Annotated in this window: 60 protein-coding genes and 1 other annotated feature (1 of these 61 running past the window's edge); of the genes, 40 read left to right on the top strand and 20 right to left on the bottom strand. The window is 43.3% G+C overall.

Annotation, left to right across the window (positions count from 1 at the left end; genetic code table 11):
• Nucleotides 1-157 precede the first annotated feature (157 nt).
• Nucleotides 158-568, bottom strand: a complete 411-nt coding sequence (locus tag AC0L13_RS16150; protein ID WP_473647067.1) for a YuzC family spore coat inner layer protein — start codon at nt 566-568, stop codon at nt 158-160.
• Nucleotides 569-708: 140 nt separating this feature from the next.
• On the opposite strand from AC0L13_RS16150, the gene AC0L13_RS16145 reads away from it, so the two are divergent.
• Together AC0L13_RS16145 and AC0L13_RS16140 are read left to right on the top strand one after the other, a co-directional pair.
• The gene (locus AC0L13_RS16145) at nt 709-1,275 is read left to right on the top strand and encodes a hypothetical protein (RefSeq protein ID WP_473641367.1); all 567 of its coding nucleotides are present in this window, start codon (nt 709-711) and stop codon (nt 1,273-1,275) included.
• A 47-nt stretch (nt 1,276-1,322) separates the two neighbouring features.
• A complete protein-coding gene (locus tag AC0L13_RS16140) occupies nt 1,323-1,778 on the top strand; it encodes a DUF4362 domain-containing protein (protein ID WP_473641365.1) in 456 nt (151 codons plus the stop codon).
• Nucleotides 1,779-1,811: 33 nt separating this feature from the next.
• On the opposite strand, the gene AC0L13_RS16135 is transcribed toward AC0L13_RS16140, so the two are convergent.
• On the bottom strand, nt 1,812-2,465 hold the full coding sequence (locus AC0L13_RS16135) for a CPBP family intramembrane glutamic endopeptidase (protein WP_473641363.1): 654 nt from the start codon (nt 2,463-2,465) through the stop codon (nt 1,812-1,814).
• A gap of 132 nt (nt 2,466-2,597) precedes the next feature.
• Between AC0L13_RS16135 and AC0L13_RS16130 the strand changes: the two genes are divergently transcribed.
• The 5 genes from AC0L13_RS16130 (at nt 2,598) to AC0L13_RS16110 (ending at nt 5,550) form a co-directional block, all read left to right on the top strand.
• Nucleotides 2,598-2,894 (top strand): hypothetical protein, encoded by a 297-nt coding sequence (locus AC0L13_RS16130; RefSeq protein WP_473641361.1) that lies wholly within the window; start codon nt 2,598-2,600, stop codon nt 2,892-2,894.
• Between the two features lie 66 nt (nt 2,895-2,960).
• The gene (locus AC0L13_RS16125; protein ID WP_473641359.1) at nt 2,961-3,263 is read left to right on the top strand and encodes a hypothetical protein; all 303 of its coding nucleotides are present in this window, start codon (nt 2,961-2,963) and stop codon (nt 3,261-3,263) included.
• A 28-nt stretch (nt 3,264-3,291) separates the two neighbouring features.
• Nucleotides 3,292-3,792, top strand: a complete 501-nt coding sequence (locus AC0L13_RS16120; protein ID WP_473641357.1) for a GNAT family N-acetyltransferase — start codon at nt 3,292-3,294, stop codon at nt 3,790-3,792.
• A gap of 46 nt (nt 3,793-3,838) precedes the next feature.
• Entirely contained in the window at nt 3,839-4,468 is a 630-nt protein-coding gene (locus tag AC0L13_RS16115) for a hypothetical protein (protein ID WP_473641354.1), read from the top strand.
• 407 nt (nt 4,469-4,875) lie between these two features.
• Nucleotides 4,876-5,550, top strand: a complete 675-nt coding sequence (locus tag AC0L13_RS16110; protein WP_473641352.1) for a DNA alkylation repair protein — start codon at nt 4,876-4,878, stop codon at nt 5,548-5,550.
• An 86-nt stretch (nt 5,551-5,636) separates the two neighbouring features.
• Here AC0L13_RS16110 and lysS read toward each other — a convergent pair whose 3' ends face one another.
• The 5 genes from lysS to AC0L13_RS16085 form a co-directional block, all read right to left on the bottom strand.
• Nucleotides 5,637-7,097, bottom strand: coding sequence for a lysine--tRNA ligase (gene lysS / locus AC0L13_RS16105; protein ID WP_473641350.1), 1,461 nt, complete (start codon nt 7,095-7,097; stop codon nt 5,637-5,639).
• A gap of 81 nt (nt 7,098-7,178) precedes the next feature.
• Nucleotides 7,179-7,444: a binding site (T-box leader), on the bottom strand.
• Between the two features lie 100 nt (nt 7,445-7,544).
• Complete coding sequence (locus tag AC0L13_RS16100) at nt 7,545-7,862, bottom strand: hypothetical protein (protein WP_473641348.1); 318 nt, start codon at nt 7,860-7,862, stop codon at nt 7,545-7,547.
• A 44-nt stretch (nt 7,863-7,906) separates the two neighbouring features.
• Nucleotides 7,907-8,515 carry an ABC-2 transporter permease gene (locus AC0L13_RS16095; RefSeq protein WP_473641346.1) on the bottom strand — a complete coding sequence of 203 codons (609 nt, stop codon included), beginning with the start codon at nt 8,513-8,515 and terminating at the stop codon, nt 7,907-7,909.
• Nucleotides 8,496-9,377 carry an ABC transporter ATP-binding protein gene (locus AC0L13_RS16090; protein WP_473641344.1) on the bottom strand — a complete coding sequence of 294 codons (882 nt, stop codon included), beginning with the start codon at nt 9,375-9,377 and terminating at the stop codon, nt 8,496-8,498. The genes AC0L13_RS16095 and AC0L13_RS16090 overlap by 20 nt, the downstream gene beginning before the upstream one ends.
• Nucleotides 9,377-9,754 (bottom strand): GntR family transcriptional regulator, encoded by a 378-nt coding sequence (locus AC0L13_RS16085; RefSeq protein WP_473641343.1) that lies wholly within the window; start codon nt 9,752-9,754, stop codon nt 9,377-9,379. Before AC0L13_RS16085 ends, AC0L13_RS16090 begins: the two co-directional genes overlap by 1 nt.
• Nucleotides 9,755-9,952: 198 nt before the next feature.
• On the opposite strand from AC0L13_RS16085, the gene AC0L13_RS16080 reads away from it, so the two are divergent.
• Nucleotides 9,953-10,423 carry an S-ribosylhomocysteine lyase gene (locus AC0L13_RS16080; protein ID WP_473641341.1) on the top strand — a complete coding sequence of 157 codons (471 nt, stop codon included), beginning with the start codon at nt 9,953-9,955 and terminating at the stop codon, nt 10,421-10,423.
• 192 nt (nt 10,424-10,615) lie between these two features.
• Nucleotides 10,616-12,025 (top strand): aspartate ammonia-lyase, encoded by a 1,410-nt coding sequence (aspA, locus tag AC0L13_RS16075; protein WP_473641339.1) that lies wholly within the window; start codon nt 10,616-10,618, stop codon nt 12,023-12,025.
• A 249-nt stretch (nt 12,026-12,274) separates the two neighbouring features.
• On the opposite strand, the gene AC0L13_RS16070 is transcribed toward aspA, so the two are convergent.
• Nucleotides 12,275-13,435 carry a DUF418 domain-containing protein gene (locus AC0L13_RS16070; RefSeq protein ID WP_473641337.1) on the bottom strand — a complete coding sequence of 387 codons (1,161 nt, stop codon included), beginning with the start codon at nt 13,433-13,435 and terminating at the stop codon, nt 12,275-12,277.
• A gap of 125 nt (nt 13,436-13,560) precedes the next feature.
• Between AC0L13_RS16070 and AC0L13_RS16065 the strand changes: the two genes are divergently transcribed.
• From AC0L13_RS16065 to AC0L13_RS16055, 3 genes are all read left to right on the top strand, one after another.
• Nucleotides 13,561-14,244 (top strand): response regulator transcription factor, encoded by a 684-nt coding sequence (locus tag AC0L13_RS16065; RefSeq protein WP_473641335.1) that lies wholly within the window; start codon nt 13,561-13,563, stop codon nt 14,242-14,244.
• A complete protein-coding gene (locus tag AC0L13_RS16060) occupies nt 14,241-15,650 on the top strand; it encodes a HAMP domain-containing sensor histidine kinase (protein WP_473647064.1) in 1,410 nt (469 codons plus the stop codon). Before AC0L13_RS16065 ends, AC0L13_RS16060 begins: the two co-directional genes overlap by 4 nt.
• 118 nt (nt 15,651-15,768) lie before the next feature.
• Complete coding sequence (locus AC0L13_RS16055; protein WP_473641333.1) at nt 15,769-16,020, top strand: hypothetical protein; 252 nt, start codon at nt 15,769-15,771, stop codon at nt 16,018-16,020.
• A gap of 149 nt (nt 16,021-16,169) precedes the next feature.
• On the opposite strand, the gene AC0L13_RS16050 is transcribed toward AC0L13_RS16055, so the two are convergent.
• From AC0L13_RS16050 to AC0L13_RS16035, 4 genes are all read right to left on the bottom strand, one after another.
• The gene (locus AC0L13_RS16050; RefSeq protein WP_473641331.1) at nt 16,170-17,729 is read right to left on the bottom strand and encodes a solute symporter family protein; all 1,560 of its coding nucleotides are present in this window, start codon (nt 17,727-17,729) and stop codon (nt 16,170-16,172) included.
• Between the two features lie 14 nt (nt 17,730-17,743).
• Entirely contained in the window at nt 17,744-18,106 is a 363-nt protein-coding gene (locus AC0L13_RS16045; RefSeq protein WP_473641329.1) for a DUF485 domain-containing protein, read from the bottom strand.
• Nucleotides 18,107-18,363: 257 nt separating this feature from the next.
• Nucleotides 18,364-18,738, bottom strand: a complete 375-nt coding sequence (locus AC0L13_RS16040) for a DUF2500 domain-containing protein (RefSeq protein ID WP_473641327.1) — start codon at nt 18,736-18,738, stop codon at nt 18,364-18,366.
• A 15-nt stretch (nt 18,739-18,753) separates the two neighbouring features.
• Nucleotides 18,754-19,485 carry a Bax inhibitor-1/YccA family protein gene (locus AC0L13_RS16035; RefSeq protein WP_473641325.1) on the bottom strand — a complete coding sequence of 244 codons (732 nt, stop codon included), beginning with the start codon at nt 19,483-19,485 and terminating at the stop codon, nt 18,754-18,756.
• Between the two features lie 156 nt (nt 19,486-19,641).
• On the opposite strand from AC0L13_RS16035, the gene AC0L13_RS16030 reads away from it, so the two are divergent.
• Both AC0L13_RS16030 and AC0L13_RS16025 read left to right on the top strand, forming a co-directional pair.
• A complete protein-coding gene (locus tag AC0L13_RS16030; RefSeq protein WP_473641323.1) occupies nt 19,642-20,286 on the top strand; it encodes a hypothetical protein in 645 nt (214 codons plus the stop codon).
• A gap of 123 nt (nt 20,287-20,409) precedes the next feature.
• Nucleotides 20,410-21,378, top strand: coding sequence for an NAD(P)-dependent alcohol dehydrogenase (locus tag AC0L13_RS16025; protein WP_473641321.1), 969 nt, complete (start codon nt 20,410-20,412; stop codon nt 21,376-21,378).
• Nucleotides 21,379-21,415: 37 nt separating this feature from the next.
• Here AC0L13_RS16025 and AC0L13_RS16020 read toward each other — a convergent pair whose 3' ends face one another.
• Nucleotides 21,416-21,796, bottom strand: a complete 381-nt coding sequence (locus AC0L13_RS16020; RefSeq protein ID WP_473641319.1) for a VOC family protein — start codon at nt 21,794-21,796, stop codon at nt 21,416-21,418.
• A 250-nt stretch (nt 21,797-22,046) separates the two neighbouring features.
• Here AC0L13_RS16020 and rlmD point away from each other — a divergent pair, with 250 nt between their 5' ends.
• The 3 genes from rlmD (at nt 22,047) to AC0L13_RS16005 (ending at nt 26,071) form a co-directional block, all read left to right on the top strand.
• Nucleotides 22,047-23,441 (top strand): 23S rRNA (uracil(1939)-C(5))-methyltransferase RlmD, encoded by a 1,395-nt coding sequence (gene rlmD / locus AC0L13_RS16015; protein ID WP_473641317.1) that lies wholly within the window; start codon nt 22,047-22,049, stop codon nt 23,439-23,441.
• A 132-nt stretch (nt 23,442-23,573) separates the two neighbouring features.
• A complete protein-coding gene (locus AC0L13_RS16010; RefSeq protein ID WP_473641315.1) occupies nt 23,574-25,106 on the top strand; it encodes a DEAD/DEAH box helicase in 1,533 nt (510 codons plus the stop codon).
• Nucleotides 25,107-25,276: 170 nt separating this feature from the next.
• Nucleotides 25,277-26,071 (top strand): YqhG family protein, encoded by a 795-nt coding sequence (locus AC0L13_RS16005; protein ID WP_473641313.1) that lies wholly within the window; start codon nt 25,277-25,279, stop codon nt 26,069-26,071.
• A 50-nt stretch (nt 26,072-26,121) separates the two neighbouring features.
• Here the strand turns inward: AC0L13_RS16005 and AC0L13_RS16000 are convergent, their stop codons facing one another.
• Nucleotides 26,122-27,405, bottom strand: a complete 1,284-nt coding sequence (locus AC0L13_RS16000; RefSeq protein WP_473641311.1) for a DUF5068 domain-containing protein — start codon at nt 27,403-27,405, stop codon at nt 26,122-26,124.
• Between the two features lie 369 nt (nt 27,406-27,774).
• On the opposite strand from AC0L13_RS16000, the gene AC0L13_RS15995 reads away from it, so the two are divergent.
• The 4 genes from AC0L13_RS15995 (at nt 27,775) to AC0L13_RS15980 (ending at nt 32,045) form a co-directional block, all read left to right on the top strand.
• A complete protein-coding gene (locus AC0L13_RS15995) occupies nt 27,775-28,983 on the top strand; it encodes an RtcB family protein (RefSeq protein WP_473641309.1) in 1,209 nt (402 codons plus the stop codon).
• Between the two features lie 187 nt (nt 28,984-29,170).
• Nucleotides 29,171-30,304 (top strand): DUF418 domain-containing protein, encoded by a 1,134-nt coding sequence (locus tag AC0L13_RS15990; RefSeq protein ID WP_473641307.1) that lies wholly within the window; start codon nt 29,171-29,173, stop codon nt 30,302-30,304.
• Between the two features lie 15 nt (nt 30,305-30,319).
• Nucleotides 30,320-31,438, top strand: coding sequence for a sensor histidine kinase (locus tag AC0L13_RS15985; protein ID WP_473641305.1), 1,119 nt, complete (start codon nt 30,320-30,322; stop codon nt 31,436-31,438).
• A gap of 1 nt (nt 31,439) precedes the next feature.
• Nucleotides 31,440-32,045 carry a response regulator gene (locus AC0L13_RS15980; protein WP_440500892.1) on the top strand — a complete coding sequence of 202 codons (606 nt, stop codon included), beginning with the start codon at nt 31,440-31,442 and terminating at the stop codon, nt 32,043-32,045.
• Nucleotides 32,046-32,140: 95 nt separating this feature from the next.
• Here the strand turns inward: AC0L13_RS15980 and AC0L13_RS15975 are convergent, their stop codons facing one another.
• Complete coding sequence (locus tag AC0L13_RS15975) at nt 32,141-33,787, bottom strand: alkaline phosphatase (protein ID WP_473641303.1); 1,647 nt, start codon at nt 33,785-33,787, stop codon at nt 32,141-32,143.
• A 192-nt stretch (nt 33,788-33,979) separates the two neighbouring features.
• Between AC0L13_RS15975 and AC0L13_RS15970 the strand changes: the two genes are divergently transcribed.
• Nucleotides 33,980-34,351 (top strand): nuclear transport factor 2 family protein, encoded by a 372-nt coding sequence (locus AC0L13_RS15970; RefSeq protein ID WP_473641300.1) that lies wholly within the window; start codon nt 33,980-33,982, stop codon nt 34,349-34,351.
• Between the two features lie 34 nt (nt 34,352-34,385).
• On the top strand, nt 34,386-35,351 hold the full coding sequence (locus tag AC0L13_RS15965) for a phosphotransferase enzyme family protein (RefSeq protein ID WP_473641298.1): 966 nt from the start codon (nt 34,386-34,388) through the stop codon (nt 35,349-35,351).
• A gap of 175 nt (nt 35,352-35,526) precedes the next feature.
• Here the strand turns inward: AC0L13_RS15965 and AC0L13_RS15960 are convergent, their stop codons facing one another.
• Complete coding sequence (locus AC0L13_RS15960; RefSeq protein ID WP_473641296.1) at nt 35,527-37,140, bottom strand: catalase; 1,614 nt, start codon at nt 37,138-37,140, stop codon at nt 35,527-35,529.
• Between the two features lie 193 nt (nt 37,141-37,333).
• Here AC0L13_RS15960 and AC0L13_RS15955 point away from each other — a divergent pair, with 193 nt between their 5' ends.
• The 9 genes from AC0L13_RS15955 (at nt 37,334) to AC0L13_RS15915 (ending at nt 45,019) form a co-directional block, all read left to right on the top strand.
• Entirely contained in the window at nt 37,334-37,555 is a 222-nt protein-coding gene (locus tag AC0L13_RS15955; RefSeq protein WP_473641294.1) for a DUF2829 domain-containing protein, read from the top strand.
• Between the two features lie 52 nt (nt 37,556-37,607).
• Nucleotides 37,608-38,363, top strand: a complete 756-nt coding sequence (locus AC0L13_RS15950) for a 3-oxoacyl-ACP reductase (protein ID WP_473641292.1) — start codon at nt 37,608-37,610, stop codon at nt 38,361-38,363.
• A 153-nt stretch (nt 38,364-38,516) separates the two neighbouring features.
• Nucleotides 38,517-39,026, top strand: coding sequence for a QueT transporter family protein (locus tag AC0L13_RS15945; RefSeq protein ID WP_473641290.1), 510 nt, complete (start codon nt 38,517-38,519; stop codon nt 39,024-39,026).
• A 574-nt stretch (nt 39,027-39,600) separates the two neighbouring features.
• Nucleotides 39,601-41,019, top strand: a complete 1,419-nt coding sequence (gene nhaC, locus AC0L13_RS15940; RefSeq protein ID WP_473641288.1) for a Na+/H+ antiporter NhaC — start codon at nt 39,601-39,603, stop codon at nt 41,017-41,019.
• Nucleotides 41,016-41,882 (top strand): MBL fold metallo-hydrolase, encoded by an 867-nt coding sequence (locus AC0L13_RS15935; RefSeq protein WP_473641286.1) that lies wholly within the window; start codon nt 41,016-41,018, stop codon nt 41,880-41,882. The genes nhaC and AC0L13_RS15935 overlap by 4 nt, the downstream gene beginning before the upstream one ends.
• 69 nt (nt 41,883-41,951) lie before the next feature.
• Entirely contained in the window at nt 41,952-42,113 is a 162-nt protein-coding gene (locus tag AC0L13_RS15930) for a hypothetical protein (protein WP_473647198.1), read from the top strand.
• 256 nt (nt 42,114-42,369) lie between these two features.
• Complete coding sequence (locus AC0L13_RS15925) at nt 42,370-42,900, top strand: RNA polymerase sigma factor (protein ID WP_473641284.1); 531 nt, start codon at nt 42,370-42,372, stop codon at nt 42,898-42,900.
• Nucleotides 42,890-43,924 (top strand): DUF4179 domain-containing protein, encoded by a 1,035-nt coding sequence (locus tag AC0L13_RS15920; protein ID WP_473641282.1) that lies wholly within the window; start codon nt 42,890-42,892, stop codon nt 43,922-43,924. The genes AC0L13_RS15925 and AC0L13_RS15920 overlap by 11 nt, the downstream gene beginning before the upstream one ends.
• Nucleotides 43,925-44,116: 192 nt before the next feature.
• Nucleotides 44,117-45,019, top strand: coding sequence for an acetamidase/formamidase family protein (locus AC0L13_RS15915; RefSeq protein ID WP_473641280.1), 903 nt, complete (start codon nt 44,117-44,119; stop codon nt 45,017-45,019).
• Nucleotides 45,020-45,291: 272 nt separating this feature from the next.
• Here the strand turns inward: AC0L13_RS15915 and AC0L13_RS15910 are convergent, their stop codons facing one another.
• The gene (locus AC0L13_RS15910) at nt 45,292-45,471 is read right to left on the bottom strand and encodes a hypothetical protein (protein WP_473641278.1); all 180 of its coding nucleotides are present in this window, start codon (nt 45,469-45,471) and stop codon (nt 45,292-45,294) included.
• A 137-nt stretch (nt 45,472-45,608) separates the two neighbouring features.
• Here AC0L13_RS15910 and AC0L13_RS15905 point away from each other — a divergent pair, with 137 nt between their 5' ends.
• Nucleotides 45,609-47,255, top strand: coding sequence for an FAD-binding dehydrogenase (locus AC0L13_RS15905; RefSeq protein WP_473641276.1), 1,647 nt, complete (start codon nt 45,609-45,611; stop codon nt 47,253-47,255).
• Nucleotides 47,256-47,318: 63 nt separating this feature from the next.
• Nucleotides 47,319-48,905, top strand: coding sequence for a M2 family metallopeptidase (locus tag AC0L13_RS15900; protein WP_473641274.1), 1,587 nt, complete (start codon nt 47,319-47,321; stop codon nt 48,903-48,905).
• A gap of 50 nt (nt 48,906-48,955) precedes the next feature.
• On the opposite strand, the gene AC0L13_RS15895 is transcribed toward AC0L13_RS15900, so the two are convergent.
• A complete protein-coding gene (locus AC0L13_RS15895; protein WP_473641272.1) occupies nt 48,956-49,177 on the bottom strand; it encodes a hypothetical protein in 222 nt (73 codons plus the stop codon).
• A 138-nt stretch (nt 49,178-49,315) separates the two neighbouring features.
• On the opposite strand from AC0L13_RS15895, the gene AC0L13_RS15890 reads away from it, so the two are divergent.
• Both AC0L13_RS15890 and AC0L13_RS15885 read left to right on the top strand, forming a co-directional pair.
• Nucleotides 49,316-49,771, top strand: coding sequence for a DIP1984 family protein (locus AC0L13_RS15890; RefSeq protein WP_473641270.1), 456 nt, complete (start codon nt 49,316-49,318; stop codon nt 49,769-49,771).
• Between the two features lie 296 nt (nt 49,772-50,067).
• Nucleotides 50,068-50,424, top strand: a complete 357-nt coding sequence (locus AC0L13_RS15885; RefSeq protein WP_473647061.1) for an HIT domain-containing protein — start codon at nt 50,068-50,070, stop codon at nt 50,422-50,424.
• 55 nt (nt 50,425-50,479) lie between these two features.
• Here the strand turns inward: AC0L13_RS15885 and AC0L13_RS15880 are convergent, their stop codons facing one another.
• The gene (locus tag AC0L13_RS15880; RefSeq protein WP_473641268.1) at nt 50,480-51,295 is read right to left on the bottom strand and encodes an MBL fold metallo-hydrolase; all 816 of its coding nucleotides are present in this window, start codon (nt 51,293-51,295) and stop codon (nt 50,480-50,482) included.
• 143 nt (nt 51,296-51,438) lie between these two features.
• Here AC0L13_RS15880 and AC0L13_RS15875 point away from each other — a divergent pair, with 143 nt between their 5' ends.
• The 3 genes from AC0L13_RS15875 (at nt 51,439) to AC0L13_RS15865 (ending at nt 54,233) form a co-directional block, all read left to right on the top strand.
• Nucleotides 51,439-51,969 (top strand): DUF1572 family protein, encoded by a 531-nt coding sequence (locus tag AC0L13_RS15875; protein ID WP_473641266.1) that lies wholly within the window; start codon nt 51,439-51,441, stop codon nt 51,967-51,969.
• Nucleotides 51,966-52,451, top strand: coding sequence for a peptide ABC transporter substrate-binding protein (locus AC0L13_RS15870; protein ID WP_473641264.1), 486 nt, complete (start codon nt 51,966-51,968; stop codon nt 52,449-52,451). Before AC0L13_RS15875 ends, AC0L13_RS15870 begins: the two co-directional genes overlap by 4 nt.
• 207 nt (nt 52,452-52,658) lie before the next feature.
• Entirely contained in the window at nt 52,659-54,233 is a 1,575-nt protein-coding gene (locus AC0L13_RS15865) for an FAD-dependent oxidoreductase (RefSeq protein ID WP_473641262.1), read from the top strand.
• 199 nt (nt 54,234-54,432) lie between these two features.
• Here the strand turns inward: AC0L13_RS15865 and AC0L13_RS15860 are convergent, their stop codons facing one another.
• The gene (locus AC0L13_RS15860) at nt 54,433-55,332 is read right to left on the bottom strand and encodes a hypothetical protein (RefSeq protein WP_473641260.1); all 900 of its coding nucleotides are present in this window, start codon (nt 55,330-55,332) and stop codon (nt 54,433-54,435) included.
• A 597-nt stretch (nt 55,333-55,929) separates the two neighbouring features.
• Here AC0L13_RS15860 and AC0L13_RS15855 point away from each other — a divergent pair.
• Nucleotides 55,930-56,157 carry the 5' portion of an SRPBCC family protein gene (locus AC0L13_RS15855; RefSeq protein ID WP_473647059.1) on the top strand. The gene runs 198 nt beyond the window's last position, so 228 of the gene's 426 nt are visible here — the first part of the coding sequence; it begins with the start codon at nt 55,930-55,932; the stop codon falls past the right edge of the window.

Raw genomic sequence — 56,157 nt, 5'->3', positions numbered from 1 at the left:
AAAGGTGCCTGTGCATGGTGCAATTCAGACAATACACCACAATTGTATAAATGCTTTCTGCGAATTCATTAGAATTAATCTTTTAAAGTATGGAAGATGCATGTAAATGAAATTAGATGAATTGTCATAAATGTACCATGCACAGGTACCCGTGTAATTACCAGCTTAGGGCCATGCGTAGGGTGCAGCAGCTGTTTTGGACATCGCTGTTTGAGAAATCGATTCGGATGCCGCTGGGCGTATACTCAAGGGTGTATTTGATTGTAACGCCTGTCGAGCGGACGAGTCGTTCGACTTCGCTTTTGTCTGATCGTTGGGCGGCGTCCATGAACCTTCGGGCGAAATTATTTGAAGACGTTATCGTGCCGATGAATAGATTCGCTTGATTCATCACTTGCTTGAACCGTTGTGCCGACTCATTGAATTTCCGCGTATCCACTGGAGGAAAGGGACTACCTCCATTTTGCGGTGTAACTGGGGGCATCGCCGTATATCCCGGGTGAACCGGTACGAAAGCCTGGTGCCGGGAATTATAGCCGTAGCCATGTGGAAAAGAAGAATAATACATAGGCAACCTCCGTATTCCTTCGATGCCTCAGTATATGCCTATTGCAGAAGACTCGTGTGTCATCGCTTGTTTATTACATAGTATTTATCATTCACAATCCGCTCGAAAATCAAGGTAAAATATGAAGAGAGGTGATCGAAATGAAAAAGAATGACCACAATCAAAAGAAGAGATCGAGGAAAGCTGAAATCCGCGTTTTGTTACTTATTATAGGGCTGATTATATTCAAAACCTTTGTCTGGGATGAATACATCATAAATTCAACAGCGAGTGCTGCGTTGAACGGTGTAGAAGGCGAAGCGGGTGTTATGCATGTTATTAGTAAAAATCAGGAATTGGCGATACGACCTTATGATGAAGGCTTCAAGCTATATGCCGTATCCAAAGGGTTTTTGGGTTGGACCATTACAGATGAAATGTTTATTGGAAATGAAAAGAAAAAGACTGTGGAATTAAATGAACGGACATTGCAATTCAAGCCGGATCAAAAATTGTATATGAGCTTAGTAGTAGATAAAGAGCAGTCCTTTGATAAAGTCACTGCTAACTCGACTACTATGGGGGTTATCAATTTTAATAGAATTGTCGGTGACAATGCATTTCTATACTATTATTATAGCGATGAACCATTAGGGGATATAAATTATGTTGGCACTCGGTTAAATGGGGAAACGGAGAAGTTGGCACGTGATAACGAGCCCAATTGACGCATATAGTGTAGGCGAAGCAAGAAGTACGTCATTGGAGGGATTATATGCCGAAAAAGTTGTATTTCCTTTTGTTGCTTGGATTATGCCTACTAGCCGCTTGCTCATATGATAGCGAAAAAGCGGTGAAAAATGGGGATGTTATCAATATGAATGGCCCCGTTTTCAACTTTGACCGATTTGAACAGTTTTTGGATAGTGTCGAAGCGGATGATGCAGCCTCCGTCCGGATTGCCAACTACAAGCTTGAAGGAAATCCGACTTTATACGATCTATCTTTCGACGGATCCGTATTCGATTTGAAAATTGATCGGTCAAAAAATAAAGAACGGGGAGACAACCCTGCCAAAGTGAACATGTCGTGTACTGATCTCATTTCAGAAGAGGGGCAGCAATTGTTTATCTATACATTGGAAGGGTGCCAACAGGAGTCCTCCGTCGATAACTTCCTTCTTTTAAATATCCTGAAAGAGCAAATCGAAGACCATGACCATGAGCATTAAACTTTACGGAAGTGCATATCACGCACTTCCTATTTAATAATGAATATAAGTCAAATAAACCATCATGATTCCTAAATCAGCAAGGCTATGGCTAATAATTGAAGCTGCGATGGATTTCAATTTGAACCGAATATAAGCCCAGATGAATCCTGCGATAAAAACAGGGAGTACCGCAATGATATTAAAGGGAAAGTTGAAAATGAATATGAGTGAAAGTAGATGATACAAACTATAAAAGAATGATGTGATGATCATCGTTTGGCGAACGCTCACCTTTTCAATGAGGCGCTTGTACATAAATTCTCTCCAATAAAATTCTTCCAGTAATGGATTGATGGCAATTAGGAAAATAACTAGCCAAATGACGATATTGCCTGTAAAATTCCACTTTGTCAAAACGAGTTGTACCTCGTTTATATCAAGCACAGACTCCTTCAGTATCGTAATCCCGCCGTAAATAGCAATGAAAAAAATGATGCCGCTAATAAGCCCAACCCAAAGAGACTGGGCAGTGAGATGTTTTTTAAAGTTTATTCTTTGACGACCTCTTTTCATGTAGGTCATCAATGGGATGAACAATAGCCACCCATAGAAAAATACAAACGTGATCGGGACGTTTTTGAAGACAAGTAATCCTAAAACAATCATGATTGTAGAGCCAATTAATAATAGGGCTAGTTTTTTCATAGTTCCTCCAATCAAGTTTCAAGGGTTTTTGATGAAAAAGCAGTGGAATGCTACAATTTATCTTGAACGAATGATGAAATCTCTCTATCTTCTAGAAATTTATCGATAGACTTAACAGCAAGGAGTGAGTATATGTTTTTCAAGAAGAACAATCCTTACAATAGCCAATTGGAAATTGAAGACTTTAGTAATGATACATATGCCGTCATTCTTCATTTTACACCATCTGCGGTCTATGTGTACGAAGACAAAATGGACTCCCATATAGTAGAGGGAAACACTATTGAAATGTGGGATGACAATGATACGACTCTTACCGGAACACTCATCGTCACTTATGTAACTTCCACTCAAGAGGCACTTGAGAAATTTAAAATAAATGACCTTGGTCTTCTCGTAATCCCGGTTGATCTATCCTATGAAGGCTAATAAATGAAACCTTACATATCAAAAGAAGGTCATAACAAAGGAGGGACAAACAAAGGGGGAGAAAACATGTATGGTTGGTTAAATGTCGGCAGTCTTGTACTCGGTCTCATTTCTTGGATACTGCCAGTTGTTGCTCTCATGCGAATGAGTAAACATTGGGTTGCTTTATCCATTATGAGTTTGAGTGCTTGTGCAATTTCGCTCTGTTTTCAGATTTATTATAACTATCATCTCGTACAGATCGAGGATTGGGCAGCGCTAATGGACACAACGGGGGCAGTAGCGCGCGTTGCTACCGTACTGCTTGTTGTGACGCTCTTATTGAATGTAGTTACGCTGATTGTTTACCGAGGAAGAACTACGAAATAGCCAGTATGGAATGTAGGGAGGGGATTACATGCGTCTCGAAAGACCGTCGTTGAAATGGGAAGTGGAACATATTGCATACATGCAAGAGTGGGATGAAGACCGGATGACGCCTAGCAGCTTTCATTTGAAAGAGGACATCCCCTACGATATTTATTTGGAGGAATTGGCAACGAAGGAAACCGGGCAGGGCAATCGAGTCCCGAATACGAATTATTTCTTAGTCGATGACGACCAACGGATCATAGGGATGGTTAACATCCGACATAGCTTGAATGACTATCTACGTCAAGTCGATGGCCATATCGGCTACGGGATCCGCCCGTCGGAACGGAGGAAGGGGTATGCGACCTATTTGCTTTCCGAAGCATTGAAGGTAACAGATCAGATAGGTATCCGCTCTGTGTTAGTCACATGCAATGAAGATAATATCGGCTCCGCTGCTGTCATTGTAAACAACGATGGCGTGGAAGATGGAAGCTTTACGGAACCGCATGGCAATATTGTTCGGAGATTTTGGATTGAAAGATGATTCTGATATAATGATAGAATGAAACAAAGTGATGGGGAGAAATGAGATGACGACTACGCAAACGATGTCGATTCACCGTGCGCTATCTGAGTTGAAAACATTGAATGACCGTATTCCTAAAGTGATTCAGGAAGCAGATTTTATTGCAACAGACCGGAAATCTGCACAGAAAATCAATGGTCTATCTATTGAAGACTATGAAAAAAAGATCCAAGCGGGCTTCGACAAGGCGGTTTCGTTAATTGAACGGCGCAATCGGTTGAAGGACGCGATCGTACAATCGAATGCAATCACGGAAGTAGTGGTGGCAGGAGAGACGATGACAGTCGCCAAAGCGATTGAGCGAAAGTCATCCATTGTGAATGAAGAAAAATTACTTTCCACGATGGTAGGAAAACGTAGAATGGCCATCAATAAGCTAACGATGGAAAACGAGTCACTTCCGTCACGACTAGAAGACTATTTAACAGCAATTCTAGGCAATAAAGAACATGCGAAAAAAGAAGAAGTTGAACTACATACGAAATCATTTATGGAGAGAAACGAGTATGTCCTCATCGATCCATTGAACATCGATAAACGGATTGAAGAATGGGAAGAGAAAATTTCCAGCTTTAAAGCAGAAGTGGATGCAGTCCTGTCCGAGTCCAATGCCATTACGAAAATCACTATATAAATTGTATTGCATGAGTAATCGAAAACGACAACCACAAGACCCTTCTTTACGGATTTTCTTTGGGTGAAATAGAAAACCGATCTAACCTTACAAACAATTACTGAAAAGAGCAGAGAAAAAGCTCAAACTTTATCGCTCAAAGCTGTAAACCTTACAACTTAAAGTTCTTTACAATTTAAAGATTAACGCTAAAAGCTAAAGGCTCTTTCAAATCTTGGGGTACCAGTTTTGGGATTCTTGTGTTGGCCCGTCGTTCGCTGCCGAGCTGATTATATCGTGCAATTACTGTACCGTCGCAGGATTCTTCCTGGGGCGGTTTTTTGGGATTTAATTTCACAGGATTGAACATGTGTTCGATTGATGTTATGATGCATGTAAATAGTATGTAAAATGTGGAGTTGACGTCAGTGAAAAAACAATGGAATCATAAGGGGATTGTCGAGAAGTTTGAAATGTGCCGTAATGTTGAGAATGCAGGTCCGATGAAAGCATATATGAAACACCATTTTCCGTTTCTCGGCATTAAAAGTCCGTTGCGAAAAGAGCTGTTGCGCGCGCAATTTCAGGAATATACTCTCCCAGAAGTTGATGAGATTTTTAACGAGGCGTGGAAATTATACGAACTACCCGAACGCGAATATCAATATGCCGCAATCGCATTGCTCGATAAAATGAAGAAACACTTTACTACCGACGATTATCCCAAACTATTGAAATTCATCGAAACGAAATCGTGGTGGGATAGTGTTGATTCGATTGCGCCGCATCTTGTCGGGCATGTCGTCAAATTGGACCGCGCATACGGAAAAACCGTAATGCTTGACTGGTCGCGATCCGATAATATGTGGACAAACCGCTCTGCTATTTTGCATCAATTAAAGTTTAAAAAGGAAACAGATACAGAGCTGCTATTCGATATTATTTTGCAACATACGCAGTCAAATGAGTTTTTCATTCAAAAAGCAATCGGTTGGATATTGAGGGAATATGCGAAAACAGACCCGATCGTAGTGAAACAGTTTGTGGAAGAAAATACGCTGAAGCCATTAAGTAGGCGAGAGGCTTTGAAGCATATAGGTTGAATGAGATAAAAAAGGAACGAAACCACAGGGGCACTCGTTCCTTTGTTTTGTATAAAATCGAATATCAGATATGTTCTATAGCCTGTTTATATTTTTTTAGTTAAGGGGAATAAAACACAATCTTTAATTGTTTCACTATCTGTTAAAACCATCAATAAACGTTCGATCCCGAATCCCCAGCCAGAAATCGGCGGCATTCCATACTCCATAGCCAATAAGTAGTCTTCATCCATTTCCATAGCTTCTTCATCGCCATCGTGTTTCAAAGCAGCTTGCTCCTCCAATCGACGTCTTTGTTCAAGAGGATCCACTAATTCTGAATACGCATTGATAATCTCAGCGCCATTGACGACTAATTGAAAACGATCTGTAATTGCCGGATTATGATCATTTGCTCTTGCCAATGGTGATAAATCAATAGGGTGTTGTATTAAAAATGTAGGTTCTATCAATTGCGGGCGACACATTTTTTTATACAGAAGGTCAATAAAGTTCCCTCTACCTAACGATTCGATGCTCTCATGCTCTAAATAAATATTTTTCCGCTTTGTTTCCTCATATAGATCCTTTACATCGGAGTACAGATCGATGTCAATGCCAGTATCTTTAAGAATTAAATCCCTAAATGAAATAACATTCCATTTCAATGAAAAATCAATTGTTTGTCCTTGGATCGTAATCACTGTAGTCTCAAATGTCTGTTGGAGAACGTATACAATCATTTCTCGCATGAGTTCCATTGTATCTGTATAGTTCCAAAAAGCGGCATAGCCTTCGACCATCGTAAATTCTTGAAGATGTTGAGGGCTGATGCCTTCATTTCTAAAGCACTTTGCGAATTCAAAAACTTTTGTAAAGCCGCCTACAATCAGTCTTTTCAAGTACGTTTCTGGTGCAATACGTAAATTCAATTCCGTTTCCAATGAATTATGATACGTTATAAATGGGCGTGCCAATGCACCAGAAGAGGTATGTTGTAACACAGGTGTTTCCACCTCTAAAAAGTCTTTCTCCTCTAAAAATCTACGAATAGCTCGCACTAACTTTGATCGCACTAACATACGATTCCGTGTTTCTGTTGTCATCATCAAATCTAAATAACGTTGTCTATAACGTGTGTCTATATTGTTTAATCCATGCCATTTATCCGGTAGTGTATGCAATGCCTTTCCAAGAAAGGCATATTGTTCAATACGAAGCGTTTTTTCATTTGTTTTCGTTGAATACATGTTTCCTTCGACACCAATAAAATCTCCTATGTCGAAAAAGTTGATGAAATGATGAAAAGCTTGCTCTCCAATCTCGTCTTTTTTCAGGAGAAGCTGTAAATGACCTTGCAAATCTGCTATTGTAATAAAAATTAATTTAGTAAACTGACGAATTCCCATAATTCTTCCTGCAACCCGAACCTGTGATGTTCCATCCTCAAGGGAAGATGCTTCGTAAAGTTCATGAGTCGTCTTATATTTGTCAGGATATACGGAAATCCCTTGCGATCGTAAACCCTCTATTTTTTCTGTACGAAGGACTGTTTGTTCATTACTCATTTTGTCCACTCCAATTTTCTAGTTTATTTTTACTTATAATTTCTAAACGACAAAAAAACTCCCGCCCCCAAGATTTTCCATCTTGAGGGCGAGAGTTTTAAACTTCGCGGTACCACCTCAGTTTGTTGATATGTTGCCATATCAACCTCTTCGGGTACGGCAATGTAAAATTGATTATACCCTATCTCTATAACGGGAGATCCCGTCGCAGTATCACTAAGACATCAATCTTAGATCCGTGCGAAGCTCCGAGCTTTTTTTCATTAAGATCATTATTGCTCCTTCCCACCATCAGGAGCTCTCTGGAAATAATGATTCAAAACTACTCTTCTCTTCATAGCCTTATTTTCCGTATAACTATTTCGTCTATTTTATCTTACCTTTTTGAATTGGTCAACTTTGTCATTCGGCGGGTGTCTTATACCTATTAACATGCTATCAAGCTTACTACGAGCGTTGCTTATCCCTCAATAACTCACCCAGCCAAACAAACCCGTGTCCGACTACAACGATTCCCCAAACGGCCGTGACAAAATTCAATTGCTCGCTCGTATATGGCTGAAATCGATCGAAAAATGGATGAAGGGAATCTATAAGCTTCATTCCCAAATTGTTTGGATTGAAGATAGCCCAAATGCGAGAGCCATCAAATAGAATGAACATGATTTGAAAGGCGACAAAGATGATGAAATGGATCGGCCATCCCCCAAAAAATTTCCTCCGAGCGTTTGACTGATTATCCTCCTTCTTCCATTCCCTATACATTAAGTGAGCTCCTTTGCAGAATAAATTTTAATACACACACCCCTTTAAAATACTTTTCTACTATAAATACGTAACGAAAGCATCCAAGAAAAGATGTAGAGAAGCACTACTGCTAATATTCCTCCTGCATACAACACAGAATTATCAAATGATAGAATCGTTTGGACTACTTCTCTAATTCTATCGTTCAAATCAAGTATGAACTTATTGACAAGTACTAGATAAAGGACAAACAAAACACCGCAGGCTATCATCAAATACTGACTTTTAAATAGATAGGAGAACGGAAAAGCGAATGAAATAAACACGACAATAACACCTGCTATAAACAGCAATTGATCCAATTGAGTTATTTCTCTATGAATAATGATATTCCCTACCACAATCGTCAATAAAATAATGAAAGTAAAAACACATGCACCTATATATTTAGAACTGACGATTTCCTTACGGGTATACGGTAAAGAATTCATTAAAAGATTGGTGGAGGGTTTTTCATCCAACGCAAAACTTTGCATAATGATAGCGAAGCTAAATAAAACGCCTACCCAAATAATAGATCTATCTATTAATAAAGCGATCAATAATGCAGGTAATAGAATGACTAATGTGTTTTTCTGTAACACAATATCTTTACGAATAAGATTTAACATACTTATCATTTCCTTTCTTTGTATACAGCATAATATCTTCAAGTGTCGGTTTCTCCAAAATGACTGTATCACCAAAGAGATTTGCCGTACGTTTTTTGTTTGTCGTTAGTGCTTCAAATCCATGATTGGATTTTCGAATACCTAGAAATTCTTGTTCTGTATCACGATCTAATAAATTCGTTTCGCCTTTTACAATCGCATAATCTTCTTCGATTTTATAATGCTCTTTTGTGAAAATATGCTGTCCATTATGGATAAAGGTTATATAATCTGCTATTCGATCTAAGTCTGTCGTAATATGCGTGGAAAAGAAAATTGTTCTTTCATCATCCTGCATAAGATCATGGAGGATGTCTAACAGTTCCCTGCGAAATATAGGATCTAATCCCGATGTCGGTTCATCCATAATGATTAACTCGGCGCGATGGGATAACGCAAAGGCTAATGAAGCCTTCATCATCATGCCTTTTGAAAAGGTCTTTATACTTTTCTTGAGTGGAAGCTCAAACAAATTAACATACTGATGAAATATAGTATCGTCCCAGTTTTGATAGGCAGGTTTTATTATTTTCTTCATTTCAGCCAATGTAATATGTTCATAAAAAACGTTGTGATCAAATACAAAGCCGATGCGTTGTTTAATTTCTTTCTCATGCTTTTTATAATTCAGACCAAAAAGAGAAATCTCTCCACTATCCGGTTGTAATAAATTCATAATTAACTTGATCGTTGTGGATTTTCCTACTCCATTACCACCAATAAATCCTGTAACAAAGCCTTTCTTAACTGAGATAGACATGTCTTTAAGCTCAAATCCTTTGAAGGATTTATTTACATTGTGCAGTTCAATTACGTTTTCCATCACGTTTCCTCCTTATATAACATGGTTAGTAATTCTAGTAACTCCTCTAATTCGACCCCAATTTCTTTACTATTTTGAATCGCAGCCAGCAACTGTTCTTCGATTACTTTCCTTTTCCGTTCAAGAATCATTTCATTGTTTTGTTCAGACACATAAGAGCCCTTTCCGACAACCGAGAAGATAAAACCGTTTTTCTCAAGCTCTTCATACGCTCGTTTTGTTGTGATCACACTAATATCTAGATCTTTGGCTAATTGCCGCATAGATGGCAACGCCTCTCCCGCTTGTAATTCATTCGTCAATATATGTTTCTTGATTTGCACATAAATCTGCTCATATATTGGCTCTTTTGAAGTATTGGAAATTATGATTTGCATAGAACTACCTCTTCCTTGCAATAGTGTATATATACTCTATACACAATATACACAGAGTGAAAATAAAATGCAAGACAAATTCGAAATATATTTGTTTCATCTTGCTACCTATTCAGAATTTTGATATTCTATATTAAATCTTAGTAAGTCAATAGGTTATAAGTGATTATATAGATAGGGTGAAAAGGAGAGATGGGTATGTCGACGACAGAAAAAAAGATGAATGTGGAGAGCTTCAACTTGGATCATACAAAAGTGAAGGCCCCGTTTGTGCGCCTTGCTGGGGTAAAGGAAGGGATTAATGGCGACGTCATCCGTAAGTATGATATCCGTTTTTGCCAGCCCAATAAGGAGCATCTTGAAATGCCCGCGATTCATTCATTGGAACATATGATGGCGGAGTTTAGCAGGAACCATTCGGACAGAATCGTCGACATTAGTCCGATGGGATGCCAGACGGGTTATTATTTGGCGCTCATCAATCACGATGATTACGATGACGTGCTCGATATACTAGAAAAGACATTGAATGACGTCTTAACCGCTGACGAAGTGCCGGCATGCAATGAAGTCCAATGCGGATGGGCCGCGAGCCATAGTCTTGAAGGCGCAAAGGAAGCGGCGAAAAAGATGTTGGAGAAGAGGGCAGAGTGGACGACGGTATTTTAAGTAAGCGTCTGAAATTAATCTGCATACGATTCTGAATGAAGAATTGTTTTTCTCTCAACAATGACTAATAAAACAATAGCTTTCCTACGATAAAAGGCGTACGATGTACATGAAGCTAGACAGAAAAAACTGTCGAGCAATGTTCATCGTACGCCTATTTGGCAATATCCATAATGAGAGGACAAGGTATAAATGAATTTGGGAAGAATTGAGAAGGATTTCTTAGGGGAGAAAGAGGTTCCCGATCATGCATATTACGGGATTCAAACGATACGGGCGACTGAAAACTTTCCAATAACGAAAGAGCGCATGCATCCAGAATTGATCCGCGCGATTGGAATTGTGAAAAAAGCTGCGGCCATTTCAAATGTTGCCGTGAATGATATGCCCGAAGATATAGGATTTGCCATCGTCAAAGCCGCAGAAGAAGTGATTGAAGGAGCGTTGACAGACCAGTTCATCGTCGATCCGATACAAGGAGGCGCAGGCACTTCATTCAACATGAATGCGAATGAAGTAATCGCGAATCGTGCACTTGAAATCATGGGGCGTGACAAAGGCGACTACAGCTTCATCAGTCCGAATAACCATGTTAATATGTCCCAGTCAACAAATGATGCATTCCCGACAGCGATTAAAATTGCGACGCATCAAATGGTGAACCAGCTGTTAGAGACGATGGAAAAGTTTGTGGACGAGCTGAAGGTGAAGGAAGAAGAATTCGACGGAGTCATTAAAATGGGAAGGACCCATTTGCAGGACGCCGTACCTGTTAGACTAGGACAAGAATTCAGCGCCTACCGGAGTGTCATCGAACGCGATATCGAACGTATTGGCCGAACAAGAGTGCATCTTTCCGATATCAATATGGGAGCCACTGCAATTGGCACCGGGCTGAATGCAAATGCTCAATACATCGAAAACGCAGTGGAACATCTTCGTTCCATTAGCGGTTTGCCATTGAAATCGGCAGCTAACCTCGTCGATTCGACGCAAAACACGGACGTGTATACAGAGCTTTCTTCCGCTTTGAAAATTTGCATGATCAATCTTTCTAAGATGGCAAATGATTTACGCCTAATGGCATCAGGTCCTAGAGCCGGCCTAAATGAAATCAATCTTCCAGCAAGACAGCCAGGTTCTTCTATCATGCCAGGGAAAGTGAACCCCGTCATGGCGGAAGTGATGAACCAGATCGCTTTCCAAGTGATTGGCAACGATCATACAATTAGCCTCGCGTCTGAAGCTGGCCAATTCGAATTGAATGTCATGGAGCCTGTCCTTGTCTATAATTTATTACAATCATTGACGGTCATGAACAATGGTCTCGAAGTCTTCCGCAAATACTGCATTAGCGGCATCACTGCAAACGTGGAGCAAATGCAGGAGTATGTGGAGAAAAGTATCGGAACAATTACAGCACTGACACCATACATTGGTTATGAAATGTCATCGAAAATTGCACGCGAATCATTCGAAACAGGCATCCCTCTGAAAGAGCTATGCCTGCATTACAACGTGCTAACTCTTGAAGAACTGAACCGCTTACTCGACCCATATCAAATGACGGAAATGAAAAGGGAAAGCGTAACGCACTACTGATAGTTTATTGAACTTAATTTTGCATAGGAAGCATAGGAAAAGCCAATCCAAGTTCGATTGGCTTTTCTCGTGTTTTTATTTTCAATTGGACTAGACATTCATGTAAAACTATTGACTTAGAGAGCTTTACCAATTGATTGGAAGATACCACGGAATTTGATAAGCCCATGGATACATTGAAAAAAGCCTTTAAAGACATTCCTAGAGCATTAACGCTATTTATCAATACTCCAGTACTTTTCATAACGGTTATCGTTTCAATGATTGTTTTCCCTTATACATTACCCTCCATACAGATTCGAGCGGCCCTGTTCTAAAATATCGCAGTAAAATAGCACTGATGAGTATTTGCAACCCGAACAGCACAAATGCTGTGGCGGTCGTTTGCCAAAGTGTGAAGTTGCCGAATAGGCCGAGCCCATAGCTGTAAAAGATAAGGCTGCACATAACGGATTGTAAAATGTACATGCTGAACGCAATTTTTCCTGGATAGGTGAAAAAGTGCAATCGTTTCGGACGCTTCATGAAAAGAAGTGAGAAGAAAGCGACATACGAAAGCATGAGCAATGGCGCGCCGATAAAGACGCTTCCAATATCCAATAAAGTATTGGTAGAGTCCGTTATAAGTCGCGGTATGGTGAATGCGATGCCAGTAACGCCGCCGATAAATCCGAGTTTTACGAAGAGATGCCTATTACAATCAATGTCCTCTAACCATTTCCGTTTCGCAAAATAAACACCCAATAAAAAAGTTCCTAGAATTTGAGGGAAGAAGAGAATCATATTAAACAGACTGGAAAGATAGTCTCCAATCCGTTTTGCAGTGATTTCCATATATGTCCCTTCCCCATAGATTTTTTGATCCTCCTCTTGAAGTGATTGTATCTGTGAAGCATCAACTGAATACATATGTTCCATACTCTCTGCCCCTGACAGACTGCCTACAATCATGAATACCGTCATGACTGCCGGAATGAAAAGTGTTAAAACGATTGACCAGCTGAGTATTATTTTAGGGCTGCGCTGTATGAATAATAAAAGTAGAAGACCTACCAATGCATAGCTTGTCAAAATATCCCCGTACCAAATGAAGATCCCATGCAAAATCCCAAATACAAGCAAGGCGAGCATCCTTTTTACAAACATTGGTGCGAATTTACGCCCAGCTGCTTCGGCATTCGAATGTAAAATGACAGCTCCATAGCCAAACAGAAATGAGAACAATAACATGAATTTACCTTCCACAAATATGGTTGAGAAGGAATCGATCACTTGATTCCACCAACCTTCCACAGGCATCCCTCCGAAACTGATGGCCATCAACGATTCATTGAAAAAGTTGATGTTCACTAGCAATATTCCAAGCAATGCAAACCCGCGCAACCCGTCCAAAACTCCAATACGTTTCATGCGATATCCCCCTACATCATTTATTAGCTATAGATTACAAGTAGAGGATAAAGAAAGGATAACGGCGAATATTATACTTTCGTTAGAAATGAAAGATATGATAGAAGAAAAAGGAAGGATGCATGATGGCGAAAGCGACAATTTTGATTGTAGATGACGAGGAAGAGATTGTTTCCTTTATGAAGGATGCGCTTGAGGACGAAGGTTATGAGATTCTCACAGCATTCGACGGTAATCGGGCAATCATGGAGGCTGCAAAGAAGCCTGATATGGTACTACTCGATGTCATGATGGACGGGTTGGATGGATTTGAAGTATGCGAACAAATCCGTTCCGTCGTCAGGGGACCTATTATTTTTCTAAGTGCTTGCCAAGATGAAACGGATCGGGTGAAAGGCCTCGTCGTCGGCGGGGATGATTATATTGTTAAACCGTTCAGCTTGTCTGAATTGAAAGCGAGAGTCCATGCGCATTTGAGACGGGAACGGCGGAAGTTGGATGATAGAGAAAAGACGGAACTTCAATTTGAAGGGATGACGATTGATTATAAAGGCCGTTTCGTCCGGTTGAATGGGGTTGACGTTGAGTTGACGAGCAAGCAGTTCTCCATCGTCTGGTTCCTGGCTTTGCATAAAGGTCAAGTGTTTTCCAGATCTCATATTTATGAACGGGTGTGGGGACTTGAAGCGAATGGGGACGATTCAACTGTCACGGAGCATATAAAGAAGGTCCGAGCAAAATTTCAGGAAATCGAGCCCGCTCAAACATTTATCCAAACGGTTTGGGGAGTCGGGTATAAGTGGATATGAAAACTGTATCGATCAGGAGCAGGCTCCACCGTATGATTGTGATGATTTTGCTATTGAGTTTCGTATGTACGGTCATTACTTGGTTTGGATTGTTAGTAGTGAGCGAAAAGAAAACGAACGATGCGAATCATTATGAGAAGATGATTCCCTCGATTGAGGTGAGGTTGAAGCAGGAACATATAGATTTGATGAACGTCTCCGGCAAGGAGCTGTTGGAACAAATTATCCCTGAGGAAGGATTTAAGTATAGGGTCGTCAATAGTAACGGAGTTTATCAATATGGAAATATAGAAGACGAATCTGATATACCAAAAAATCAGCTGTTGGAAAAGCTGAATCGTGTTGATAATGGCCCAGGAAATTATTTCGTGAAATATATTCCTGTCATCTCAGATGGTTCCCTCCAAGGGACTTTGCTCTTGTATTATACGTTGAAAGTAACACCCATCAATTATTCGGAAGCTTTTTTAGTGAAAATAGGTTCATTTCTTTTTCTACTCGCTCCTTTTGGCTACATCATCCTTTTTACGGCTGTTTTTGTTAGGCGGTTAAGCCTTCAATTGAAAAAGCCGTTGGATCAATTGATGGAGGGAACCTCTCAGATACGTGATAAAAACTTACAGTTCTCTTTCAATTACACAGGAAATATTAAGGAAATTAAGGAGCTGACTATTGCATTTGAACAGATGAGAGATGAATTAGCGGAATCCCTTCAACGTGAGTGGAACTTGCAAAAACAGAGGAAGGAAGCAGTCGCGGCGCTAGCCCATGATATCCGCACACCACTGACAATTATCCAAGGTCATGTGGAAGGATTGGAGGAAGCGCATAAGCGGGGGATCGATCGGTTTGAGCGATATGTACCTGTCATAAAATCGAATATGGCAAGTGCTGTGAAACTCGTAAGTGATCTGAATGAGACAGCCATTTTGGAAAGTGATTCGTTCGTGTTGGATAAAGTGGACTTCGATCCATTTGAATACTTCACTGAAAAGATGGAGGACTATGAAATTCTTTGTACAGAAGAAGGAGTTCTTTTCGTCAAGAAAATTGAAGACGAACGGTACGGGAGGGATACGATATATGCAGATCCATATCGACTGACTCAAGTGTTGGATAATCTGATTTCAAACAGCTTACGTTTCGTCGACAAAGGAACGATTCGTTGTGAAGTTAACATTTCGATGGATCGTCTCGCGATAAAAATAGCTGATGATGGTCCAGGTTTTCCTGATAAGCAGAAAGCGAAGCTGTTTGATTCATTTTACCAAGGCAGCAGAAGGAAGGGGCATGCGGGCTTGGGGCTTTATATCGCAAAGTCCATCGTCGAAAAACATGATGGTCGGATAAGTGCGGAAAATGGGGAAGATGGGGGCGCTGTTGTTACTATTTCCATACCGATTTAGATGGGGTGTACACTATTTTTGCAAATCGCATGGATTTATAAAGACATCTTCCTGTCACGAAATCTAATGTGGTGAATGAAGGAGAAACAATGAAATCAACAAGCAGGGAGTGGGTATAGTGAGTGGGATTGATAATAGGAACCGATTAGGCGAGGAGCCATTTGATTATCAAATAACGAAAAAAGGGACAGTGATGATCAGTTATGGGGGGAAACAAATTAAAATTGTCAGCGGTAAGGAAGCGGACCGTCTTGTAGCTAGGATTAGCAATGTAGAAGATAATCCAACTGAAATACAGTTACTGTTGGCAAAAATTACGGGCAATTTTAAACGAGGTAATGAAAAGCTTGGTAAACAGAGCCGTAAATAATTTGATTTCTTACATCCAAACTATCTTCAACACTAATCTAGTTGAAAAGTAAGGTGCTAGGTTCGAATAATTAAAGTGTGCAGCTAACAAAATGCCCTTGGAAACTGCAACTTCAGTTCCCAAGGGCTCTTCAAATTTCATTTAAACAATCAATTCGGTGCTTGTCCTTCCAATCCGCGAAATCCTGCTTCCGCTTTGAAACGGACTTCCGCGTAGGCGACTTCTTGAGCTTCCATACGATTCGCGCCTACATACGTACCGATGATGGCGGCAATGAATCCGGCAGGTATGGAAATGATAGCCGGATTGACGAACGGGAAGAGTGGATCGCCGACGAAGAATGCTGCGCCTTCAACCGGATTGATGACGTTTGGGCTGACCGCGACGAGGACAAGGGCAGTAATAAGCCCAGTCAGCATAGAAGCAACCGCGCCAGTCGTGTTGAATTTGCGCCAGTAGATCGTGAAAAGAATCGTCGGAACGTTCGCGGACGCTGCGATACAGAATGCGAGCGACACGAGGAACGCGACATTCAACTTTTCAGATCCGAGTGCAAGCAAGATGGAGACGACGGAGACGCCGATTGCCGCAAGACGGGCTGCTCTCACTTGCTGCTTTTCCGTCACTTTGCCTTTCTTGATAATTTCTGCGTAAATGTCATGTGCGATTGCCGATGCGCCGGACAGCACGAGCCCAGCAACGACTGCTAGAATCGTAGCGAATGCAACAGCTGCGACAAATGATTCAAGCATATCCCCGCCGAGCACTCCGGCTAGCATTGGGGCGGCCATATTGCCCGCGGAGTTTTCTGCGATGATGGCATCCGCTCCAACGAATTTGGCAGCACCGAAGCCGAGGAAAATCGTCATGACATAGAAAATTCCGATGATCCATACAGCGTATACGACGGAAGAGCGTGCAGTCTTTGCATCTTTAACAGTAAAGAAGCGCATGAGGATATGCGGCAATCCTGCAGTTCCGAGTACGAGTGCAAGCAATACCGAAATGAGGCCGATCGGATCTTTATAGACGACCCCGGAATGAAGGAATGACTCACCGTGAGGCGTCGCTGTCCGCATGACATCGAACATGCCGACAAAGTTAAAATTAAATTTCATAAGAACGAGGAATGAAATGACGATGGTTCCGATCATTAGCAAAATTGCCTTGATGATCTGCACCCAGCTCGTAGCAGTCATTCCGCCAAATAATACGTAGATCATCATCATGACACCGACAATGAGGACGGAAATCCAGTAGTCGATGCCAAATAGCAGCTTAATGAGCGCGCCAGCTCCGACAAGTTGCGCAAGCATATAGAAAAGGACGATTGTAATCGTATTAAGCGCAGCGGCGCCACGGACTTTCTTCGCTCCGAACCGTGAACCGATCATATCGGCCATCGTATACTTTCCGAGGTTCCGAAGTGGTTCAGCAATTAAAAACAATACGACGAGGTAAGCAGTCAACCAGCCGACACTGTAATAAAACCCGTCAAAGCCGTTAAGTGAAATCGCTCCGGCAATTCCTAAAAACGAGGCGGCCGATAAATAGTCCCCAGCAATGGCCATCCCATTTTGCCAACCTGTCAGTGAACCGCCTGCCGTATAAAACTCACTCGCCGTCCGCGTCTGCTTAGCAGCCCAATATGTGATGTATAGCGTCAAAACAATAACTGCAAAAAAGATTCCATAGGACATTAAACTCATGCGTCATTCCCCCTTTATTTCCGAACGTGTTTTTCGAGCAATTGCTCGACGTCGCTATCAAATTCTCTCGACTTCTTTACATAGATCTGTGTGAATACCCAAACCATGATGAACATGCCAAACGCATAGACCCATGTCCACGTCATCCAGCCGATCGCCCGTGTTTCAAGGATCGACGTATATCCCGTCAATATGGGGAGCAATAAATAGATAGCAAAAAAAGCAATTACATAAGGCATCATAAAGCGCTTTTTCTTTCTTACCAAATGCTTGAACTCTTCTGTTTCGATGAGCCGTTCATAATCAAGCAGACCGTCTGTCCTCCGCGGCATCTCCCGCTTGACAGGAATGTCCGCTTTCTTCATCTTCACTGTCATTCCCTTTCATCCCCTTTGCCACATAATGTATGTCATGCCGCAATTTAATAGAGTCGACCCCCTAATCGACTCTCCGCAGTTAGAAAGACTTCCAGCATGTCATATTGGTAAAGGTATCAAACTAACAGAAAATAATCAATAGTATATCAATAAAACTGTTAGAAAAGTCGAATAATAGGTAGAAGGTAGTAATGAACCCACTTTTAAAAAATGAAAAAATCCATCCTTGAGTGTTCACTCAAATGGATGGATTCGTATTAGACTGCTAGGCCATTTCGTTCAAACCCTAAATACCGTGTGCCTTGAAACGTTAGAATACCTAGATCGCCTTCAGCTAACATGCCGTATTCCTTGCCGGGCATCTCTAATTCCATGCGGTCGCCACTCTCCACTTGGAAGGTGACATAGTAATTCGTACTAGCTGAGGAGTCGCCGCTGCCGCCCCAAGTATGCGTGCGCTTCGTCTTCACCTGCGCTGGAACGGTCAGGCGCGGCGAGTTATTATTGGAGGACCATTGGCCGACGCCTTTTACAATTACAAAAATGAATCCGCCAATGACGATGGCGAAAATGATGAAACCAAAGATCGGCATAGCACTAAACATAAATTCATCGAACGGGGAAAAGCCCATTTCACCACACCTGCCTTATCGATTGCTTCTAATCTTAGATAGAAGCCTTAGAATCTCAAAATATAACCAAACTAATGTAACCATCAAGCCGAATGCACCGTACCATTCCATATATTTCGGCGCTCTCTGCTCTGCTCCTTTTTCGATGAAATCAAAGTCGAGCACAAGATTCAACGCTGCGACGACTACAATGGCGACCGAAATAAGGATGCCGACGAGACCTGTTTCATGGATGAAAGGTACTTCCATTCCGAAGAAACGAAGGATGAAATCCGCGAGGTACACAAAGAATATTGCACCCGTCGCAGCAACTACTCCGAGCTTAAAGTTCTCTGTTACTTTGATGAGGCCCGACCGATACACAATTAGCAGGGAGAATAAAGTTCCAAGCGTTAAGAGGATTGCTTGAGTCGTAATTCCTTCAAATTGGGACTCGAACATAGCGGAAATCCCTCCGATTGCGAGCCCTTCCAACAATGCATAGAGAGGAGCCGTGTAGGGAGCTGCCCTTTTCGCGAAGATTGTAATGAGGGCTACGATGAAACCGCCTATGAGTCCGATCCATAGCCATGCTTGAATAGCATTCCCTGAAAAGTACTGATGCCATGTGAAAACAGCGGTTGCGCATAACAATAAGAACAGGATGAACGTCTTGTTCACAGTTCCTTGGATAGTCATCGCCACACCGTTTTCTGAACGCAGTCCTTTGAAGGTGTTTTCTCCTAAACTTGGATTGGCAGACCTCATGATCAATCACGTTCCTTTCTTGAAATCGTCTGTATGCTAGTTTACTATACGGAAAAGGGCTCGAATAGTTTCAACTGTACGACGGTTTTCATTTGAAAGGCTTAATGCACGGCTACACATTATGGTAGCCTGAAATAAAGAAATGGGGGATGGCCAATGAGCATGAAAACGGAAGACTTCAGGAAAGTGGCGATCGGCTTGCCGAAACTGAGAAAAAAGGAAATGACGTCCAAGCTGACGTACGGCGAACAGGAGGAACTTGAATCACTGCTTACGCTGGACGCTCAAAGCCATCCTGATAACAGAGAGAAGCATTTAGCAAGCAACGTCAAATTGACAGCACTCCGAAATTACACAATCGTTGATGTCACACCGAAAGCAGGCGTCTTTCAAAAACTTTTCAAACAGGAAAACACAAAGGAATACGAACTCCGAATTTTGGATGAAGAAGATATTGCAAGCAACAAATGGCTATATTCGCTCGCGCTCGATATGAGGCAGCTGATGGAAGACGTCGGACTTGGGCTTGATTGGCCGAAAATGATGCCGGTGGATGACGATATGTTTTATACGGATCCGCTCGAAGAGGACGACAAGGAATGGTTTGAATCGTTCCTAGACCCTGCATTGTGCTACGCTAAACTGGACGAAGTAGCGGATCTGGAAGAAAAGGCCGCTGCACAGAGTCCCGAAATGCTGCGTGCGATCAAGTGGTTGAAAGAGCAATGGAAGAATGGGTATCAAATCTATGCCGACGTTGGCGATTTGTTTGATTACTACGGGGATGACGAGTTGGATTAAGTGAGATGTAATGAGGCCTGGAACTATCCAGGTCTCTTTTTTATAAATATAGTTGATAGTCACTTGAATCCGGATATGATGAGTGCTCTCGGAACATAAATTGAAAAAGAAAGGAGGATGGAGATGAAAGCGATACTCTCTGAAAAATACGGAACACCGGATACGCTGAAACTAAGTGAGATAGCAATACCCACACCTCAACCAAATCAAATACTCGTAAAAATCCATGCATCATCGATTAATTTTGGTAATCTTGTTTTATTAACAGGAAAACCACTGCCGGCCCGGTTCGTATTTGGACTGACGAAACCGAAATACCCCATTCCTGGCGGGGACATAGCTGGAATGGTAGAGGCGATAGGCGAAAAAGTTACCCGATTTCAAGTGGGAGATGAGGTGTATGGTGACCTATCGAGCAGCGGTTGGGGTGCTTTTGCCGAGTATGTAGCCGTGGATGAAAAAACATTGGCGACAAAGCCTCGTAATCTGTCATTTACAGAAGCTGCCGCCGTTCCAATGGCAGGCATTACAGCTTTACAAGCTATAAGGGATAAAGGAATGGTGAGGGACGGACAGGAAGTACTGATTCATGGTGCTTCAGGAGGTGTAGGAACATTTGCTGTTCAAATTGCGAAAGCATTTGGAGCTGAAGTGACGGCTGTAGTAAGTACTAGAAACGTAGACATCGCAAAGTCTCTTGGAGCTGACCGTGTGATGGATTATAAAGAAGAAGATTTTGAAAGCCATGATCATACTTATGATGTAATTATTGGTGTGAATGGATCGCAATCTATTTCCACTTATAAACGGAAGCTCAAAGAGAATGGGAAATTCATTCATGTTGGCGGCACAGAAAATCAAATGTATCAAACAATGATGCTAGGATCTTTGTTATCAATGATTGGAAAAAAGAAGTTTAAAACCTTTTTGCAAAGGGCCAATCAACAAGATTTAATGGTGATGAAAGAACTTATTGAAGAAGGGAAAGTAAAGCCGGTTATCGATAGAACCTATTCCTTAAGTGAGATTCACGAAGCAATTCGGTATTTTGAGGAGGGTCATTCGCAAGGAAAAGTGATTGTAACAATCTAAAACGAGTCCCCCTTCCAATCTTGGAAGAGGGATATTTTCATGGTTTATTCACGTGCTGATCTACAAGAATAAGATTGCCATCCGGATCTTCAAGTGTGAAATGCGCAACTCCATCACTTGCTTCATCTGCTTCTGTTAGCATTTGAAACCCTTTCTCTTTCAATTCCTTTTGCAGATCTCTGACATCTGTAAACGAATCAAGGTTCTCGGCGTTTTGATCCCAACCAGGGTTAAACGTAAGAATGTTTTTTTCGAACATCCCTTGGAATAGCCCAATGATCGTATCTCCATTTTTCAAAATGAGCCAGTTCTGATTAATGTCCCCTCCAAATGATTGGAATCCAAGGTTTTCATAAAATGATTTAGATGCGTGAATGTCTTTCACATTCAGGCTTACAGAGAATGCTCCGAGCTTCAATTATTTCACTCCTTTATAATATTGAAAATTCTGATGCGGTAAATTAAGTATAAGTGAGCCCTATTAATTTAACAACATAAGAAATAGTTGAAACACCAAGTAACAAAGTGATCATAATTCCTCGAGTCCGTGCCATTTTCATTCCACACGAATTCCTTTATAATAGGTAAGTATGTCTCTTTTTGAAGGAGTCGGCTCGCATGGAGGTGAGCCGTTTAATAGATGAACAAAAGTGAAAGGGGATCATTCATTGACTACGATAAAAGAAGAAACGCTAATTGCTGAAATAGACCATTTGGATAAGAAGGGAAATGGGCAAGCTGTCATTTGGCGTGAGAGTGAAACAGGTTCAAATCCGAGAAAGCTGAAGCTGACGATTCCGCTTACATTGCCGGGAGAGAAGGTTCAAGTTGTTGTGGACGAACCGGATAAGAGAAGAAGGAAGGTACTGCCTGAAAAAATTCTTACTCCAAGTCCGGAGCGCCAAGATGCGCCTTGTCCGCATTTCGATCTTTGCGGGGGCTGTGTATGGCAGCACTGGAATTATGAAGGCCAGTTAACGCATAAGACGAATCATGTGAAGGAAGCGTTGCTGCGTGAGGGGATGGAGCCGGAGCTTGTCCGCGACACAATCGGCATGGACAATCCTTGGCAATACCGTAATAAGATGGAATTCACGTTTTCTCCTGAAGGAAATCTTGGACTGCACGAGCAAGGGAACTTCCGTAACATCATTCCGCTTGAAACTTGCCTTATCGCAGGCCGAAAAATGGTCGATGCGACGATGGAAGTAAGCGAATGGGTGAAAGAATTCGGCTTGAAAGGCTACAATAAAGATAAACATGAAGGACTTCTCCGCCACTTGATGGTACGGGAATCGTTTGAAACCGGAGAAATCATGCTTGCGTTGTTCGCGACTGAAGCACCTGCTGGTGAATTGGCGCCAGCTGCTGAAGATTTGATTACCCGCATCACAAATAAGTTTCCGAACGTGAAAAGCCTGCTTTGGCTTGTGAACACGGATTGGGCGGATCGCACACAATCCGAGGAGACATTCGTTTTGGCGGGCCGCGACTTCATCTATGATGAACTCGGCGGATACCGTTACCGACTTTGGTTTGATACGTTTTTCCAAACGAATCCTGTTCAAGCGCAGAAGCTAGTTGAACTTGCGCTTGAAATGGGCGAGCCGAAGGAAGACGAAAAAATGATCGACCTATTTTGCGGCGTCGGTACGTTCTCTCTTCCATTCGCAGCACGGGTAAAGGAATTAGCAGGTATTGAAATTGTCGAGACGTCAATTGAATCTGCAAAACGGAATGCGACGGATAATGATTTGCATAACACGACGTTTCTCGCTCGGGATGCACGGAGAGGCATTGACGAAGTGCATGAAAGCTGGGGCTTGGCGGATCTGTTATTGATCGACCCTCCACGCTACGGTGCTGGCGGCAAAGTGATGCGTCGTATTGGACGCGCGAAACCGAAACGGATTGTCTATGTGTCTTGCAATCCGGATACATTCGCAACAGATACAGCGGAATTGCTGCCATTTGGCTATACTCTTCAAAAAGTGCAGCCAGTCGACCTTTTCCCGCACACTGTGCATGTGGAATGTGTTGCGTTGTTGACGTTGGATGAATAAATAGTGAGCTCTCTCCCATCTGGAGGAGGGCTTTTTTCTTGGATAAAAAATGATAATCCGTCTACGAGACGTGGCAACATACATAGGAACTTCGTTTTTGGACAATCTAACAAGAAAATATCGGATGAGGGGATGTTTATGCAAATTGAATGGTCGTCCGATTGGAAAGAGGGCTTTGCCGAACGGTTGGAAAACCGCCAAGCGTGGGATAATTGGACGTTGTATAAAATGTGCTATGACGTAGAAAAATCGAAATTGATAACGGACTTCCAAGGTCTTCAATGCCCGAAATATTTACCTGAGCTGACGCCTTACCCCCATCAATTGGAGGCGGCAGAAACGGTCATCGAGCGGATGAATGGGAAAGCGATTCTTGCAGATGAGGTAGGTCTCGGGAAAACGATTCAAGCTGGTTTAATATTGAAAGAATATTTAATTCGGGGCCTCGTGAAAAAAGCGCTCATTCTCGTCCCCGCTTCACTTATGAATCAATGGATTGATGAGTTGAATCAAAAATTCCACATTCCGGCGATTCAATATAAAAAGGCTTATGACCTCGACTACTGCAATATCGTCATCGCGAGCATCGATATGGCGAAAAGGAGCCCCCATAAAGAAAATCTTTATAATCAGGACTTTGATTTAATCATCATTGATGAGGCTCATAAATTAAAAAATCCAAAGACGAAGAACTATGAGTTCGTGCAAAACTTGAAGAAGAAGTTTTGTTTGTTGCTGACGGCGACACCGATTCAAAACGATGTATTTGAGCTGTTCAACTTGATTTCTTTATTGAAACCTGGTCACCTCGGCAATTTCGAGACATTCCAATCTGTCTTTTCCGCAAGCAAGCATAATGTGGAAGAGGACGAGTTTTTAAAGGAATTGATCAACCAAGTGATGGTGAGAAATTCAAGGCACGACACGGGAATCGAATGGACGAGCCGCCGTGTGCAAATTATTCCGCTCAAGTTCAGTGAGGCGGAAAAAGAAGTATACGACATGATTTCAGAATTGAAAAATGTATCCTCCGTCTTTTCCGGCGCGTTTTCGATGATAACTTTGCAAAAGGAAATTTGCAGTTCAAAAGAAGCGGCATTCTTTACATTGAATGAAATGCGTCAGAAATGCACAAACCCGGAGGAACTTGCGTATATCGATGAATTGCTTCTAAAATTAGCCTTGCTGCAAGTGAATACGAAAGCGGAAAAGACGTATGAAATCATCTCGCAAGCAAATGATGAGAAAGTCATCATTTTTACGGAATATCGGGCGAGCCAAGCCTATTTGCAAAACTTTTTGTATGAAAAGGGAATTGTCAGCGTCCCGTTTAACGGGAAGTTCAGCAAAAATAAACGTGAGTGGATGAAGTATTTATTCAAAGAAAAAGCGCAAGTGTTGATTGCCACGGAATCCGGCAGTGAGGGGATCAACCTACAATTTTGCCATCATGTCATCAATTATGATTTACCCTGGAACCCGATGAAATTGGAGCAACGGATTGGCCGTGTCCATCGGTTAGGGCAAGAACATGATGTTAATATATACAATTTGGCTATTAAACATACAATTGAGGACCATATATTGGAGCTGCTCAATGTGAAAATTGGCGTCTTTGAAAAAGTCGTCGGTGAACTGGATGATATCCTTTCCCGCGTTAACTAGCTGTAAGTCCCCCAGTCTTAGCATTTACAGTAATCCGGGTATTTCCAATGGGGGACAACAGTTAGTAAACGCCCGATTGGTTCAACTAACAATCAGTGGAACAACACCACTGATTGAAGTTTCACTTTATCGGAATTTAAATTGACGATCTAGATGTAAGGAGGATGCTTATGTATCCACAACAGATCCATCAATATGTACGGCAATTTTTCATTGAAAACAATTGTGACATCTTGCGTGAAAATGAGCATTTCATCAACGTGCAGTTAACGGTTGAGATGGATAAAAAAATAATGAATCGTCCGTTTTATTGGAAGTATTTAGAAAGCACGGGGGATGAGCCAAATCCAGCGCAACTGACGTTGATTACCGATAAAAACAGGCTGATGGAAAGCATTGCCGGGGAAGTTGTGCATTACGGGTCGAACCGTCTTAATCAATTGTTCCGGGTGACAAAGGAGCTGGGCTCGTTTGTGCAAATGTATGAAAGGGCAGTCAATGCGTCCGGACAGCAAACGATATTGACGCCTTGGGTTGGGGTCAATTATAAAATTACGTATTCCAGCGATCGAACGCAGGAGACCTTGTATTCGCTAGGCATAAATTTAATGAATGGCATGATTATCAACGGCTTTCAGGAATCAATTAACGGATTGGATTTAGGAAATACGATAACGCCAAACACATATCATTTACCGTATATCATTAAACCGTTGAATGGTGTAGCGCGACTCGAAGCTGTGATTGAAAACCTTATCCAGCAAGACGACCATACATGGGCTGAAGAGGCAAAGGAAAGACTACGAAAAGATCTTCTTGTGCTTGAATATTTCTATAGAGGAATCGAGGATGAAGATCGCCCTGAATGCTACGAAAGTGAGAAGAAAGCCATCGAGGAACAGTATGAGACGAAAATTAAAATCGATGTTATTAACGGAGGTTTGTTTTATTTGAAGTCGATTTAAAGTAGAAAGACCGCCTCTTAGTTAGCAGTAGGCGGTCTTCGTTTTGTTAATTATTTCATCGGCAATTTGAATGTCACCGATTTTTCTTTGAATAGTTTTTTTGCATTGCTATCTGCAAATGGTCCGAATTGGAGCTTCAATTCTTTCAATAGGCCGAATTCGTCTTGTCGGAACAAGAATACCGCTAAGATTTCTTCCGACTCGCCAGGGTTCAGGTCGCCATGAAGGAAAGGTTCTAGCATACCTTGTGACAACATTGTTCCTCGGTTTTGGTCGAGGATCAACCGTTTGTCGATCAATGACTTCGCGATAGCTTCCTTACTGTCGTTTTGAATTTGGAGCTTTGCCGTCAAAGCGACGAGCGGGCCATCGCCGAAATTAGTGAATCGGGAAGCGTGCGCTTTCGTCGGGGTGACGTCGGTGTATTGGACGCCTTCAAGTGTAATTGTGACTTCATCGATTTTCTGTGTTTCGTTGATATCTTCTTTCGCGAAGAAAATTTCCTTATCGGCAATCGTGTCTGTCACCATTTTATCTGCATACAAAGCGGAGCTTTTCGATGCTTTTTCTGCGCCTTCTTCATTGAATGGAATTTTGAAGACAGCATCTTTACCGATCTTTTTATTAAAATCGTCTTCCAGCAATGGGATGTCGATTGTATAAGTCGGAGCACTTAAACGCTCATACTGTGCCTTCGTCATTGTGTAGGATTGCATACCAGTATATTTACCAGGCGCGTATTGGCGTCCAGCGTTTTCTTTATCGCCTTTCAACCAATCTTCACGGTCAACGAGGCCGATTTTCATATACAAGTTTTCCGTGCCATCATCGGATAGCATCATTGTACTTGCATTGAAAAATACGTCTTCGTCCAAGTTGTTTTCAAATCCGAGCTTGTATGTAATGACATATCCTTCTTCTTCGTCATCGAAATTATACTTGGCAGATTCGTTCATATTCGACACGTGGACGATTTGGTACTCTTCGATGGAAATCTTCACTTTGTCCGAGTATTCGTGTGTCAGGCCTGGGTTTGAATTCGTGTAGACAATTTCAACGTCGCCGCCTGTTTCTTCTTCTATTGTAGGATTGATGTTTTCAGCTGACTCGTTTTGCGTATTATCGGATGCATCCGCTTCTTCTTCGGTTTCCTCTTCTTTTTCTTCTACTTCAGTTACTTCGGTATCTTCATTTTCATTAGTTTTCTCTGCTTTTTCATTTTCAGTTTGTTCGGCAGCAGACGCTTCCTCTTCTTTCTCTTTCGCTTGTCCACATGCGCTAAGAATGAGCATTGCCGTTGCTATGCCGCTGAATAGAATTCGTTTCTTGTTCATTTTTTGCGCCCCTTTATAATTGTCTTTACTTAGATAATTTTAACAGTTTTTTCTATGGGAAAAAGAACCGTTCTTAAAATGATTCGTAAGTGTAGTTTTTGGAGAGGGAATATGTGGAAAGACCTAATAGGGCAGAGATGTGAGAACGTTATTTCAGTTAAAGGAGAAAGTAAAGTCCTAATTTATACTACTGACCCACCATTTTGGTGCCTGTGCACGACGCTATTCAGAAAATGCGCTACAATTGTATAAACGGATATCAAATCTCATAGTGGCGGCATTTCATTTATTTTTGTTGGATTTTCAATTACTACATTGAATAGACATAAATATGTCTTACACAGGCACCGTGGAAAGGAGCGTACTTTTATGAAGAAAAAGATTTTTGGTGTGCATGATGATAATACGTTGCGACAGTTTAAAAATTGCTTGCGCACGGGCCAAGTAGCTGGCGGTGTGCTATGTGCTGACGGGCATTATGGATATAGCCAGCCGGTCGGTGGAGTGGTCGTGTATGACGGTCAAATTTCACCGTCGGGCGTCGGGTATGACATCGCTTGCGGGAATAAGGCGGTCCGGACGAATTTGAAGTGGACGGATATCGAAAAGGATCTCCCGCGTCTCATGGATGAAATTGCTTCATCCATTTCATTCGGCGTCGGCAGGAAAAATAACGTTCGGGTCGATCATGAATTGTTCGACGATCCGGACTGGTCCGTCTATGAGGAAATCGGCAAGCAGGAGCACGATCGGCTGAAGAAATTGGCGAGGGACCAATTGGGAACTGTCGGGGCCGGGAACCATTTCGTTGATCTGTTACTAGAGAAGGAGACGGGAGATGTTTGGGTGGCGAATCACTTCGGCAGCAGAGGGTTCGGCCATAAAACGGCGAGCGGGTTTTTGAACTTGGCAATCGGACGGGAGTTTTCTGATCGCGCACCGGGAGAAAGCATGGAGCAAGCACCTACATTGATTGATTTGAATAGTGAATTGGGTGATCTGTATTATCGTGCGATGACGTTGAGCGGGAAATATGCTTACGCGGGCAGAAATTATGTGATCGATGAAGTGCTTTCCATCTTAGGGGCAACTTCCGAGTTCGAGGTTCATAATCATCATAATTATGCTTGGAAAGAAACTCACTTCGGCAAGGAGTATATCGTCGTCAGAAAAGGGGCAACTCCTTCAGCTCCAGGTCAAATGGGCTTCATTGGCGGGAGCATGGGCGACATTTCCGTCATCGTCCGCGGCAAAGAGAATGAGGCGAACGCCGATGCTTTTTATAGTACGGTCCACGGAGCGGGCAGAATCATGAGCCGTACGGAAGCGGCTGGCCGGATGAATTGGAAAACCCGTACAAGAACAGGCGGGAAGATTTCACGGGAGCGGATGGATCAAGCGATTCAAAAGTATGGAGTGGAATTGCGCGGCGGGGGAACGGATGAAAGTCCATTCGTCTATCGTAAATTGCGGGATGTCTTAACCGCACACGAAGACACAATCGACGTCCTCCACGTATTGAAACCAGTAGGTGTCTGCATGGCCGGCGCTAACGAACACGATCCGTATAAAGATTAAGGTGCCTGTTCAAATGTGTGTTGCACAGGCACCGATTCCTCTTCCATTGACAAAACGTCTAATGCTAATCCGGCATTGGACGTTTTTTATGACACGTGTCATAACGATCTCCTTACTCCTGTGAATATTCGCAAGGCATCCTGTCAGCTACAATTGAGACAATTCAAGCTGAAGGAAGGGGAAGGGTATGGAAGCGCATCAGGAACGTATTCGATTGTTGGATATTTTAAGAGGGGTAGCCGTGTTGGGAACGTTAGGTACGAATATATGGATTTTCGCCCATTTGGGGGATTTGGGTTATATTACGACGGGCGATTATTCAGGCTGGTGGGAAACAAATGATTTCATTCGCATGGTCGTTTTATTTTTTGTGAATGGTAAATTACTAGGCTTGCTGACGATTATGTTCGGCGTCGGCGTCGAATTAAAATACAGGCAAGCTATTCGAAAAGGGCAAGTATGGCCGGGTGTGTATCTTTGGACGTCCGCCTTTCTTATTGTCGAAGGTCTTCTGCATTTTATTCTTGTCATGGAGTACGATATTTTAATGAGTTACGGGGTGACCGCCATAATCGTCGCTTTCATTATTAAAGGCGGCGATCGACGGATTAGAAGAGCGATGTGGGGATTCGGAGGCTTCCACGCCTTTGTCATTCTGTCCCTTCTGCTACTTGGTTTACTTGGTGCGAATATGTCGCTTGGAAGTTTTCAGGAAGTGATCGCCCTTTATAAAGACGGAACATGGTCCGAGCAAATTCAATATCGCTTATCCAATTTCCTATTGCTGCGAACGGAAGCTATTTTCATTATTCCGATGAATATTTTCCTTTTCTTATTAGGAGTCCGGATGATGCGTGCGGAAGTTTTTTCACCTACTGAGAGGGGAAGGGCCCAGCGGAGCAAGCTTTTGAAAATCGGCATTTTCATTGGAATCCCTTTAAATGTATTTACGTTTGTTCCCGGGGGTGCCTTTGACTTGCCAACACGTTATTTGTTCGCCCCGTTCGTCTCACTTGGCTATGTAGCAATTATTGCAAAAATGATAGAATGGAAGAAATGGAATTTCTTTTGGAAACCTTTTGAAAAGGCCGGGAAGATGTCGTTAAGCTGCTATGTCATGCAAAATTTGATCGCCTCTATCCTTTTCTATGGATGGGGATTCGGGTTAGGAGGCAAATTAAGTTCCTTCCAAATCATATCGATTTGGTTAAGCATCTCATTGATTCAACTTCTAATTGCTTCGATTTGGTTGCGCCATTTTGCATTAGGTCCGATGGAAATGGTTCGGAGACGGGTGATCGGGATGCTTTCAGCAAAGTGAAACGGGGGAAGCAGGATGGGATTAAGGATTTATCCGAAAGAGCAAATGAAGCACTACTTGATAATTGACGCCATATCGGTTGTTTTTCTCATTTTTATTGTGCTAGAAGCGGAAAGCGTTCTCGTGCTGCCCGTCCGCCTCGTTTTATTAGCCATCTTTCTGTTCTCGTACTATATTGCCTTATGGCATCGAGACGTCCGCCTACTGCTAGCTGTGCTAGGTGGCATTGCAATCCTCACAGTTTTTGGGGTATACATTAATCCGCCAGTACTCCTATTCGGGTTTATTTTTGCGGATTTATTAGGAAGGGCGTCGAGTCACTGGCACCGAGGAATTGGGATAGCGGCAATCGGAGGCATGTTCCTTACTGTTTTTTTCATGCAATCGAAGGTCGGATTCAGCTGGGCTCATACATTTCTTCTTCCCGTTATGATTCTGCAAATGGTTTATCCACTGTTGATATACATTCGGAGTAAAAACCTTCATTTGAAAGATGAATTGCTCGTCGCCAATCATCAGCTTGAGCAGCAGTATATCGAGGAACAGGAAAGGCATCGCATCGCGAGAGATCTTCATGATACGTTAGGGCAAACTTTGACGATGATCAAGCTTAAAAGCGAACTAAGCGCCAAATGGATTGATCATGATAAGGAACAGGCCAAGAAGGAATTATTAGATATTCTATCCTCGTCAAGAATTGCATTGAAGCAAGTGCGGGAGCTTGTATCTGATATGAAATCCATTCCGTTGCACAAGGAAATTGAACAGGTTAGAACGATACTTATACAAGCCGGAATGGAAGCGACAGTCGAAGTAGTGGAAGAGCCACCGTTGCTTTCCAGTGTGGAAGAAACGATGCTCAGCCTTTCATTGCGCGAAGCGGCGACAAACGTTATTAAACATAGCAAGGCGACGCGCTGTCAAATCAGGCTGACTATGGAAACCGATGCATTTACGATTCGGATCGCTGACAATGGCATCGGTTTGGGACATGTTGCTATCGGAAACGGCATGCAGTCGATGAAAGAGCGGATGCAAGCATTGCTAGGCACGGCTGCTATGGAAGATGGAGAGACAGGAGGGACTGTCGTCACGCTCCGACTGCCTTTACGCCACCATGAAAGGGGGGGATAAAATGATTCGTATACTTATTGCGGAAGATCAGCAGATGGTGCGCGGTGCTTTCACATCGTTACTTCAATTTGAGCAAGATATCGAGGTCATTGCAGCCGTGTCCGACGGAAAAACCGCATACGATACAATCGAGCAAACAATTCCGGATGTTTGTATTTTGGATATTGAAATGCCGAATGTAAGTGGGTTGGAAGTTGCTGAAAAAATACGTGCTGCTCAATTGCCTTGCAAGATCATTATCGTTACGACATTTGCCCGTCCAGGCTATTTGCAAAAAGCGATAGATGCCCAAGTGGAAGGCTATTTATTGAAAGATGAACCGATTGATTTCCTCATCCAATCCATTCGGCGGGTGATGAAGGGGGAGCGGGTGATTAGTACTGATCTTTCTGCAATTCTTTTTATGCAGGAGAAAAATCCGCTCAGCGAAAGAGAGGCGGAAGTGCTCCGACTAACAAATGAAGGGCTCACGACAGAAGAAATTAGCAAAACACTTTTTCTGACGAAAGGGACGGTACGGAATTATGTCTCCTCAGCCATTCAAAAGGTTGAGGCAGAATCACGGACTGAAGCTGTACAGATTGCGATCGAAAAAGGATGGATTTAAAAAGGAAAGTGAAACACATCAGTGCTTCACTTTCCTATATTTGGATATAAATACACCCCGATGAGTCTTTGTAAATGCGTCTTGCACAGGCGTTGTTATTTTGATAGGTTCAATGCGGATTCCGATACATAGAAATCCTTCCCGTTATAAACAGTTACACCATCAAGTGTCTTTGTGTATGATTGGTTTTTCTTCGTAACGAATGCCACGTTTTTATTCACAGGAAGTTCGATCTTACTATTTTGCTTTTCTGCAATGAATACAGGGTTATGCTCATCTGTCACATCAATGCGTGTCAGATAGCCCTTTTTCTCGAATGACTCTCTTGCATTGACGAACAGCTTGTCCGTTACTTCATTCAAATCAAACCCTAGGAATGAAGCCATAGATTTTGCGATATCAGTGTTATCTACTAATCCATACGGTTTCGATGGACCGTAGGCGTAAAGGAAGACATCCTCCCCAGTATGGCCGCCTGTCGAGAATCCGATGTTTGCGCGTTCTGAAAGCATTTTAGACATATCCGCTTGTAATGATTTTGAAGCTTGTAACGCTTCGATTTCTTCCTCTGACAAGTTATCCAAGCCGTATAATTCCGCTACTTCTTTCATATTGGAGCGATCGTCGTTTAATTGCTTTAATGCACCTTCAACTGTCATCGTCGCTTTCTTTAAAGGGTCGATATACGTGGAAACTGGAATTTCAGGGTAGTTGGAGTTTGTGTTGACATTCCCCATTGTAATTCCGCTGTTGCCATGGTCGCTCACCGCGATGACCATTGTATTTCCATCTTCTTTCGCAAAATCCAGCGCCTCTTGTACCGCATCATCGAAAGCTAATACATCACTAATAATCCCGATCGGATCATTTGCGTGCGCAGCCCAATCGACTTTACTTCCTTCAACGAATAGGAAGAAGCCATCTTCATCTTCGGAAAGAGTACCGATTGCTTTTTTCGTCATTTCGGCAAGAGATGGTTCGTCATTTGCATTTCGGTCAAAGTCGTAGGCGAGTGCTGAAGGAGCAAAAGAACCCCAAATTTTATCCGAATTTGCTTGGAGCAGCTCATCACGTGTTTCGACAAAGTCATATCCTTGCGCATCGAGCACTTGTGTCAAATCTTCACCATCGACACGGGAATTTCTCGCTTCGCCTGGCAATAAAGATTCTTTTCCTCCCCCAAGCACAACATCGATACCTTGGTACACTTGTTGCTCAGCAATATCCTGATAGTTGCTGCGGTGTGCTGCATGGGATGAGAAGCCCGCAGGTGTTGCATGCTGAATTTCGGAAGTGGAGATGAGTCCTGTCGACTTTCCTAACAGTTTTGCTCCTTCTAAGACGTTTGCAACTGGTTTGAAGGCATCCTCTGGATCAACCGCCTCAACCCCAGGTGTATTTACAAGTTCGGGAAGAAGCCCGACAATTTTATCATTGCTCTTATGGCCCGTCGCCAATGCGGTTGCAGCTGGTGCGGAATCGGTGATTGCTGATTCTGCGGAATGCGTTCGCACGCCTCCGATCATGATTTCATCCATTGCAAGGTCCTCGCCTTTATACCATCTTGCTAGTGAAGTAGCCCCTGCACTCGTTCCATCCATCACCATCATAATGACATTCGTAGGTTCGTTCTTTTTGTCTTTCGCCACAGTAATATTGTTGTAGCCAAAACCTAATGCGGAAAAGGCTACAACAGCAGCCATGGAGATGCCCGCTGCTTTCCTTCCAAAACGATGCTTCATGTCGAAATCCCCCTCAATGAAAGTAGTAAACTCAACACTAATCATAGGGATGAATTATTAATTTGATATGAATCTATGGTAAAAGATTTGTTAATTTCAGTAGGGAGTGAATGTTAGGTTATTTGAAATAAAGGACTTCCGGATTTTATGGAGAATTTACTTCTGTACAACATACGAAAGGATGTTAATTACATGGAATTATATAAAGACAAAGCGGTGGATTATCTTCAATTGATCGTCGCGGGGAAAATTGACGAAGCGTATGAAAAGTACACAAGCCCTGAACTCCGCCACCATAATCCATATTTCCCTGGGGATGTAGAATCGCTGAAGCAGGCGATGAAAGAGAATGATGACATGAGCCCAAATAAAACGCTCGAGGTGAAACAGACGATTGAAGAGGGGGAGATGGTGATGGTTTTTTCTCACATTAAACAGAACCCTGATGACCTGGGAGCCGCGGCTGTTCATATCTTCCGCTTTTCGGATGGACTGATCGTAGAAATGTGGGATGTCGGTCAACCGGTCCCCGAAGACTCGCCGAACGAGAATGGGATGTTTTAATACCTAAACAATTTAATGATATGGGAATGAGAGTATGCTGAAAACAGAGAGAGAAAACGTAAAACAGAAACTTGGAGAGTTACTTGGCGGGGGCTTGATTGATATAGTTCCCGCGTCGGATGGATTCCATAACCAAGTTTTTGTTATTAATAAGAAGATAGTAGCGCGGCTCTGTTCACGTAGCAGGGCAAGGAATGAGTTGGAGGCGGAGCTTGATTGGATAATTGCTTTGGATAAAGCTGGCGTACCGGTTGCGAAGCCGATAACGCTTATAGGGCATGATCGAATCATTCCACTGGATATGGATGACAACGCTTATTGGCTAACCTTTTTCCGCCATACTGGAGGACGGCCGGTCGATGTTTCGAATTTGAATGAATGGAATCAAGAGTTTTTCCATAAATGGGGAAGCCAAATCGCAGAAATGCATAATGTAGAAGTAGGCGAGCTCGATCGACCTGTCTATTTGGACAGTGTCAAAAAGAATGCGAGGCCAATGAATGATTGGGTAAAACATCGACAAGAGCAGTTGGTGCATCAAATGGTGAATTGGGAGAGACACCCGAACACATTTGGGCTTATCCATAATGATCTCCACCAAGGCAATTTCCATTTGAATGAAAACGGGTTGATTTTCTTCGATTTTGATGACTGTGCCTATCATTTTTATGTGCATGATTTGGCAGTCTCGATTTATCATGCATTATGGACGGGGACAGCATTCCATCCTGAATCAAAAAGCTTTCCGGATGATTTCCTAACTTCCTTTTTGAATGGTTACGCTACAAGTAGACGGTTGACTTCCGAAATGTATGACCAACTTCTTATATGTTTGCAAATGCGCGAAGTTTATTTGTACGCACTTTTTATCTCTGAATGGAATGAGGATGAGATGATGGATTGGCAACTTGATAAACTGCAAGAGTTGGAGGAAAACATTAAATTAAACATAATTCCATATAAAGAAGAACTGGAAAAAGTAAGACATCTTTTTGGGTGAAAAACTGGTGCCTGTGCAGCAAACAACTCAGACAATGCACTACAATTGCATATAAAAAACGAGGAAGCCAGCCAAATCAATGTTTGGTGGGCTTCCTTGCGTAATTTCATACGTAATGTTGAATTATCATAATTGCACCCTGCACAGGCACCGAAGAAGGAGATACCGCAAAAAGTTAGTAGCCGTCTGTTTCGTGTCCTTTTTCTTCGGCCATTTTTGGTGCTTTTTCTCCGTCTTTATTGCCGAGAGGGGCTCCTTCTCCTAAGTTGGAATGTTCGGATTTGGCGTTCTCCAAGCCTTCCCGCAGGCGTCGGCCGTATTCGTCGTCGGCTTCTTCGGCAAGGGCGGCCATTTTTTCTTGGATCCGTGGGTCGCATTTAGACAGGTCATTCACGAGATTGGTAATCAGTTCATCTTTTTCCCAGTCCTCAAATGCGCGGTATGTTTCTCCCGCCTGCTTCGTATTGTCATTGCGATCGATTGATTCGCGGACGAGATTGCCTTCTACATATGGCGTATGTTCTGTCCCATGCTGTTCAGCTTCTTTCAGTCCTCCTAAGATGGACGGCTCATAGTTGATATGTGGGTTTTGACCGGGTACACGGTCGACTTTATACTGCATCTGACCGCCCATCTGATTTGTCGCAACCCGCTTCTTCGGCGCATTGATCGGCAATTGGAGGTAGTTTGCCCCGACCCGGTGACGCTGAGTATCTGAATACGAGAACGTGCGCCCTTGCAGCATTTTATCATCCGAGAAATCGAGTCCGTCGACAAGTACACCTGTTCCGAAAGCGGATTGCTCGACTTCGGTGAAGTAGTCTTCTGGGTTTTTATTCAACACCATTTTTCCGACTTTGCGCCAAGGGAATTGGTCATTGGGCCACAGCTTCGTATCGTCTAGCGGATCGAAGTCGAGCTCAGGATGCTCGTCGTCACTCATAATTTGGACGTACAGCTCCCATTCCGGATAGTCGCCGCGTTCGATTGCGTCATACAAATCCTGCGTCGCATGATTGAAGTTCTTCGCTTGGATTTCCTCGGCCTCTTTTTGCGTCAAGTTTTTAATCCCTTGTAACGGTTCCCAATGGTATTTCACCAAAACAGCTTCGCCTTCGCTATTCACCCATTTGTACGTATTTACCCCGGAGCCTTGCATTTGGCGATAGTTTGCAGGTATGCCCCAAGGGGAATAGATGAATGTTACCATATGGAATGATTCAGGCGAGCTTGCGCAGAAATCAAAAAACCGCTCGCTATCTTGGATATTCGTAATCGGGTCCGGTTTAAACGCGTGGATCATGTCGGGAAACTTGATCGCATCGCGAATAAAAAAGATTTTCAAGTTATTGCCGACCAAATCCCAGTTTCCATCTTCCGTGTAAAACTTCACCGCAAACCCACGCGGATCCCGAAGCGTCTCAGGGGAATGCCCGCCGTGAATAACGGTAGAAAAGCGGACGAATACAGGCGTCTGCTTTCCTTTTTCCTGAAAAAGCTTAGCACGCGTATATTTGAAAACAGGTTCATCGCCCGCTGTCCCGTATGCTTCAAAATATCCGTGAGCACCAGCACCTCGCGCGTGTACAACCCGTTCAGGAACGCGTTCCCTGTCAAAATGGCTAATCTTCTCGATAAAGTCATAGTTCTCTAAAGCGGCTGGCCCTCTATTGCCGACTGTCCTCAAATTTTGGTTGTTCGTGACGGGATGCCCTTGCCGATTTGTCAATGTCGTGTCGTTTTCCATGTCAGAAGTGTTATGCGCAGTCTCATGCTTATTGTCCTTCATTTTAACCTCCTGGAAGATGAATTCCCCTTTCCCATGGGATATAGGGTTATGTTTTTATCCTACCCTTCCCTCTGAAGGTTTTAACCCGATAGCCAGTGTTTATGTTAATAAAGCAAGGGGCGTCATTGTAAAAGCTCAGCCAATCCAGTATACTTTCATGATAATGAATACTACGATTAAAGGATGGTTATCAATGACGTTTGAAGAAGTATTGCCGCGCTTGAAAGCTGGCGAAAAAGTAATCCGAAGCGGTTGGGGCGGAGCTGAATTGTATGTGAAATTAGTTGGTGAAGAAGAGCATGAAGGGAAGAAGCTGAACCCTTACTTTTTGATCGACGTTGAAGGCGAAGGGTATACAATGTTTTCACCAACGGTTTGCGATCTATTGGCTGACGATTGGACCATTGTGGAATAAATGCTGAGAGCTCATGAGAAATCATGGGCTTTTTTTGCGGGAGGAAGCGGATATGAAATTTGAGGAATTCGCCGGGAAAACGGTATTTGTAACGGGAGCGTCGTCGGGTATTGGCCGGGCGCAAGCGATTGCTTTTATGGAAAATGGTGCGAATGTATTTGCGTTTGATATGGAAGAATCAGGGTTGATTGATTTACAAGAGCGAGATTCTTCCCGATTTTCTTACAAAGTTGGCAATGTAAGCGATCGGAATGAAGTGGCGGCGGCTGTTGAACGAGCGATTTCGATATATGGACAAATCGATATTTTATTAAACACGGCTGGCGTCTTGGATGGCTATGCGAAAACATTGGAGACGGATGAAGCTCTGTGGGACCGGATCATGGATACGAATGTGAAAGGCACTTATTTCGTAACGAATGCTGTACTTCCTCATATGTTGGATCGAAAATCAGGAGTCATCGTGAATATGGCATCGATTGCAGGACTCGTCGCGGGAGGCGGAGGCGCGGCTTATACCGCGTCCAAACACGCGATCATCGGTTATACGAAGCAGACGGATTATGATTACTGCAAGGAAGGGATCCGCGTGAATGCAATCGCACCGGGCGCTATTGAAACGCCGATGAACAAAGCTGATTTTGAAGGGGACGGCGAGATGGCAAAGTGGGTAGCGCAAGAAACACCCGCAGGCAGATGGGCGCAGCCGGAGGAAGTGGCCGGGCTGACACTCTATTTGGCAAGTCAGGCTGCCGACTATATCCACGGTACTGTCATTCCGATGGATGGCGGCTGGATTATGCGATAGTTATATTCAAAAGAATTCTCTTCTGCTATAATAGGCGGGCAAGCAAATTCTGTTTGCACTGCGGCACTTCGGTTTGGGCGTTCGGCCTATTCCTCCTTTGGCCGTAGTTATGACTAAAATAGCCCCGTGCTATTTTACAAAGGAGAATGAAAAATGAATATCTCTTCACTCAAGGATTCACCGCGGTCAGCCGTGAGTGAATTAGCGAAGATCGCACTCATTGCCGGCTTATACGTCGCAGTGACCGTGCTGTTTTCAGTCATCAGTTTTGGTGCGATACAGCTCCGTCTATCGGAAATGTTCAACTACCTCGCCCTGTACAATAAACGGTACGTTGTGGCAGTTACAGCAGGTGTCGTCCTCGCCAATTTCATGTCTCCTACATGGATATTGGATGTGCCAATCGGCGGGATTGCGACGTTGCTCGTATTGTTGCTATGCAGAAGAGCGACGAGGAACATTAAGAACGATGCCCTGAAAATGGGCGTGACGGCTATCATTTTTGCACTATCCATGTTCACCGTTGCGGGCCAATTATCGATTATGCTCGGATTCCCGTTTTGGCTCACATATTTTACTGTCGGTGTCGGCGAATTGCTCTCTATGACAGTAGGTGGAATGATCATGCATCAATTGCACAAAAAACTAGACTTCACAAAATAAATTTCAACCCATCCCTTCTCACAAGGGGTGGGTTTTACTATGGGATTTTTACTTTGGTGCCTGTGAGATACACTATTCAGTTAATATACTACAATTGTATAATTGAAATAGACAAATGCAATGAGATAGATAATTTACGAATTTTTTTTCGAATGTTTATTCCTCATGTTAAATAGTCATAAATGTGTTCTGCACAGGCATCGAGAATATTCAGGGATAATTCCGACTAAATAAAAGACTTGACTTCTTAGATGAGCATGATAAGATTCATAGCAATTACTTTTACGTAGAAGTATTTCAATTGCATAGATACTGAGAGATGGTGCAGTAATTCGATTGTGTGCAGCAACAAGAGACTGAATGGGTGGTGAAAGTTCAGGCAGCAATCAGGATGAAGTACGCTATCGGTTTTTCTCAATTTGACATGAAGTGGATGGCCGATTTTATATCGGCTCATCAAGTAGGGTGGTAACGCGGAGAACTCCTTCGTCCCTTTCCAAGGGATGGATGGGGTTTTTTCTATTTTTAGCTATTCAAAATTTGTATCGTCAACGGAGAAGGAGATGTCATCAAAATGAAAAAGGAACTGACTTTTATAGCTTCAATTATCCCAATATTGGCATTAGTAATTGCGGCGGCTTCATCAATTTTCATTTGGGAGGCGGGGATGCATATACCGTTACTCATTGGGGTGTTTGCTGCTGCAATAGTTGCAAAAATTTGTGGTTGGCGTTGGAATGAAATCGAGAAAATGATGGTGAATGGAGTATCCAGGGCATTGCCCGCAGTATTTATCTTACTGATTATCGGGATCATTGTTGGAACTTGGATTGCCAGTGGTGTGATCCCAACGATGATTTACTATGGTTTATCGATCATTGAACCTTCCTTGTTTGTTCCGCTCGTGGCGCTCATTACTGGGATTGTTTCAATCACATTAGGAAGCTCATTTACTTCCATTGCGACAATCGGCATTGCTTTCATGGCGATTGGGGAGGGGTTGGGATTTCCTCCGGGGCTTGTAGCGGGGGCAGTCATTTCAGGGGCTTACTTCGGTGATAAATTATCGCCGTTGTCCGATACGACAAACATCGCTCCTGCAATGGCTGAAACAGATTTGTTTAGCCATATAAAGCACATGCTTTGGGATACAATTCCTGCATTTGTCATTGCACTTATTTTATATTGGGTTGTAGGTCGTTCAGGTGCAGCGGCTCATGCTGTGGATACGAATGGTATCGATCTAATTAAAACAGGGCTGGAAGGTGTCTTTACCATTCATCCACTGCTGCTTTTGATGCCTGTATTTACAATCATGTTGATGATGATGCGCATTCCGGCCATTCCGGCATTGACGATTGTAGGCGTACTAGGGGCTGTACTTGCAGTAATCGTTCAAGGTTCTTCCGTTTCCGAGATTGCACAAGTGATGACGAGCGGATTCTCAGTCGATTCGGGAGTAGCTTCGGTGGACTCTTTGTTAAATAAAGGCGGTCTTTTATCGATGTTGGGGACAATTGGACTGTTACTCATTGCCACTGCTCTAGGCGGGATTCTAGAAGAAACAGGAGCTTTTGAAGTGGTTACAAGAAAAATGATAGCAGCCGTTCGTTCAACGGGAACGTTAATCAGCACGACCATTTTTTCAACATTCGTCGTGGCGTTTGCAAGTGGAGCACAATTTTTAGCGATTATTTTACCGGCAAGAACGTTTGTCCATACGTATAAAGAGATGGGAATCGATACGAAAAACCTTTCCAGATGTGTCGAAGCGGCGGGTACGGTAGGCATTAACCTCGTACCATGGGGTGTTCCTGCGATTTTTGCAGCAAGTACTCTAGGGGTCAGTCCAGGACAATTTATCCCATATGCATTCTTTGCGTTTTTAGTTCCGCTAATTAATATCGTTTTCGGTTTCACCGGCTGGACCATTACAAAGAAGAGCTATCAGTCGAAAAATGAAATAAAAACGAAAGGAGCCATATCGTTATGAGCAAAGTCATTTTACATGTGTTAGGAACGGCTCAAGATGCCGGTCTGCCACATCCGAATTGCTTTTGTAAAAACTGTACGGAAGCTATCGAAAATCCTGCGTTTAGGCGCACTGCAGCGTCATTAGCCATTGTACTGCCTGAAGAGAAGGCTTGGCATTTGATTGATGCGACGCCAGATCTGAAAGAGCAGATGGCAAGGGTGCAGATGAAGCACAATCTGCAAGGGCAACTCATGTCGAGCATCTTTTTGACACATGCTCATCTAGGCCATTATCCCGGATTATTGTTTTTAGGAAGGGAAGCGATTGGTGCAAATAAAGTGCCGGTATTCGCAGGAGCAAAAATGAAAAATCTATTGGAAGAACAAGCGCCTTGGAGCCAATTAACAAAACTCAACAATATCGACCTACAGAAAATGAATGACGGCCAAGCAATTGCTGTTTCACCGGACGTCACTGTTACACCTGTTGATGTCCCGCACAGAAATGAGTTTTCCGAGACATTTGCGTTTTGGATTACAGGGACGACTAAGAAAGTTTTGTACATTCCGGACATCGATCGATGGGAACAATGGGACAAGGACATTTATGAAGCGTGCAAGGAAGCGGACATCTGCTTACTTGACGGCACATTTCATTCCACTGAAGATCTAGAAAAGATCGGTCGGGATTATCGGGAAATTCCTCATCCGCTCATGACAGAAACAATGGATCGATTACAAGATCTAGTGGATCAAACTGAGATTTATTTCATTCACCTCAATCACTCGAATCCTGCGATTGACAGGGAGAGAACGGTTCGGAAGGAGCTTGAAATGAAAGGTTTCCATATTGCGGAGGAAGGCATGGAGTTTGTTTTGTGACAATAGGGAGTTATATCAAGTAGGCTGGTAACGTGGAATGCGTGCTGCACATGCACCAATGGGAAAGGGATGGAACATAATAGGTTGTGGTTTGTTCTTATTTTAGGGTCGTTGACGGCATTTGGACCGTTGTCAATGGATATGTATTTGCCAGCGCTTCCACTTGTGGCAGAAGATAAGCAGACGAATGCTTCACTCGTATGGCGGAGGGTGAAGCAGAGCACATCGTAAGTTGGAAAGTAGGCGTCAGGGCATTATTTCTACGTTGTTGGCATGTAACTCGATTTTACGAGCGCTCTCAAGTTCACAGAAAATGCATTTTATCGTCTATATTTCATTACGACCAAGAAGCGATTACTGCTTCTTGGTTTTTTCGTGAATTGCAGAGCATAAAAAGGAGATTAGAAAAAATCATTTATTGTGATGCAACCATTCGATAGGCTTCTTTATCTAATCTATTGACGAACTAAGAAAGGGGGCTGTTACGATGAGTTCAATGAAATCGCTTGTCAAAAAGGCGAAAAAAGGGGATGGGGAAGCATTCGTCTCCCTTGTGAAGCAGTATGAGGATGTATTGTTCAAAACAGCGAATCGATTGTTGAACAATGACGAAGACGTTGCCGATGCAATGCAGGACACAATATTGTCGGCTTATGAAAGACTCCATACGCTAAAAAACGATCACTATTTCCATACGTGGATGTATAAGATTCTGATCAATAAATGCAATAGCCTGTTGAACAGGAGAAGTAAAGTGACATCGTTTGACGAGCATATGGCGCAAGGCGAGACGGACTGTCATTTCACCTCCATTGAATTGGAAGATGCATTGAATAGTCTCCCGCCGGATACGAAAGCCGCTTTGGTCCTTTATTACATAGCTGGCCTGAACAACAGAGAGATAGGCGAAGTGTTAGATGTGCCGGAGGGAACGATTAAATCAAGAATTTCAAGAGGCAAACAGATGTTGCGTAGTACCTATTACAAAAGCGAGGGAGCGGTTGTAAATGAAAGCTGACTTTGAAAAGGAACTTGAGCGGTTGGTGAATGAAGAACGGGAAATGCCGGTGATTGTAAGAAAAACAATGGATGAAACATATGCAACTATACATTCTCAACGGCGGAAAAATAAATTCGGATGGAAAAAAGCGGCAGTGGCGGCATGCGCTTTCGTTATTGCGGGCGGACTTCTCTTGAATAATGATGAAGTTAGAGCAAAGATTCAAGCATTCTTTTCTTTTGAAGACCGTGGGATCGAACAAGCAATATCCAATGGCTTCGGCCAAGAAAATCCGAGTACTGCCGTCGATCAGGGGATTGTGCTAACTTTGCAACGCAGTTTTGCAGATGGGAATAAATTAGGATTGAGTTTTTTGGTGGAATTAGAGAAACCATCAATGCTTGATGCCGGGATTTCAGAAGTGAGCATGGATTTTAGGGTGAAAAATGGCGATGGGGAATATATAGAAGAATTTATTCCAGATACAAAGACTTTGAAGGGAGACGGTGGATATGCATCTGGCTTAGAGCAAAACAATCCTGTACTGGATGAGAAAACAGGAATCTTTCAATATGATGTGGTGTTTAGCTCTAATAAAGGATCCTTTCCGATTTTAAAAGATGCGATTCTGGAAGTCGAAAGCATTAAGATTTTTTATGAAAAGGGTGAACTTCAAATAATTAATGGAGAATGGAACCTGCCTATAGCCAACCAAAACCATGGAAATGCTATACCATCTGTTGAGTATGTTGTAGCAAACTCATCGTCGGGCATTCAAGTTTTGTCAGCTAAGGCGGATCCGACTTCTTTCAACTTGAAGTTTGCAGTGGATCAGCTATTTGAGGATGAAACGCCTTTCGTTTTTGCAATGAAACTGATTGACGACAAAGGCAATGAATATCGGAGCGACAGCTTTTCGATGGAAGCCGACAATGGTCAAACGATTATTTCAACTAATTTTCCGATCACCTCTTATGACCACTTTGAAAGTGTAGAAGTAATTATTGATGGTATAGGGAAAGTAGAGCTGCTTAGAAAATAGTTCGATTATTAATTGTGAGAACCAGCTTTCTTGACGGTGCATCATCCGGAAGTTTTTGGGGATAGACGATTCTTATAATACAAGAACTGTCTATTCTTATAGTCACATCATTCAATATCTAGAAAACTGGAACAAGTTAACAAAGTTTAGTATACTCATGGAAACTATTTTGCAGTGGAAGGGGATACGAGGATGACGAAAGTTGGGTACGAGGAAGGCATCATATATGATTTCAATAAAGTGCATGAACCGATACGGACGATTTCGGCAGGTTCGACGGTGACAATTCAAACGTACGATTGTTTTCAAAATCAAATTCAATCCGAGCAAACGGAAGTAACCGCAATCGATTGGGATAAAATCAATCCTGCGACAGGACCGATTTACGTGGAAGGCGCAATGCCGGGCGATGTGCTGAAAGTGAAGATTGAACGAATCAACATCGGGGACCAAGGTGTAATGGTCGTCGGTCCCGAGTTAGGCGTGATGGGACACGCTTTATCGAAAATGGAATCTAAAATCTTGCCGATCCAAGATGGCTATGTCCAATTCAATGATCTGCAAATTCTTGTAAATAAAATGATCGGCGTCATCGGTGTTGCGCCTGAAGGGGAAGGTGTGAACTGCGGAACGCCTGGCGCGCATGGGGGAAATATGGATAACAAGATGGTGACGGAAGGTGCGACGTTATACTTCCCGGTGTTCGCGGAAGGTGCATTGTTCGCGCTCGGCGATCTGCATGCCGCGATGGGCGATGGAGAAGTAAGCGTATCTGGCGTTGAAGTTGCAGGCGAAGTGACTGTGACTCTTGAAGTCATCAAAGGTGAGTCCTTGCGCCATCCGATGCTTGAGAATGAAGAAGTGTTTACTCAAATCGTGTCAGCTCCGACGTTAGACGAAGCGGCAAAAACAGCGGCAGTGGAAATGATTGAACGCATTGCAGATAAAGCTTCTCTTCCAGTAAGCGAAGTGACGATGCTTATGAGTGCGGTCGGACAATCGGAAATTTGCCAAATCGTCGACCCGCTTATGACAGCAAGATTCGTCGTGCCGAAATGGGTGCTTAACCAGTTGGGCGTTATATTTTTTGATTAAAACCAAGCAGGAGTGATCCGCGTCCAAAGTCAGTGGTCTCGCGTCCGAAGTCAGCGGTCTCGCGTCCAAAGTCAGCGGTTGCGCGTTCAAAGTGGGCGGTCTCGCGTCCAAAGTCAGCGGTCACGCGCCCAAAGTCAGCGATCCCGCGTCCAAAGTCAGTAGTCCCGCGTCCAAAGTCAGCGGTTCCACGGCCAAAGTCAGCAGTCCCGCGTCCAAAGCGAAATCTATAAGCAAAATATAAACAGGTGAAGGGATTTCCCTCACCTGTTTTTTTACCGTTCTCTATCATCCCGCCGCTCATTTCGTGCTTTTGCATCAAAGTCTTCTGCGAATTCCTGGGTACGGTTTTCTCCTGGATTATTCGTATTGCTGTTTGTGTTGTGCGCCTCTTTGTAAGTGTCAAAGCTATTATGCGTTCTCTCATTCATCGTCTTCTTATTGTTTTTATTCACCGATTGCTCACCTCCTCTACGTACTATGCGCTTTAGCAAAAGAAGTATACGCTACTCTGCACAATGAAAAGAAGGAATTGGAAATGGAGTTGGCGAAAGAAAGAAATGTGGGATTTATTAACATTGGGGGATACGAAATGAATTATGATGTCATCGTCGTCGGAGCTGGCCTTGCCGGATTGGTGGCGACTTCGGAAATGATTAAAGCAGGAAAAAAAGTTCTCCTACTGGACCAAGAACCGGAGTCGTCTCTGGGTGGGCAGGCGTGGTGGTCGTTTGGTGGATTGTTTTTAGTTGATTCGGCGGAACAACGGAGGCTTGGCATAAAGGATTCCAAGGAACTCGCTTGGCAAGATTGGATGGGGAGCGCAGGATTCGACCGGGTCGACGACGAGGATCAGTGGGCATTGAAATGGGCGGAAGCATATGTGGATTTTGCCGCGAATGAAAAACGGGAATGGCTTCATTCGCTTGGTGTCCGATTTTTCCCTGTCGTCGGATGGGCTGAAAGAGGCGGTTATTTAGCTGAAGGGCATGGCAATTCAGTGCCACGGTTCCATATTACATGGGGGACAGGTCCCGGACTTGTTCAACCATTCGAGAAAATGGTCCGGGATGGAATGAGCAATGGTCACGTCGACTACAAGTCGCGGCATCAGGTGGATGAATTACTAACCAAAAACGGCGCGGTCGTAGGCGTGAAAGGATCTGTACTCGAGCCGAGCGACGTCCAAAGAGGGGAAACGAGTTCCCGTACTGTTATCGGGGAATTTACATATGAAGCACCTTCAGTGGTTGTGACGAGCGGCGGGATCGGTGCAAACTTTGATCTCGTCCGGGAAAACTGGCCTTCGCGATTAGGGGAGCCCCCGAAGCAAATGATTTCAGGTGTCCCTGCTCATGTTGACGGGCGTATGCTTGCGATTACAGAAAACGCAGGTGGTCGAATTGTGAATAAAGACCGGATGTGGCATTACACGGAAGGCATCCGAAATTGGAGTCCGATCTGGCCTTCTCACGGCATCCGTATCTTGCCTGGCCCTTCCTCCATTTGGCTGGACGCAGAAGGAAACCGGTTCCCCACACCGAATTTCCCGGGCTTCGACACGTTAGGGACGTTGCAGGCGATAAAGGAAACGGGCTATGACTACTCATGGTTTATTCTCACTGAAAAGATTATTGAAAAGGAATTCGCATTGTCCGGATCAGAACAGAATCCGGATTTGACAGGGAAAAGCATCAAAAAAGTACTATCGAGGGTGCTTCCGGGCCCGCCTGCTCCCGTGAAGGCGTTCATGGATCACGGGGAAGATTTCATTGTTGCGGATACGTTGGAAGAACTAGTTGCGGGTATGAACCGAGTTGCTGGGAATGATTTGATTGACAATGCAAAAATTGAGCAACAGCTTCTCGCAAGGGACCGCGAGATGGACAATACATTCACTAAGGACTTGCAAATTACTGCGCTCCGCGGAGCGAGAAATTATATCGGTGACAAGCTGATCCGTGTTGCAAAGCCGCATAAGATGCTCGATCCGAAAAACGGCCCGTTAATAGCGGTCAGACTCAATATTTTAACCCGAAAAACGTTGGGGGGTCTTCAAACGGATTTGTCGGGACGTGTGTTGAATGAAACGGGAAATCCAGTCCCGGGATTGTATGCCGCTGGTGAAGTTGCCGGCTTCGGAGGCGGAGGCGTGCATGGATACCGCGCATTGGAAGGCACCTTTCTAGGAGGTTGCCTGTTCAGCGGACACATTGTCGGGCGAACTTTGTCAGAATAAGAAGGATATTTGCTGCGCCGCATCGAATGAAAAGAGAACGACAGAAAAAAGGGGAAGAGAATAATGACAGTTGAACAGTTTTTGGAAGAGCAAAATAAAGCAATCAAGGATTTGCATATGACGAGCGCAAACAGCTCATGGATGGCGGCAACGACTGGGGAAGACGAATGGAATCAAAAGACAGCAGAGGCGCAAACGGAATTTAATAACTACTTAGCGAATCCTGAACGTTTCGAGCAAGTGAAGGAATATCTTGCACAAGAAGATTTGACGCCAGTGCAACGGCGCCAGCTCGAAAGCCTTCGTACTGGCATGGCAGGAAAGCAAATTGCTGAAGCGGATTTAAAGGAAATAGTGGAGCGCTCAACGGAATTGATCGGCATTTTTAATACATTCCGTGCGACAATCGATGGTAAACCCGTATCGGAAAACGATGTACGGCAAATTTTAATCAAAAACAACGATTCAGCTGAACGTGAAGAGGCGTGGCATGCGAGCAAGCAGATCGGAAAGGAAGTCGAGGAAAAGCTTCTGACGCTTGTCAAAAAGCGGAACGAGGTAGCGCGTTCGTTAGGCTTTGAAAGCTATCATGATATGAGCTTCGTGCATCAGGAACTGGACCGGGATGAAATCTTTTCGATTTTCCATAAGTTGAAGGAGCTCTCTGACGAGCCGTTCCGTGAAATGAAGCATGAGATGGACAGCGAATTGGCGGAGCGCTTCGGCATTTCGATTGACGAGCTTCGTCCTTGGCATTATGCTGATCCGTTTTTCCAAGAAGCACCGCCATCCAAGGAACTGGACTTGGACCCATTCTATGAAGGAAAAGATCTTGAGCATTTAACAATTGAAACGTTCAAAAGTATGGGCATGGATATTACAGATATGTTGGCGAACAGTGATCTTTATCCGCGTGATAAAAAGAATCAGCATGCATTCTGCACGGATATCGACCGGGAAGGCGATGTCCGGGTGCTATGCAATAATGTACCGTCCGACTATTGGTCCACAACGATGCTGCACGAGTTCGGCCATGCGGTTTATTTCAAATATGTCGATCCGACACTTCCGTACTTGCTAAGGACGTGCGCGCATACATTAACGACTGAAGCAATCGCGATGCTGTACGGCCGTTTCGGGAAAAATCCTGCTTGGCTACACCAGTTTTTAGAGTTGGGTAAAGCCGAAGTGGAGGAGCTGACGCCGCTCATCGAGAAATCGCTGCGCAGGCAAATGCTTATTGCGGGCCGTTGGATTATGGCATTCACTTTCTTCGAGCGCGAGTTGTACGAAAATCCGGATCAGGATTTGAACAAGCTTTGGTGGAAAATCGTTCAGGATGTCCAATTCGTGAATCCGCCTGAAAACGTCGACTATCCGCATTGGGCGGCGAAAATCCATTTCACGCTCGCCCCGGTTTACTATCAAAACTATTTGCTAGGGGAATTGACGACGTCGCAGCTGCATTCCTATATTGAGAACAATATCTCAAAGGACATGTTCACGCCTGAAGTTGGCACGTATTTGATCGAAGAGTATTTCAAGCCAGGGGCATTTTACCCGTGGAATGAAAAGATTGAAAAAGCAACAGGTGAAAAGTTGAACCCACAATATTTCATTGATCAATTCGTTACGAAAGTTCTTGTATAAATAAAAACATGCCGAACGAGATAGACAATCCCGTTCGGCATTTTCTCATCTCATCTTCTTTTCTTTTTCACATCTTGTGCAGCCGTCTTGCTTTTATCCACTACTTTTTCGAACTCGACAAAAACATAATAGACGTTTTCCTTTATTTCTTCGATCCTCATCACTTTGCCTTTTCGCCCTTTCAGTGTCACATTATCATCGAGGGCAGGGATGTTTCTGAGTACTTGATTGAGCACGTAATTGTTATTTTCATAGAAATGGACAGCATACATAATTCGAATCTCCTTTAGTAGTGTGATAGTTGGAATCCATACATTTTATGATTGTCCAAGGTATTTAGAACAAAGGACTTTTGACGAGATATGTCGAATAGAAGGAATAACGATAGATTGAAAAAAGGAGGGGATTTGATGAAGCTTGCCGAGGCATTGATTGCACGAGCGGATTATCAAAAAAGAAACGAGCAGCTGAAAAGGCGGATCAGCATGAACTTGAAGATCCAAGAAGGGGAACAGCCTGCGGAGGATCCGAACGCGATGTTGGCGGAGCTCGAAAGCAATATGAAAGAATTGACGGCATTGATTCAACGGATTAATAAAACGAATTGCTCCATTCAATTCGACGAGACGCGAACGCTGGCAGATGCATTGGTCGAGCGTGACCAGAAATGGGACAAGCGGTTGATTCTCGCGAAAATTGCAGAGGAAGCGTCGATCCGAAACGACAGATATAGCCGAACGGAAATCAAAATCATCAGTACAGTCGACGTCTCGGCTATCCAAAAGCAGGTCGACCAATTATCGAAAGAGTTCAGGGAGATGGACACGAAGATTCAAGGAATGAATTGGAGCATTGATTTGATTTAGAGGTCACAGATTTTTAAAGGAAGATTATCGGGCGCGCCCGATAAAATCTGGACGCACTTACGCCAAGGCGTAAGTGATCAATAAGTCGGTAGCTGCATCGCAAAGGTGAGTACAAACCCGCCAACTGGGATAGTTGGACTTAATGGTAGGTAGACGGGGCTATACCAATCGGTTCGAAGCCGTCATGAACAATTGAAGCCCAGTACCGTGACATGAGTACAAGTAGAATGTAATTGTAACGACCATGTACTAATTTGCGAACGCAGTGAGGGTGGGGTTGGGGGCTTGTTTTGAGAATGAATGTGGAGAGGGGCAATATTTTGACTCAAGACTTTTATTGTGATGAAGTATTAAGCGGGAATACGGAAGTAAATAAAGTGATGGAAACAGAAAACGTATTAGCTTATTATCACACAAGACCTTTTTATCCCGTGCATATTGTAGCAATACCAAAAAAGCACATCTCTTCGTTAATTACATTGGAAGATAGTGATAATGAATTATTGCTCGAATTAATGGGAGTAATAAAAAAAGTTGCTACTATGGTTACGGAGGAACAAGGAGCTTGTAGAGTTATAACAAACCTAGGAGATTATCAAGAATCGAAGCATCTCCATTGGCATATTGTTTCCGGAAAGCCATTAAACCAGTAGGCGCAAAGTAGATCTGATTGGCGGGCACCTTAAGCAACTTGCTGCCCGCCGCTCTTCACTCTTTTCCTTCATTAATAATCGACCGGATAATGTGGATTGAATTCCATTCACCGAATGAAAAAAGCGTAATCGGGTATTTCTTAGTGAAAAGTCGCGCGTGGATTTCGCGCACGCCGTACCCTTTCTCACGTAGGTCAAGCGTATCCTCCCTGAGCTCCTGCAAATACGCAAGTTTCTTCTGTAATGCCATTCGCCCATCCTTCACGTATCCCGCATGGCAGCAAAACATTTCCCCGAAGTCATACTGCAACGTCTTTTCAATGGAATTTATAATTGTAGGAATGCTCTCTTCCCGTAAAATGACTTTTGTTTTCGGGTGCACATATAAATCTCCGGAAAACAGTTGTCCGGTCTCTTTATTCAAAAATGCAAGATGGTCTTTTGCGTGTCCCGGCGTAGGGATGACCGTCCAATCGGCACTTCTCGAACGGAATGTTTCCCCGATCGGCTGCGCTTTAAAAGGTCGTCTTCTTCCCCAAAACACTTTCCGATAAAGTGGATAATTCGCTTTTCGAGCACATTCATCAATCGACATATCATTCATAAAAATAGGCAGTCCGAATTCGGTCTGTAAATACTGTGCGCCCCCCGTATGGTCCTCGTGGGCATGTGTAATGACGACTTGGTCAACGTCGGTTTGCGCAAAAAAATCTCTGAATTCCTGCGCTAATGATTGGGATCCGGTATCGATCAGGACCCCATCTGTTTCAAAACAATATACATTCAATTTTATGCTATTCAAACGAACGACTCCATTGACAAATCGAACATTGCTCATTTCATCTCGCTTTGATTTCGTTTTCAAAAACAAGAGCTTCACCCCTTACTTACACGATTCTCTTATTAGTAGATTATCATAGTATGAATGATTATTCATTCATTTAAGAACAATCTTGTAAATGAAGGGTTTTTATTCGTTTACATCGAATACAGTAGCAAAAAGGGGGATGCCGTATGTCAATTGGATTAGAATACTTACGCGTCGTTCGGGAACGGTTTACAGTATTGAAAGGGCAAGGTGACAAGACATTTGCTCAATTGGATGAAGATCATTTTCATTGGACAATGAATGACGAGTCAAACAGTATTGCGATTCTCGTTCAGCATATAAGTGGAAATATGGTGTCGAGGTGGACGGATTTTCTGACGACGGATGGTGAAAAGCCGGATCGGAATCGGGACGAGGAATTCGAGACGAAACGGATGTCCAAAGCGGAGCTGCTAGATTGCTGGGAACATGGCTGGCATGTATTTATGAATGTGCTCGAAAGCTTGAATGAGCAAGACTTGGAAAAAACCGTTCAAATTCGTGGTGAGGCGCATTCCGTCATCGACGCGATTGAACGGCAAATGGCGCATTACGCAGCCCATATCGGACAGATTATGTTCATTGGCAAGCAGATAAAAGGAGGGGAGTGGTCGAATCTAAGCATCCCTAAAGGGGGATCGGATGCCTACTTGCAGCGTATGCTGAAGGAGAAATGAAGAAGTGGGGGAAGCTGCTTGCTCTTGTCGCGATCTTCACTGCACTGCTATCCGCATGTAATGCGGATAAAAAAGAATTGCCGCTCGCTGACATTTATAGTGGGGCATTCGATGCGTTAATGGAAGAAGACAAAGCTCTGAATACTGACATGGCTTTCATTGCGATCGATTTAAGCAATTTTAAGGATTTGGATGAAACGGGGAAACAGGATATTCTCGATCGTTTTTCGGATGAATATGATGTCGATGTAATGGATGCGACTTTCGAGGAGCTTCGAGAAAACGGATATTTTAATGAAGATATTTTAGCGTTGGACGGTGTCCTACTACGGATGGAGAATGTGGATATCTCCCGGAAGAAAGTCGTTTTTACCGGATCTAAATACCGCTCCGCAAAGGGTGCAATCGGTATGGAAGTGACGATCCGGAACAAGGGCGGCGAATGGAAAGTGACCGAAGTGAAGATGACCTGGATTAGTTAGCGAAAAGCCTGTGAGACGGCGGAGCATCACCGTTTCGCAGGTTATTAAACGTGGAAGGACTCATTAATTTCGCGAAGGGCTCCATTTCACAACAGCTCTTTTTATTCCCCAAACATCTCCCTCTTCCGATTAAAAATACTTCATATGTTTACATTCTGCTAACCAATGGGAATCCTATCTTCAGTACATAGTACAGGAGGACAAGATATGAACAGTCAAAGCAATGGAAAATTGCCGGAGCATCCAGAATCATTTTGGAGGACGAGTGTCGACTTTCCGACCTTTCCGAGTTTGAATGAAGACCTCGATGTGGACGTTATCATTGTCGGTGGAGGCATCACCGGGATTACATCTGCATATTTATTGGCTCAGGACGGTTTGAAAGTTGCGGTCATTGAAGCTGATAAAGTGTTGAATGGAACGACGGGGCATACAACGGCGAAAATCACGGCGCAGCATGATTTGATTTACGACGAGTTTATCCAAAACATGGGGCGGACTACAGCGAGATTGTATTACGACGCGAATATGGAAGCGTTGGCATTCATTAAAAAAACAGTGGAGGAACATCAAATCGACTGTGATTTCACAAGTGTTGATGCGTATATTTATTCCGTCTCCGAAAAGTACGCAGAGAAGATCAAGAAGGAAGCGGATGCTTACGAGAGGCTTCAAATCGAAGGCGGCCTGGTTGATGGACTTCCGTTTGACATTGACGTACAAAATGTCCTTGTCATGAAAAACCAGGCGCAATTTCATGTAACTAAATATTTGGTGCATCTCATTGATTTATTCACACAAAAGGGTGGGCGAATCTTTGAAGATACTGTGGCGGTTAATATTGAAACGGGCGAGCAGCCTGTTGTCCTGACGCGCAATGAGAAGAGGATTGCCGCAAAGCATGTATTGATCTGTACGCATTTTCCGTTTTATGAGGGAACAGGCCTTTATTCCACTCGGATGTACGCGGACCGTTCATACGCGCTAGCTGTGAAATCGAAGAAAGAATTCCCGTCAGGCATTTTCATTAGCGCGGATGAACCGACCCGTTCTTTCCGGTCTGTCATGGATAACGGAGAGGAGCTGGTGCTCATTGTCGGAGAAAACCATAAGACCGGTCAAAGTCCGGTGGAGACGCTGGAGCATTACAAAGCGCTGGAGCAATTCGGCGAAAAGGTTTTCGGTCTTGAGAAGATTGTGCAAAGGTGGTCGGCGCAAGATTTGGTCACTTTGGATAAACTGCCTTACATCGGTGAAATTACGTCAGGAAATCCGAATATCCTAATTGCGACAGGCTTCCGGAAATGGGGAATGTCGAATGGGACAGCCGCAGCATTGTTATTCCGCGATATGGTGACCGGAAAAGAGAACAAGTTTGAAAAATTATATACGCCCTCGAGGTTCTATGCACATCCAAGCTTGAAAAATTTCCTCGTCCAAAACGCAAACGTCGTTGGTCAGTTAATCAAAGGAAAGCTTGATTCGCCAAAAACGAACCCAGATGATTTATCCAAAGGAGAAGGCGCGGTCGTAACACTGGATGGGCATCGAAAAGGCGCTTACCGGGATGATGACGGGAAAATCCATATCGTCGATACGACGTGCACTCATATCGGATGCGAAGTCGAATGGAATAGCGGCGACAGGACGTGGGACTGCCCGTGCCACGGTTCCAGGTTTACATTTACAGGCGAAGTGATTGAAGGGCCGGCGGAAAAACCGTTGCAAAAGTATGATTATAAAATGATCGACAATTTGACATCCGAGGATTCAGGATATTGAATGAAAACGACCCATCTGGTGATTAGCCGGATGGGTTGCAGCCTGTTGACAAACGCTCGCATCCGTTGTTGCTCGTGTCGCTCGTCCGCTCATGAACTTTAGTTCTATTCGCGTCTTCGCCCCACTTTGCGCCTAGGCTGACAAGTGTTTTCAATCAGGCTGAGGAAATCCCTGTTTATGGTCTATTTCTTAAAAACGATTACGAATTTTTTCGATACACAGAAGGTGTAAACCGTTTCCACTCTTCTTCTAATTCCTTCCAGTCGACAATCTTCCAAGGATTGAAGAACGTCTGTCCATTTTTATTGAAAAACAACTGACCGTCGATGCAATAGGCGGCATGTTGAACATTGCCATTTTCGTCCATCCATACGACCGCGTCCCCCTTTTGGAAACGGTTTTCGACTTTCTTGAATGAAGCTTGTGCCAACTTTTGCTTAAAGGTTTCGCCGTGAACCCATTCATGGATGATCCATTCGTCAAGCGCGGGTTCGGAACTGATTGCAAATAGCGTGGCGGAGAGGCAATTGGCGCCTGGCTCGGTCGAAAATGTATTGGCATATTTGAGCAAATGAGAAGGAGTCGATGGAGAAGGCTGCAACGATGTCCATCCGTCGTATTGCTGTGCAGTTGTGCGGACGATTTCTTCTTTGATAGAGACGGGCAGTTTCATCCACATCGCCCTTTGTATAACACCGAATCTTTCCCCATTTACTTCTAAAATGTAGTCATCCGGAAATGAATGTTGTCCGGATAATAGCGAGAGTGGGCCGACTAACCCTCTTCCTAAATCGTGTTGCGTCGTGAATAGCGCGTGTCTTTTGTCAATGGAAAGTGAGTCGATCCATTCGGGTTGCGTGACGATGACGAACTCAGCCTCTTTAGAAATCATCGAATACATATAACTATTTACCATTTGAATGCCGTTGTAAGAGGAATGGTTGAAGAACTCTGATCTCGGAAATACTAAAGCACCTTGCAAATCATTTTGAAATAAAGGTAAATCATTCTTTCGTAAGAAGTATAAATCTTTTGCTGGTACATATTTTTCAATCCAATGTTCTAGCTGTTGCTGTGTAGGTTTTATCGTAATGTCCATGTCTGTGCACCTCTCGACTGAAAATTGTCTTTCTTCTCATAATAAACTATTAATGCAGAACCTTCTATCGTTTTCAGAAAGTAGTAGAGGGATTTTCACGTTTGCATCGAATACATGAAAGAGTGAAGTTCATATGGGGGTGACAGTTTGACGTTTGAGGACTTGGTGAATGAAAAAGGTTACTCTATTTCATTTGAACAAGTAAGCGTCCCAAAAAGCGAAGGGATCAATTTGCGTTTCATTGTGAATAAAGCGAAGGAAAGTTGGCATTTACGTGTTCATCCTCAACCGGATATAGAGGTTACGACGTATCAGATTGATTTTCCTTACTATATTACATTTCTTGCGGCGGTAGATATTTATACTCGCTGGAATGACAATGAACGATTCAGGGGAGATGCGTTCAGGATTTATGAGAAGTCCACGTTCGTAGAACATTTGGAGAAGGTGTGGAATCTGTCCATTCCTGATTATCCGGGCAAGAGGCCTGTATTATATGCGCTAGCTTGTATTGATGACGTCGTCTATATTGTTTCTCACGAAGCACCAATTGTTAAGAAAATTACATCTGAAATTACAGAAGGGAAGAAACTTACAATGAATACAGACATAACAACAAAAATGAAAATTAATAAACCGGTAAGCGAGGTATTTGAGGCGATTGTCGATCCGGAAAAAATGGGCGGCTACTGGTTTTCATCGGGTACAAGCAGAGTTGAACAAGGTAAGACGATCACATGGAAATATGAGGAATATGGTGCTGAAGGGGATATTCATGTATTGGAAGTTGAGGAGAACAAGAAAATTGTTTTCAACTGGGGAGAA

It is taken from the genome of Sporosarcina sp. QA0331 (assembly GCF_055808055.1).
The sequence above is the reverse complement of the archived record's forward strand: the minus strand, read 5'-3'. Positions and strand labels throughout refer to the sequence as shown.

Coding starts and splice junctions, on each gene's coding strand:
- AC0L13_RS16150 (WP_473647067.1), bottom strand. CDS start 568: ATGTATTATTCTTCTTTTCCACATGGCTACGGCTATAATTCCCGGCAC.
- AC0L13_RS16145 (WP_473641367.1), top strand. CDS start 709: ATGAAAAAGAATGACCACAATCAAAAGAAGAGATCGAGGAAAGCTGAA.
- AC0L13_RS16140 (WP_473641365.1), top strand. CDS start 1,323: ATGCCGAAAAAGTTGTATTTCCTTTTGTTGCTTGGATTATGCCTACTA.
- AC0L13_RS16135 (WP_473641363.1), bottom strand. CDS start 2,465: ATGAAAAAACTAGCCCTATTATTAATTGGCTCTACAATCATGATTGTT.
- AC0L13_RS16130 (WP_473641361.1), top strand. CDS start 2,598: ATGTTTTTCAAGAAGAACAATCCTTACAATAGCCAATTGGAAATTGAA.
- AC0L13_RS16125 (WP_473641359.1), top strand. CDS start 2,961: ATGTATGGTTGGTTAAATGTCGGCAGTCTTGTACTCGGTCTCATTTCT.
- AC0L13_RS16120 (WP_473641357.1), top strand. CDS start 3,292: ATGCGTCTCGAAAGACCGTCGTTGAAATGGGAAGTGGAACATATTGCA.
- AC0L13_RS16115 (WP_473641354.1), top strand. CDS start 3,839: ATGACGACTACGCAAACGATGTCGATTCACCGTGCGCTATCTGAGTTG.
- lysS (WP_473641350.1), bottom strand. CDS start 7,097: ATGAGTAATGAACAAACAGTCCTTCGTACAGAAAAAATAGAGGGTTTA.
- AC0L13_RS16100 (WP_473641348.1), bottom strand. CDS start 7,862: ATGTATAGGGAATGGAAGAAGGAGGATAATCAGTCAAACGCTCGGAGG.
- AC0L13_RS16095 (WP_473641346.1), bottom strand. CDS start 8,515: ATGTTAAATCTTATTCGTAAAGATATTGTGTTACAGAAAAACACATTA.
- AC0L13_RS16090 (WP_473641344.1), bottom strand. CDS start 9,377: ATGGAAAACGTAATTGAACTGCACAATGTAAATAAATCCTTCAAAGGA.
- AC0L13_RS16085 (WP_473641343.1), bottom strand. CDS start 9,754: ATGCAAATCATAATTTCCAATACTTCAAAAGAGCCAATATATGAGCAG.
- AC0L13_RS16080 (WP_473641341.1), top strand. CDS start 9,953: ATGTCGACGACAGAAAAAAAGATGAATGTGGAGAGCTTCAACTTGGAT.
- aspA (WP_473641339.1), top strand. CDS start 10,616: ATGAATTTGGGAAGAATTGAGAAGGATTTCTTAGGGGAGAAAGAGGTT.
- AC0L13_RS16070 (WP_473641337.1), bottom strand. CDS start 13,435: ATGAAACGTATTGGAGTTTTGGACGGGTTGCGCGGGTTTGCATTGCTT.
- AC0L13_RS16065 (WP_473641335.1), top strand. CDS start 13,561: ATGGCGAAAGCGACAATTTTGATTGTAGATGACGAGGAAGAGATTGTT.
- AC0L13_RS16060 (WP_473647064.1), top strand. CDS start 14,241: ATGAAAACTGTATCGATCAGGAGCAGGCTCCACCGTATGATTGTGATG.
- AC0L13_RS16050 (WP_473641331.1), bottom strand. CDS start 17,729: ATGAGTTTAATGTCCTATGGAATCTTTTTTGCAGTTATTGTTTTGACG.
- AC0L13_RS16045 (WP_473641329.1), bottom strand. CDS start 18,106: ATGACAGTGAAGATGAAGAAAGCGGACATTCCTGTCAAGCGGGAGATG.
- AC0L13_RS16040 (WP_473641327.1), bottom strand. CDS start 18,738: ATGGGCTTTTCCCCGTTCGATGAATTTATGTTTAGTGCTATGCCGATC.
- AC0L13_RS16035 (WP_473641325.1), bottom strand. CDS start 19,485: ATGAGGTCTGCCAATCCAAGTTTAGGAGAAAACACCTTCAAAGGACTG.
- AC0L13_RS16030 (WP_473641323.1), top strand. CDS start 19,642: ATGAGCATGAAAACGGAAGACTTCAGGAAAGTGGCGATCGGCTTGCCG.
- AC0L13_RS16025 (WP_473641321.1), top strand. CDS start 20,410: ATGAAAGCGATACTCTCTGAAAAATACGGAACACCGGATACGCTGAAA.
- AC0L13_RS16010 (WP_473641315.1), top strand. CDS start 23,574: ATGTTTATGCAAATTGAATGGTCGTCCGATTGGAAAGAGGGCTTTGCC.
- AC0L13_RS16005 (WP_473641313.1), top strand. CDS start 25,277: ATGTATCCACAACAGATCCATCAATATGTACGGCAATTTTTCATTGAA.
- AC0L13_RS16000 (WP_473641311.1), bottom strand. CDS start 27,405: ATGAACAAGAAACGAATTCTATTCAGCGGCATAGCAACGGCAATGCTC.
- AC0L13_RS15995 (WP_473641309.1), top strand. CDS start 27,775: ATGAAGAAAAAGATTTTTGGTGTGCATGATGATAATACGTTGCGACAG.
- AC0L13_RS15990 (WP_473641307.1), top strand. CDS start 29,171: ATGGAAGCGCATCAGGAACGTATTCGATTGTTGGATATTTTAAGAGGG.
- AC0L13_RS15985 (WP_473641305.1), top strand. CDS start 30,320: ATGGGATTAAGGATTTATCCGAAAGAGCAAATGAAGCACTACTTGATA.
- AC0L13_RS15980 (WP_440500892.1), top strand. CDS start 31,440: ATGATTCGTATACTTATTGCGGAAGATCAGCAGATGGTGCGCGGTGCT.
- AC0L13_RS15975 (WP_473641303.1), bottom strand. CDS start 33,787: ATGAAGCATCGTTTTGGAAGGAAAGCAGCGGGCATCTCCATGGCTGCT.
- AC0L13_RS15970 (WP_473641300.1), top strand. CDS start 33,980: ATGGAATTATATAAAGACAAAGCGGTGGATTATCTTCAATTGATCGTC.
- AC0L13_RS15965 (WP_473641298.1), top strand. CDS start 34,386: ATGCTGAAAACAGAGAGAGAAAACGTAAAACAGAAACTTGGAGAGTTA.
- AC0L13_RS15960 (WP_473641296.1), bottom strand. CDS start 37,140: ATGAAGGACAATAAGCATGAGACTGCGCATAACACTTCTGACATGGAA.
- AC0L13_RS15955 (WP_473641294.1), top strand. CDS start 37,334: ATGACGTTTGAAGAAGTATTGCCGCGCTTGAAAGCTGGCGAAAAAGTA.
- AC0L13_RS15950 (WP_473641292.1), top strand. CDS start 37,608: ATGAAATTTGAGGAATTCGCCGGGAAAACGGTATTTGTAACGGGAGCG.
- AC0L13_RS15945 (WP_473641290.1), top strand. CDS start 38,517: ATGAATATCTCTTCACTCAAGGATTCACCGCGGTCAGCCGTGAGTGAA.
- nhaC (WP_473641288.1), top strand. CDS start 39,601: ATGAAAAAGGAACTGACTTTTATAGCTTCAATTATCCCAATATTGGCA.
- AC0L13_RS15935 (WP_473641286.1), top strand. CDS start 41,016: ATGAGCAAAGTCATTTTACATGTGTTAGGAACGGCTCAAGATGCCGGT.
- AC0L13_RS15930 (WP_473647198.1), top strand. CDS start 41,952: ATGGAACATAATAGGTTGTGGTTTGTTCTTATTTTAGGGTCGTTGACG.
- AC0L13_RS15925 (WP_473641284.1), top strand. CDS start 42,370: ATGAGTTCAATGAAATCGCTTGTCAAAAAGGCGAAAAAAGGGGATGGG.
- AC0L13_RS15920 (WP_473641282.1), top strand. CDS start 42,890: ATGAAAGCTGACTTTGAAAAGGAACTTGAGCGGTTGGTGAATGAAGAA.
- AC0L13_RS15915 (WP_473641280.1), top strand. CDS start 44,117: ATGACGAAAGTTGGGTACGAGGAAGGCATCATATATGATTTCAATAAA.
- AC0L13_RS15905 (WP_473641276.1), top strand. CDS start 45,609: ATGAATTATGATGTCATCGTCGTCGGAGCTGGCCTTGCCGGATTGGTG.
- AC0L13_RS15900 (WP_473641274.1), top strand. CDS start 47,319: ATGACAGTTGAACAGTTTTTGGAAGAGCAAAATAAAGCAATCAAGGAT.
- AC0L13_RS15895 (WP_473641272.1), bottom strand. CDS start 49,177: ATGTATGCTGTCCATTTCTATGAAAATAACAATTACGTGCTCAATCAA.
- AC0L13_RS15890 (WP_473641270.1), top strand. CDS start 49,316: ATGAAGCTTGCCGAGGCATTGATTGCACGAGCGGATTATCAAAAAAGA.
- AC0L13_RS15885 (WP_473647061.1), top strand. CDS start 50,068: ATGAATGTGGAGAGGGGCAATATTTTGACTCAAGACTTTTATTGTGAT.
- AC0L13_RS15875 (WP_473641266.1), top strand. CDS start 51,439: ATGTCAATTGGATTAGAATACTTACGCGTCGTTCGGGAACGGTTTACA.
- AC0L13_RS15870 (WP_473641264.1), top strand. CDS start 51,966: ATGAAGAAGTGGGGGAAGCTGCTTGCTCTTGTCGCGATCTTCACTGCA.
- AC0L13_RS15865 (WP_473641262.1), top strand. CDS start 52,659: ATGAACAGTCAAAGCAATGGAAAATTGCCGGAGCATCCAGAATCATTT.
- AC0L13_RS15860 (WP_473641260.1), bottom strand. CDS start 55,332: ATGGACATTACGATAAAACCTACACAGCAACAGCTAGAACATTGGATT.